The following is a 56,855-nucleotide window of genomic DNA, read 5'->3' on the forward strand; positions in this document are numbered from 1 at the left end:
TTCTGTGTCTTTTTTTTTTTTTTTTTGTTGTGTGGGTTGGTTGGTGGGGGGGGGTTGGTGGGGGGGGTGGGGCCCCCCCCCCACTTCTCTCCTGGCCCTCTTGTCCCGAGGTGTGCTACTGTCTCATTGATACGTTTTTGGTACCCATTTACTTTGTGCGCCTGATCGGAATCCTCCGCAGGCGCGTTTTGTTTTACCGGCATCTCCGGCATTACCCGGTGCATCTCCGGATGGGGGCCCAACTACCTGTTCGGGAGAACAACATGGCTACTGGCACCGTGAAGTGGTTCAACTCGGAAAAGGGCTTCGGCTTCATCGAGCAGGACGGCGGCGGCCCCGACGTCTTCGCCCACTACTCGAACATCGCGAGCTCCGGCTTCCGTGAGCTCATCGAGGGCCAGAAGGTCTCCTTCGATGTCACGCAGGGCCAGAAGGGCCTGCAGGCGGAGAACATCGTCCCCGCCTAGTTCGAACGCGCTTTTCCAGAGCCGGGTCCCGCACCTCCGGGTGCGGGACCCGGCTCAGCGCTGTGACGGCTCATGCAGTCGGTGAGCGCTGTGTGTGCAGTCCGTGGGCCCAGGAAGGAAACCCAGATCCAGCATGACTCGATCCGAACGTCCCGTCCGTAAGCGGCCGGCGAACGCACGCGCCGCTCAGACCGGCGGCTCCGCGAGGGGCGCGGGCCGGGGCACCGGCCGCGCCGGCGCCCGCAAGGTCGCGCCTCCGCAGGAGTTCTCCCTGCCCGAGACGATCACGCCGGCGCTGCCCGCGGTCGACTCGTTCGAAGCGCTGGACATGCCGGCCGCCCTGACGAAGACCCTCGCGGCCCGAGGCGTCACCGAGCCCTTCCCGATCCAGGGCGCCACCCTGCCCAACTCCCTCGCCGGGCGCGACGTGCTCGGCCGGGGGCGCACCGGCTCCGGCAAGACGCTCGCCTTCGGGCTCGCGCTCCTCGCCCGCACCGCGGGCCGCCGCGCCGAGCCGCGCCACCCCCTCGCGCTCGTCCTCGTCCCCACCCGTGAACTCGCCCAGCAGGTCGACGACGCGCTCACCCCGTACGCCACCGCGGTCAACCTGCGCGTGGCCACGGCCGTGGGCGGCATGTCGATCGGCCGGCAGGCCGGCACGCTGCGCCGCGGTGCCGAGGTGCTCGTGGCCACCCCGGGGCGCCTCAAGGACCTCATAGAGCGGGGCGACTGCGCGCTCGGCCAGGTCGCGATCACCGTGCTGGACGAGGCCGACCAGATGGCCGACATGGGCTTCATGCCGCAGGTCACCGCGCTGCTCAAGCAGGTCGAGCCGGGCGGTCAGCGGCTGCTCTTCTCGGCCACGCTCGACAAGAACATCGACCGGCTCGTCAAGATGTTCCTCACCGACCCCGTGGTGCACTCCGTCGACCCGTCCGCGGGCGCGGTGACGACCATGGAGCACCACGTGCTGCACGTCGCCGACGAGACCGACAAGAAGGCGGTCGCGCTGCGGATCGCCGCCCGCGACGGCCGGGTGATCCTCTTCGTCGACACCAAGCGCGGCGCCGACCGCTTCACCAAGCGGCTGCTCGCCAGCGGTGTCCGGGCCTCCGCCCTGCACGGCGGGCGCAGCCAGCCGCAGCGCAACCGCACCCTCGACCAGTTCAAGAACGGTCAGGTCACCGCCCTCGTGGCCACCAACGTGGCGGCCCGCGGCATCCACATCGACGACCTCGACCTCGTGGTCAACGTCGACCCGCCGACCGACCACAAGGACTACCTCCACCGCGGCGGCCGCACCGCCCGCGCCGGGGAGTCCGGCAGCGTCGTCACCCTGGTGCTCCCCGAGCAGAAGCGTGAGATGACCCGGCTGATGGCGGACGCCGGCATCACGCCGCGCACCACCCAGGTGAAGTCCAGCGACGAGGAACTCGCCCGTCTCACCGGCGCCCGCGAGCCGTCCGGCGTCCCGGTCGTCATCGAGGTCCCGCAGCCGGCCGAGCAGCCGAAGGCGCGGCCCAAGACTCGGCGGGCCACCGGGGGCGGGGCCAGGCGCCCGGCGGTCGCCGACGGCGACACGGCCGGACGCGCGGGCACCGGGCCGGACGGCCAGGGCCGTCGCCGGCGCACCGGACGTCCCGCCGCGAGCACGGCCGCCGCGGCGAACGGCACGGCCGGCGACCGCCGCACGAGCGCCGGGGCACCGGCCGCGGGCCGCCGCTCCGAGGCCGGTGGCGGCGCGCGCCGCCGTACGGAAGCGGGGGGAACGGCGGCGGGCCGTCGTACGGACTCCGGCTCGGGCCGTCGCGGTGATGCCGGTGGCGGCGCGGGTGCCGGTCGCTCCGGCGGGCGCGGGCGGGCTCCGCAGCGCGGCGGCCAGAACGGCGGCCAGGGCGGTGGCGGCCGCAGGGCCGCCTGACCGGTCCGGCTCCTCGCACCGGCCCGGACGGATCGGGACCGAACCCGGTCCGTCCGGCTTCCCGCAGCCCCCGGCAGGTGTCCGCCGGGCGCGGGACCCTCGTGCGAACGGTCCGCTCCCCGGGGCCCGTAGCCGGTCCCGGGCGGCTCCCGGTGCCGTACGGCACCGGGTGACCGGGCCGCGTGCGGCGGGGGTTCAGACGTCGCCGAGGAACCCCGGGTCCACCCCGTCCAGCTTCAGGGCGAAGTCCCGGTGCAGGCCGAGCAGTTCCGCCAGCGGCACCGCGCGGCGGCTGGTCGACATGAGGTCGCGCCGCGCCTCCGCCGACCACAGGAACGGCACCACGGACAGCCCCTGCGTGCCCGTGAGGGCGCCCGACTCGGCCCGCCAGCCGGGCCAGCGCAGCGTGTCGTAGAAATGGTCCGTGCCCTCGTGGAGGAACCACTGGAGCCATGCCCCGTGGCCCACTTCGAGCGCCTCCCACTTCAGCGAGTCCGGCGCGAAGTACACGACCTCGCCGGGACGACCGGGACGCCCCGCGGACCCGGGGTCGGCGCCGTTGAGGACGAACACCCCGCCCAGCACGTCGTGGCCGACGACGAGCCCGTCGTCCCGCGGGCGCCAGTCCGGATCGAAGTACTCGGGGAATCCGTTGACCTCGGCCAGTGAGGGCAGGTCCGTCGAGCCTCCCGGCAGTCCCGTCGAGGAGTCCTCGGCCGGGCTGCCGTAGATCCGCAGCCATCCGCTGTCCAGCACCACGCCGCCGCAGTTGAGCACCATCCCGCCCAGCCAGGACCGTGCGGTGACCTGGAGCTGGTGCAGGCTCGCGCGGCCGAGGTCCGGGTCCACGGGAGGGACCTCCATGGACACCCCGCTGGCGGCGAGCGCCTCGGACAGCAGGGGCCAGGCCGGGTCCTCGACGTCGGTCAGCTCACTGAGCTCTCGCATGGCTTCCCCGTGGGTCGTCCGGAACGCGGTCGACGCGCTCAGTAGGCAATCGTGCGCTCCCGGCGCACGGAGTACGCCACGAATCCGGCACCCAGGCAGAGGAAGAGCGTGCCCCCGACGAGATACGGCGTGGTGTCCACGGCGCCGGTGTCCGCGAGCCGGGTCCCGTCGTCCCCGGAGAACGTGCGCGGACCCTCGTCGTCGGAGAGCGTCCGTGACCCGTCGGTGCCGGAGGGCGTGCGAGCCGTGTCGCCGTCCGTGTCGCCGTCCGCGTCGGCGGACAGGCGCGTCGTCGCGGTGACGTCCGGTGTCGCGGACGCCGACGCCGTCGCACCCGGTGTGGGTACGTCCTGGGTCGCGTTGGCGGACGGGACGAACCACAGGGCACCCAGGAGGGTCCCCGCTGCGGTGGCGGTCAGCAACGATCGACGTGCGGCGGACACGAAATATCGATCCCCTTGTGGCGCTTGCGAATTGGCCGTGGGGGCCGATGCTAATGAAAGGCGCGGGTCGTGGGAAAGTCGCGCATGCCACGGGCCGTACGCTCCCTCCCATGAGTACCCCTGAGACTTCACAGTTTGTCCGACTTCGTGTCGAACTCGTCCTGGAGATCGACGACGCCGACGCCGTGACCCGGGCCGCACTGGGCCGGATCGGCGACGACGAGGACATGCCGGCCGACGAGAGGGCGCACGCGGAGGGCGCCGTGACGGAAGACACCGCGGAGGCCCTCGCCTATCTCGTCGATCCGTTCGACCTGGTCAGCGAGGTGCCCGGAGTCGAGCTCGCACAGGCCTCGTGGAGCAGCGAGCCCATTGACTATGATCCCGATTCGCCGGATTGGGACATCGACGAGGATGATGCCGACGAGGGCGACGAGGAAGACGTGCGCGGCTGACGCGGTCCGGGAAGGTACGACCCCGGCCGACGGCAGCCGTCCGGGGCCCTTCGTCACCCGGCGGAGCGCGGGCCGCCTCCGCACCACCCCCTTCGTGTCGCGCCGGCCGTACCGCGTCGGCCCGTGCGTCCGGGCACGGCGGACGCGGTGGGCGTGGCGTGGGCCACACTTCCGCGTGAAGTGGAACGGGGCTGCTCGGTTGCGGCGTTGTTAAGAGTTACGGGACTCCCATAGTCCTTTTCGGGAATCGGCAGCGATGGAGAAGCGTGTGATGACGAACAGTAAGCGGCGCAAGCGTCTTATGGCTGCGTCCGCACTGCTCGGCGGGGTGCTGGTGCTCTCTGCGTGCAGCGGGGGCGGAGACAAGGCCAGCGGCTCGGACGGTGGCGACTCCTCGTCGCAGGCCAAGGTCGACGAGGCGGCGGCCAAGAAGACGTCCGAGGCCCAGATCACGATCACGCCCAAGGACGGCTCGAACAGCGCCTCGATCAACAACGGCACCGCCGTGAAGGTCAGCAAGGGCAAGCTCACGTCCGTCACGATGAAGACCGCGTCGGGCACGGCCGTCGCCGGTCAGATATCGGCGGACAAGAAGAGCTGGAAGCCGCTGAACCGGCTGGAGCGCGCCACCACGTACAAGATCGCCGCCGAGGCCGCCGACTCCGAGGGGCGCACGGCCCACGAGAACGCGTCGTTCACCACGGTCTCCCCGGCCAACAGCTTTATCGGCAACTTCACGCCCGAGGACGGTTCCACCGTCGGTGTCGGCATGCCGGTCTCGATCAACTTCGACAAGGCGATCACCGACAAGGCCGCGGTGCAGAAGGGGATCACGGTCTCCTCCAGCAGCGGCCAGGAGGTCGTCGGCCACTGGTTCAGCGCCAACCGCCTGGACTTCCGCCCCGAGGACTACTGGACCGGCGGCTCCACCGTCACCCTCAAGCTGGACCTCGACGGCGTCCAGGGCGCGAACGGCGTCTACGGCGTGCAGCAGAAGACGGTCACCTTCAAGATCGGCCGCAACCAGGTCTCCGTCGTCGACGCCAAGGCCAAGACGATGAAGGTCACCCAGGACGGCAAGGTCGTCAAGACCATCCCGATCTCCGCGGGCGCTCCCGAGAACAAGACGTACCAGGGCCAGATGGTCATCTCCGAGAAGTTCAAGGAGACCCGGATGGACGGTTCGACGGTCGGCTTCACGGACGACAAGGGCAAGGGCGAGTACGACATCAAGGACGTGCCGCACGCCATGCGCCTGTCGACCTCCGGCACCTTCATCCACGGCAACTACTGGGGCCCGAAGTCCGTCTTCGGCTCCGTCAACACCAGCCACGGCTGTGTCGGCCTGTCCGACACCAAGGGTGCCGACGACCCCAACACGCCCGCCGCGTGGTTCTTCACCAACTCGCTGATCGGTGACGTCGTGGTCGTCAAGAACACCGGCGACAAGACCATCGCCCCGGACAACGGCCTCAACGGCTGGAACCTGGACTGGGCGGCCTGGAAGGCCGGTTCGGCCGTCTGATCCCAGGCGCGAGGTGACGGCCCGCTGAGGCCGGGACCCGCCCGGCGGTCCGACCGGGCCGAAGCACGAACGAACACCGATGCGGCGGCGGCCCCCACGGGCCGCCGCCGCATCGGCGTCTCCCAAAGGGTTCTGGGCCCGGCCACAGCCTTCTCATGGTTCTCTTATTTCGGCCTTATTCCTTCATCACGCGCCGTAACTAGCTTGCGGCGCATGTTCTTCACCTACCTGAGGCGCGAACTGCGCCGCCGCAGAAAGGCGGCCCTCGTCGTCGCCTCCGGGCTCGCCCTGGGCATCGCCCTGGTCATCGTGGTCAGCTCCGTGTCCTCGGGCATGGAGAAGGCCCAGGGCAAGGTCCTGCAGTCGCTGTACGGGCTGGGCACCGACATGACGGTCACCAAGGCCGCCGCCGCCCAGAACACCAGCGACCGCCCCCGCTTCAGATTCGACGCGAACGACAGCGACTCCGACGAGGAGCAGAGCAGCGACCGTGTCATGGTCCAGGGCTTCCAGACCCTGGCCTCCTCGACCGTCTCCAAGGTCGACGCGCAGAAGGGCGTCGCGGACTCCGTCGGCGGCCTGAGCCTCCAGGTCGTCCGCATCGACGGCCAGTTCACCCGCGGCCAGTTCAAGCAGGACCCGGACAGCGGCGGCAGCCGGCAGGGCGGCCCCGGCGGCGGCCAGGGGGCCCCGCAGGGCCGCGTCGAGGGCGGCGGCGCCAACTTCGACGTCAACAACTACTCGGTCTACGGCACCGACGTCACCGAGCCGGCCCTGGGCCCGCTGACCTCGTCGAAGATCACCAGCGGCCGTACGTTCAAGACCTCCGAGACGAACGCGAAGGTCGTCGTCGCGGACAAGTCGTACGCCAAGGAGAAGAAGCTCAAGCTCGGTGGCACCGTCACCATCAAGGGCGTCAAGTACAAGATCATCGGCATCGCGACGCCCGACAGCGGCGACGCGGCGGCCAACCTCTACATCCCCCTCCAGCAGGCGCAGACGCTCAGCGACTCCAAGGACAAGGTCACGACGATCTACGTCAAGGCCTCGGACTCGCAGCAGATCGACGGCGTCAAGAGCACCATCCAGAAGAACATCCCGGGCACGACGGTCACCACCTCCGCCGACCTCGCGGACACGGTCTCCGGCTCCCTGTCCACCGCCTCGAACCTCGCCTCGAACGTCGGCAAGTGGCTGTCGATCGCGGTGCTCGTGGCCGCGTTCCTGGTCGCCGGCCTGCTCACCTCCTCCGCCGTCTCCCGCCGTGTGCGCGAGTTCGGCACCCTCAAGGCCCTCGGCTGGAAGTCCGGCCGCGTGACCCGCCAGGTGGTCGGCGAGGCCATCGTCAACGGCCTGGTCGGCGGCGCCCTCGGCATCGCCCTCGGCCTCGCGGGCGCCTACGTCGTCACCGAGATCAGCCCCACCCTCCAGGCCCAGGTGGGCGGCACGGGCGGCGGCGGCTTCGGCGGCGGCCCCGGCGGCTTCGGCGGCCCGGCGCGGCAGAGCGCCTCCAAGGCGCTCGACGTCGCGCTCACCGCGCCCGTCAGCGTCAACACGATCGTCCTCGCGGTCGGCCTGGCCGTGGCCGGCGGCCTGATCGCCGGCGCCTTCGGCGGCTGGCGCGCCTCCCGGCTGCGTCCCGCCGACGCGCTGCGCCGCGTCGAATAGGCCCCGCCCCTCACGCACTTACGTATCCCAGGAGTAACACCATGTACGAACTCAGAGGCGTCACCAAGCGCTATGCGCGGGGCAGGGAATCGGTCAACGCGCTCGACGGGATCGACCTGACGATCGCCGACGGCGACCGGCTCGTCATCCAGGGTCCCACCGGCGGCGGCAAGTCCACCCTGCTCCAGATGCTCGGCGGGCTCGACCGTCCCACCGCGGGCAGCGTCGAACTCGACGGCGTCGACATGGCGAAGCTGTCCGAGGCGAAGCTCACCCGGGTGCGCAGCGAGAACATCGGCTTCGTCTTCCAGAGCTTCAACCTGATCCCCACGCTCACCGCCCAGGAGAACGTCGAGACCGCGCTCGTACCGCTGCGGGTCAAGGCGAGGGAACGGCGCGAGCGGGCCGCCGCGGCCCTGGAGTCCGTGGGACTCGCCGAGCGGCTCGGGCACCTGCCGACCGAGCTGTCGGGCGGCCAGCAGCAGCGCGTGGCGATCGCCCGCGCCCTGGTCAAGCAGCCCAAGGTCCTGCTCGCCGACGAGCCCACCGGCAACCTCGACGAGTCCATGCGCGACGAGATCATGGACGTGCTCGAAGCCATGTGGAAGGAGCACGGACTGACCTTCATCATGGTCACGCACGACTCCTCGATCGCGAAGAAGGCCCCGCGCCTCGCGACGATCCGCAAGGGGAAGATCACCGTCAAGGAGAACGCTGGGGCGTAGCGGAGGCGCGCCGCCCGTTCCCCGCGGCGCGGGTGTGAGCCCACGGCGAAAGGGCCACCGGAAACAGAGCTTCCGGTGGCCCTTCCGTGTTTGTGTGGACACATGACCGCCTCGACAGTCGAATACATCCGGTACCGCATTCCCGAGGAACAGTCGGCCGAGTTCCTGGCCGCCTACACCCGCGCCGCCGTGCAGCTCGCCGCGGCCCCGCAGTGCGTCGACTACGAACTCGCCCGCTGCGAGGAGGACTTCGAGCACTTCGTCCTGAGGATCACCTGGACCTCGACCGAGGACCACGTCGAGGGCTTCCGCTCCTCCGAGCTCTTCGCGGACTTCCTCGCCGAGATCCGCCCGTACATCGGCAGCATCGAGGAGATGCGCCACTACAAACCGACCTCCGTGCACGGCCAGGGTGCCTCCGTGCCCACGCTCTACGCCTGGGCGGGCGGCGCCGAGGCCTTCGCCCGGCTCACCGAGGCGTTCTACGGCAAGGTCCTCAAGGACGACCTCCTCGCGCCGCTGTTCGCGGACCTCGCGCCCGAGCACGCCGCCCATGTCGCCCTCTGGCTCGGCGAGGTCTTCGGCGGACCGCCCGCCTACTCCGAGACCCAGGGCGGCCACGGCCACATGGTCGCCAAGCACCTGGGCAAGGGCATCACGGAGGTCCAGCGCCGCCGCTGGGTGAACCTCCTCCAGGACGCCGCCGACGACGCGGGACTGCCCACCGACGCCGAGTTCCGCTCCGCCTTCCTCGCCTACGCCGAGTGGGGCACGAGGCTGGCCGTGCACTTCTCCGGCCCGGACGCGACACCGCCGGCGGAGCAGCCCGTACCGAAGTGGACGTGGGGGGCCGCGCCGCCGTACCGGCCGTGAGCACGGCTCGTCCCGCGCGCCGCCGGGGACTCCGTCAGTGGGGTGAGGACGCGCCCGCGCGGGTCGCGTCCGTCCCCCACGACGCCAGCAGCCGCAGCGCCTGCGCCGAGCTCGATCCCGGCTCCGCGTGGTACGTGACCAGCGCCAGCTCGGTGTCACCGGCCAGCCGGAACGACTCGAACTGCAACGCGAGTTCGCCCACCAGAGGATGCCGCAGCAGCTTCACCCCGTGGCTCTTCTCCTTCACGTCGTGCGTCGCCCACAGCCGCCTGAAGTCCTCGCTCTTCACGGACAGCTCCCCGACCAGCGCGGCCAGCCGCGGATCGTCCGGATGGCGGCCCGCGTCCATGCGCAGCAGACAGACGATGTCGATCGCCTTCTGCTCCCACTCCACGTACAGGTCCCGGTACTCGGGCCGCAGGAAGACCATCCGCGCCCAGTTCCGCTCCTGCGGCGGCAGCTCCGACCAGTCCCCGAAGACGGCCGCGGCCATCCGGTTCCACACGAGCACGTCGGAGCGCCGCCCGGTGATGTACGCCGGGACGCCGTCGAGGGTGTCGAGGAGCTGGCGCAGGGAGCCGCGCACCTGCTGCGGCCGGGCCGCCTGCCGCTTCTTGTGCTGCTTGGGCTTCGCGAGGTGCGTGAGGTGGTTGTGCTCGGCGTCCGTCAGCCGCAGCGCCCGCGCGATGGCGTCCAGCACCTCCGTCGACACGTTGCGTCCGTGGCCCTGTTCCAGGCGCGTGTAGTACGCGACGGACACCCCGGCGAGCTGGGCCAGCTCCTCGCGGCGCAGCCCGGGCACCCGGCGGTGCCGTCCGAAGTCGGGCATCCCGACGTCCTCCGGCTTCAGCCGGGCACGGCGGCTGCGCAGGAACTCGCTCAGCTCGGCACGCCGGTCGAGGGCGTGGGCCGCCTCCCCGGCGGGTTCTGCGGAGGGCTGTTCGTCCATGCCTCCAGTATCGACGGGTCGTACGCCTTCGAGCCTGACCCCGCCAGTGGTAGGACCGGCGGACGTACGCAGAGCCGTGGTCTGGGTGACCCGCCGGGGACCGGGCAGGCTGGATGCCGTGCCCGATGCCGGACGGCCGGGCACGGACCACCCCCCTCCCGAGGAGAACCCCGGCATGACCACTGTCGTTGCGTACGCCGCGCCCGCCGCCAAGGCTCCGCTGGAGCGCACCACCATCGAGCGTCGCGAGGTCAGGGAGCACGACGTCCTGATCGACATCAAGTTCGCCGGCATCTGCCACTCCGACATCCACCAGGCCCGCGAGGGCTGGGGCGAGGCCATCTTCCCGATGGTGCCCGGCCACGAGATCGCCGGAGTGGTCTCCGAGGTCGGCCCCGGCGTGACGAAGTTCGCCGTCGGCGACCGGGTGGGCGTCGGCTGCATGGTCGACTCCTGCCGCGAGTGCGACAACTGCCGTGCCGGCCTGGAGCAGTACTGCACCGGCGGCGGAATGACCGGCACGTACAACGCCGTCGGCAAGGACGGCGAGCCCACCTACGGCGGCTACTCCCAGAAGATCGTCGTCGACGAGAACTACGTCGTCCGCATCCCCGACGCCCTGGGGCTCGACGTGGCCGCGCCGCTGCTCTGCGCCGGCATCACCACGTACTCCCCGCTCAAGCACTGGAACGCCGGCCCCGGCAAGAAGGTCGCCGTCCTCGGCATGGGCGGTCTCGGCCACATGGGCGTCAAGATCGCGCACGCCCTCGGCGCCGAGGTCACCGTCCTCTCGCAGTCGCTGCGCAAGAAGGACGACGGCCTGAAGCTCGGCGCCGACCACTACCACGCCACCAGCGACCCGGAGACCTTCAAGGCGCTGCGCGGCACGTTCGACCTGATCCTGTCCACCGTCTCCACCCCGCTCGACCTGGACGCCTACCTGGCCCTCCTGCGCACGGACGGCGCCTTCGTGAACGTCGGGGCGCCCGAGGAGCCGGTCCGGCTCAACCTCTTCTCGGTGATCGGCGGCCGCAAGACCCTCGCGGGCTCCGGCATAGGCGGCATCCGGGAGACCCAGGAGATGCTGGACTTCTGCGCCGCGCACGGCTTCGGCGCCGAGATCGAGCTGATCGGCGCGTCCGAGATCAACGAGGCGTACGAGCGGGTCCTGGCGAGCGACGTCCGCTACCGCTTCGTGATCGACACGGCCACGATCCGCTAGGGCCGGCCACGATCCTCCGGGACCGGCCGGACCCCGGTCCCGGCGGCGGTCCGGGCGGCGGGACCCGGGCGGGCCTCAGGGAGTGACGACCGCGCCGGCGTAGACGTTGTCCGGGGTGACGATCTCGGTGACGGCCCTGGCCACCAGCGTGGACGGTTCCTGGCCCTGGTAGGTGACGTCGGTGTTGAGCATGACGACCAGGGTGGCCTTCTTCGAGGGCAGGTGGACGGTCACGGTCTCGTAGCCCGGCAGGGAGCCGTTGTGCCCGATCCATCCGCTCGCGTCGAAGATGCCGAGGCCGTACGTCGTTCCCGGGAAGCCGGTCGGCAGCGTCCTGAGGCGCTGTGCCTGGGTCCCGGGGCTGAGCAGCGTGCCGGTGGCGACGACCTCGGCCCAGTGCCGCAGGTCCTGGAGGTTCGAGATCATCGCGCCGGCCGCCCAGGCCCAACTGGGGTTCCAGTTCGTGGAGTTCGTGACTTCGCCGCTCAGCGTCTGGTCGGTGTAGCCCTGCGGGTGCGGCTCGGGGAACTCGTTCCCCTTCGGGAACAGCGTGTGGCGCAGACGGGCCGGGCGCAGGACCCGCCGCTCGATGACGTCCCGCAGCTCGTGACCGGTGACCTTCTCCACGACCAGGCCCAGCAGGACGAGGTTGGTGTTGGAGTACTCGAACCGCGCGCCCGGGGCGAAGGTGTTGGGGTGCTTGAAACCGTACGCGAGGAGTTCCCGCGGGGTGAAGGACCGCTGCGGGTCGCTCAGCAGGTCGTGCTGGAAGTCCGCGTCGGAGGTGTACGGGAACAGCCCGCTGCGCATCCCGGCGAGCTGGCGCAGCGTGATCCGGTGGCCGTCCGGCACGCCGGGGACGTAGCGGGAGATCGGGTCGTCCAGCCGGACCCGGTGCCGGTCGACGAGTTCGAGCAGCGCGGTGACGGTGAAGGTCTTGGTCTCGCTGCCGATCCGGACGTAGTCGTCGGCGGACATCGGCCTGCCGGTGCGCTTGTCGGCGACCCCGGTCGCGCGGACGTAGTTCCCCCTGCCGGGCATCCACAGCCCGACGACGACGCCGGGGATGCCGGCCTGTTCCCGGACGTCCGCGATGGCCTCGTCCAGCCGGGCGCTCAGCGCGGGGCCGAGACCGTCGCGCGCGTCGTCACCCCTCCCGTGTCCGTCCGAGTCCCTCCCGTATCCGTCCGTGTCCGTCGCGCGGACGCCTGCCGGGCGGGCGTCCACCGCGGGGGAGGCCGTGGCGGACGCCGCCGCCGTCAGGGCCAGCACGGACACCGCGAGCAGCGCCGCGGCGAACGGACGGCGGCGGGAGGTACGTCGCATGGGGGGCGCCTCTTCCGGATCAGGTCCAGGTCACGGGAACAGACGGCCACACCACCATCCACGCCCCCGGCACGGGCCCCGGTCCGGCCACCGCCCCGGCAAGTCCACTCGATCGGAGCCACGGACGGTCGGGGGCCGGTCAGGAGGAGGGGGCGGTCAGGAGGAGAGGGGACGGTCAGCAGGACGGCAGCGGCTGCTCCGTCCAGACGGTCTTGCCGTCGTGGGCGTAGCGGGTGCCCCACCGCTCCGTGAGCTGCGCGACCAGGAAGAGTCCGCGTCCGCCCTCGTCCGTGCTGAGGGCCCTGCGCAGGTGGGGGGAGGTGTGGCTGCTGTCGGACACCTCGCAGATCAGGCACTGCGTACGGATGAGGCGCAGGGTGACGGGGCCCTCCGCGTACCGGTAGGCGTTGGTGACGAGCTCGCTGGCGACCAGTTCGGTGGTGAAGGCCATCTCCTGAAGCCCCCACTCGGCCAGTTTCGCCGTGGCCAGCTCCCTGGCGCGGGCGGCGGCGGTCGCTTCCAGGGGCAGTTCCCAGGCGGCGACGTTCTCCGGCGGCAGCACCCGGGTGCGGGCCATGAGCAGCGCGATGTCGTCGGTGGGGCGGCGGTCCGTGGGCAGCAGCGCCTCGACCACGCCGTGGCAGGTCCGCTCCAGAGGATCGGCGCAGTGGGCGAGGCATTCGTGCAGGCTCTCCAGCGAGGCATCCATGTCGCCGTCGCGCGCCTCCAGGAGGCCGTCGGTGAAGAGCGTGAGCAGGCTGCCCTCGGGGAGGTCGAGCTCGTACATCTCGAACGGCAGCCCGCCCAGGCCGAGCGGTGGGCCCGCGGGCAGGTCGAGCACGGTCACCTGTCCGTCCGGCGTGGACAGCAGGGGCGCCGGGTGGCCGGCGCGCGCCAGGGAGCACCGCCGGGAGACCGGATCGTAGACCGCGTAGACGCAGGTGGCCCCGAGCACCTGCTCGCTCGCCGACCGGTTGCCCCCGGCGTTCGCCTCCAGTTCGGTGGCCAGCAGGCTGACCAGATCGTCCAGCCGGGCCACCACCTCGTCCGGTTCCAGGTCGAGGCTGGCCAGGGTGCGCACGGCGGCGCGCAGGCGTCCCATCGAGGCCGCGGCGTGGATCCCGTGTCCGACCACGTCTCCCACGACGAGGGCGACCCGGGCCCCCGACAACGGGATCACGTCGAACCAGTCACCGCCGATGCCCGGTTCGCCGCTCGCGGGGAGGTACCGGGAGGCCACCTCGACGGCCGGCAGGTCGGGCAACGCGCCCGGCAGCAGACTGCGCTGCAGGGTCAGAGCGGCGTTCTGCTGCTGGGTGAAGCGGCGCGCGTTGTCGATGCAGACGGCCGCGCGCGAGGAGAACTCACGGGCCACCGCGGCGTCGTCGTCCTCGAAGGGCTCCGAATGGCGCACCCGCCACAGGCTCACCACGCCCAGTATCAGACCGCGTGCCATCAGGGGCACCGCGATCAGGGAATGGACGCCGAGCCCCACGGCGACCTCGATCCGCCGGCGGTCCATGGCGTACCACTCGGGGCGGAGGGACAGCAGCCGTTCGAGGACCGGGCGGCGCTCGGCCAGGCACCGCGCCTGCGGAGACCCCGGGAGGAGCGGGACCACCTCGCCCTCCTGGAACGGGACCCGCGGTTCCGGGGGCGAGAGGGCCACGCGCAGGAGCGTGCCCGCCATGTCCGAGGGCAGCTCGTCACCGAGTATCACCGGCTTCAGGAGGTCCACCGAGCAGTAGTCGGCCAGGCCGGGGGCGGCCACCTCGGCCAGTTCCCGGGCCGTCCGCGTCACGTCCAGCGAGGTGCCGATCCGGGCGCTCGCCTCGTTCAGCAGGGTGAGCCTGCGCCGGGCCTGGTAGCGCTGGGTGATGTCCTCGATCGTCTCCGCCACGCCGAGGACCCGGCCCGAGGAGTCCTCCATCCGGAACGCGGAGACGGACACCATCCGTTCCCGGCCCGGAGCGTGGCGCGTGCGGGCCGACTGCTCCGTGAAGATCAGCGGCTCGCCGGTCTCCAGGACGTGGCGTACCCGCTCCTCGGCCGGACCCGCGTCCTCCTCTACCAGGAACTCACCGGAAAGACGGCCCACCGGCGCCTCGGCCGTGATGCCGCTCGCCTTCTGGATCGCGCGGTTGATCCGGAGCACCTTCCTGTCCGTGCCGTGGATGGCCAGGCCGATCGGGGACCGGTGGTACAGGCCGTCCAGCAGCGCACGGTCCCGCTGCCAGGCGACGACCTCCGCGGCGGGGGCACCGACCAGGAACCACTCCTGACGCTCTCCGTCGCGGGTGATCGCACGGACCCGGAACCCCATCTCCACACGCCGTCCGTCGCGGTGCCGGATGGGCAGCACCCCGAACCAGCCCCCCGCCCTCAGGGCGTCCACGACGACGGACCGCGCGACGGGCAGGTCACGGGAGTCGACCAGGAGGTCCTGCCACGCCCGTCCGATCACTTCCTTGGCCGGGTAGCCCAGGAGCTCCTGCGCACGTGCGCTCCAGCCGACCACTGTGCCGTGATCGTCGAGCACGGCCGAAGCGCCGTGCCCGAGGGCGAACGGATCCTCCGGACTCTCGCTGAAATGCATCGACGGCGTCCCCATAACCACCTCTGTCTCCGTGCCTCCGATGTTCCTCCTCCCGGTCCCCGTCCGCGACTCCCCTGCTCCCCCCGGCCCGGCGCTTCGGCACCGGCGGCACGGCGGCGCCCGGCGCGCGGGCGACCACGCCCGGCGGGAGTCAGCGCTTCAGGCCCTGGACGCCGTCGTAGGCGGACATCACCAGTTCCAGGCCCCTCTGGTCGTTCGCGGGTTCGCGCATCTGGTGGGTCACGTAGGCCACGGTCATGCGGTGTTCGGGATCGACGACGACCAGGGAGCCGCCCCAGCCGCCCCACCCGAAGCTGGTGTCGAACAGGCCGTAGCCCAGGCCCCAGCGGACGGGCACGCCCAGGCGGAGGTCCTCGCCCCTGAACTGTTCCCGCCGCGCGTGCTCGCAGCCCGAGGGGGACAGGAGCCGGGTCCCGCGCACCGATCCCGCGCAGGCCATGACCGACTGCACGAGGGCGACCGAGCGGGCGTTGCCGTATCCGCTCGCCGCGGGGATCTCCGCCCTGCGCCAGGCCGTGCTGTTGCCGTCACGGACCCGTAGGCGGCCGGCGGCGGGGACGGGGGCCGTGCCGCCGGGGGCGCTCGCGGCGTAGTCCTCGTCCTGGCCGGGCGGCGGGATCGTGAGGGCCACCCGGTCGTCGTGGCGGGCGGGCAGCCCGATGTGGAAGTCGGCGTCCAGCGGGCCCGCCACCTCCCGCGCGAAGAACTCGCCCACGCCGCGGCCCGTGATCCGGCGGATCACCTCGCCCACCAGGAAGCCCTGGGTCAGCGAGTGGTACCCGGCCGCGCCGCCCGGCTCCCACTGCGGGGTCTGCGCCTCCAGGCGTGCCGTGGCGGCCGCCCAGTCGTACAGCTCCTCGACGGGGCCGTCCCAGTCGGGCAGGCCCGCCGTGTGCGAGAGCAGGTGCCGCACGAGCACCTTCTCCTTGCCCGCCCCGGCGAACCCGGGCCAGTACCGGCCGACCGGCGCGTCCAGGTCGAGTTCGCCCCGGTCGACCAGGATCAGCGCGCACAGCGCCGTCATCGTCTTGGTCACGGACCAGACGTTGGTGATCGTGTCCCGCCGCCACGGGACCGTGCGGTCCGCGTCGGTGAACCCGCCCCAGACGTCCACCACCGGTTCGCCGTCCACGAAGACGGCCACCGAGGCGCCCGCGTCGCCCTCGTCGAGCATCGCGGACAGCGCGCTGGGCACAGCCATGAAGAGGTCGTCGTACGAGCCCTGGATGTCGGCCATGGGTGGTTTGTAGCCCGTGAGCGTCCGGGGAGCAACCGGATTCCCGGGCGGGAGCGACCGGATTCCCGGGCGCGGGCGTCCGGATCCCCGGCCGGGGCGACCGGATCCCCGGCCCGGGGCGACCGGTCCGTCGTGCGCCGCCGTCGGTCGCACCGCCGTCGGTCGCGCCGCCGTCAGTGCGACAGCGTCGCCGGGCTCCCGCCGTTCGCCTCGTATCCCGCCACCGCCAGCGCGCGGTATATCGCGTAGTCCGAGGCCGGGTCGAGGCTGAGGGTCCAGGGAAGGGCGCCGACGTGGCCGTCCACGTGCACGAGCTGGCTCATCGCCTCCGACCAGCGCTCACCGCGGACCAGGAAGCAGACCAGCAGATGGCGGACGTGGGCGAGCATCGGGTCGTCGGAGCGGGCCGAGTGGACCGCGTACAGCGCGCCGTGGACGGCTCTGGACACGACCTCGCTCTGGTAGAAGCCGCGGACCAGGTTCACCTCGGGAAGGTGCTCGAAGACCGCGAAGAGCGGCATCGCCGCGAGGAGGGAGCCCTGCGGCGCGTGGGCGGCCGCGGACTCCGCGAACGCGTACGCCGTCTCCCGCGAGCCGTGCCACTTCTCGCACCAGTAGTGCAGGGCCGCCAGGTGCGCGCCCATGTGCGAGGGCGCGCGGTCCAGGATCTTCAGCCAGAGCTTCTCGAACTCCGGCTGGGAGTAGCCGAGTCCGCGGGCCACCGACAGCTCGATGATGTACGGGATCGGGTCGCCGGGGGACAGCAGCGCCGCGTCGCCGCACGCGGACCGCGCCTCCTCCATGATGATCCGGAAGTCGTCGGTCCCCGGCGCCGACGTCCGCCACGCCTGCTGCACCAGGAACTCGGCGTGCACCGCCGCGCCGCCCGCGTCCTTGGGGGCCTCGGCCCGCCACACCCGCAGCCACTGGCCGCCCGGCGTCTCGCTGACCCCGCCGGGCCGCTGCTGGAGCTCCAGCGACGCGGCGCCCGCGAAGGCCTGCACCCGCTGCCAGCGGACCTCGCCCTCGGTCTCCGTGCCGGCCAGGAGCTGCGAGGCCGCGCGGTAGTCCTGGGTCCGCTGCACCACGTCCAGCACGTTCAGCAGGTCCGCGTCCGGGCCCGGCATGCGGACGTCCAGCTCCTCCTGGCGCAGGAAGCCGTAGTCCGCCGGGTCCGCGGCGTCCGGGTCACCGGGCGTGACCAGCTGTATACCGGTGCGCCTGCGCCGGAACACCGGCAGCAGGACCACGCTGAACATGGCCAGCGCCATCAGGACCCAGAGAATCTCCATGCCTCAAGCGAACCAGACGGGTCCGGCAATTGGCCAACCCGTCCGTCACGCTGTGGGCGAAGGCCCTCCGCGCCGGGAGGCGCGCGCCGTCATGAACGCGCGGGGAGCACTACGCTCGTGACCCATGAGCGACAGGCACATCAGTCAGCATTTCGAGACGCTCGCGATCCACGCGGGCAACACCGCCGACCCCCTCACCGGAGCGGTCGTCCCGCCGATCTACCAGGTCTCGACCTACAAGCAGGACGGCGTCGGCGGCCTGCGGGGCGGCTACGAGTACAGCCGCAGCGCCAACCCCACCAGGACCGCGCTGGAGGAGAACCTCGCGGCGCTGGAGGGCGGCCGCCGCGGCCTCGCGTTCGCGTCGGGACTGGCGGCCGAGGACTGCCTGCTGCGTACGCTGCTCAGCCCCGGTGACCACGTGGTGATCCCCAACGACGCGTACGGCGGCACCTTCCGGCTCTTCGCCAAGGTCGTCTCCCGGTGGGGCGTCGAATGGTCGGTGGCCGACACCAGCGACCCCCAGTCGGTACGGGCCGCGCTGACCCCGAAGACCAAGGTGATCTGGGTCGAGACGCCCTCCAACCCCCTCCTCGGCATCACCGACATCGCCGCGACCGCGCAGATCGCGCGCGAGGCGGGCGCCCGCCTCGTCGTCGACAACACCTTCGCGACCCCCTACCTCCAGCAGCCGCTGGCGCTCGGCGCGGACGTCGTCGTGCACTCCCTGACCAAGTACATGGGCGGTCACTCGGACGTCGTGGGCGGCGCCCTGATCACCGGCGACCAGGAACTCGGCGAGGAACTGGCGTACCACCAGAACGCGATGGGCGCGGTCGCCGGGCCCTTCGACTCCTGGCTGGTGCTGCGCGGCACCAAGACCCTCTCCGTGCGCATGGACCGGCACAGCGAGAACGCCGGCCGGATCGCCGAGATGCTCACCAGCCACGCGCGCGTGACGCGTGTTCTCTACCCGGGCCTCCCGGAGCACCCCGGTCACGAGGTCGCCGCCAAGCAGATGAAGGCGTTCGGCGGCATGGTCTCCTTCCAGGTCGAGGGCGGCGAGGAGGCGGCCGTCGAGGTCTGCAACCGCGCCAAGGTGTTCACGCTCGGTGAGTCGCTGGGCGGTGTGGAGTCCCTGATCGAGCACCCGGGACGCATGACGCACGCCTCGGCCGCCGGTTCGGCCCTGGAGGTCCCCGCCGACCTCGTCCGCATCTCCGTGGGCATCGAGAACGTCGACGACCTCCTCCAGGACCTGCAGCAGGCCCTGGGCTGACCCGACCGCGCGGGGCCCGGACACGCGGGCCCCGAACGCGCCGGTCCGAACACGCCGGGCCCGGGCCCGCACGGGTCCCGGGCCCGGCGGCGTCCGTTCACCAGCCCGTCAGCGGTGGAGTCGTCTCCGACGGCGGCTCCACCCAGGGGCGGGCCGTCGCCGCCCAGACGGCGAAGGCGACGGCCGCGCCGATCAGCACCAGCCACAGCAGCCGCCGCACCGCCCTCCCGCGGCGCTGCATGCGCCCTCCGCGGCGTACGACCTCGCCGTACAGGTCGGGCGGCACCGCGGGCGCGGGCGCCCGCTCCAGCATCCGCCGCACGGCCGCCTCGCGCTCCGGCCGGTTCACGACGGCGCCACCTCCACCCGGGCCGGAGCCGGTCCGCGGGGCGGGTGCAGCAGCGTCGCCATGGCGCGGGCGCAGACCGTCCGCACCCGCTCGACGGGGAGCCCGAGCAGGGCCGCGGCCTGCTCCTCGGCGATCCCCTCGTACAGCCTGAGGACGAGGACCAGCCGCTCCTGGGGCGTGAGGGCGGCCAGGACGTGCTCCGGGGAGGTGCGCCGGCGCCCGAGACCCCCGTACTGGTACCAGAGGGTGCGCTGGAAGCGCGCGGCCAGTTGCCGGCGGGCACTGTCGTAGGGGTCCTCGCCGTGCAGCCGGTCCCAGGAGGCGTACGTATGGGCGAGGGCCAGCGTCAGCAGCCGCCGCGCGCGCGGGTTGGCGTCCCGGGGTTCCGCGGTGAGCAGCGTGGCCGTGTGCAGCAGCCGCCCCGCCGCGCCCGCCATGAACGCCTGGAACTCCCGGGTCCGGCGGACGCCTTGGGAGGCACGTCCTTCTCGCACCGCGCCTCCCGTCCGAGGGTGACCCTGAGGAAGGGCCCGCGGCCGCGTGCGACCCGACGCACCCCGCACGACGAGGACCCGGTCTCATATGAGGCCAGGGGGTGCCTTCCGGTCAAGGGTCCGGTACGCACGCACGCGTGTGTGCGGGGCGGCGGAGGCCCGGGGCGCCGGACACGGTCCGCCGCCCGTCCCGGGCGCGGTTCAGGAGGCCGGCTCGGACTCCGGCGCCGGCACGCCCTGGCTCGCCTGGCGGGCGGAGAGCGCGCCGTTGAAGCGCGTGAGGAGCGCGCAGAACACCTCACGCTCCTCCGGCGCCCATTCGTGTGTCAGCTCGGCCATCAACTGACGTCGTGACGTGCGCACTTCGTCGAGCCGGGACTGACCGCGGGGGGAGAGCTGGAGCACCACGGCGCGTCCGTCCTCGGGGTGCGAGGTGCGCTTGACGAGGCCGGTGTCGACGAGCGGGGCGACCTGCCGGGTGACCGTCGAGGAGTCGATCCCCATGCTCGCCGCGAGCGCCTTGACGCCCATCGGGCCTTCCTTGTCGAGGCGGTTGAGCAGCAGGTAGGCGGCCCGGTCCATGGAGTTGCGCACCTGCCCCACCCCGCCGAGCCGGGTCTGTTCCGCACGGCGCGCGAAGACCGCGACCTCGTGCTGAAGGGCTTCGAGAAGACCGGTGTCACCGACGGTCGTCATGTCCATCGACATCTCTGGTGTAGTGGGCATGGCCGGGGGCTCAATTCATGCGTGGGGAGCTGGGTTGGGGGACAGGGTACGCGGCTGGGGCGCGGGCCGTACCGGCGCTGCGCAAACCGGGTCTCGGAGCGTGGTCACCCCGGGAGTGCGCCCGCGTGAACTGCGAGACTGACGGTCATGAGCTACGGCAGGGCTGACTCCTTTCCCAGTGTGACTCTCGACGACGTGCGCGGCGCGCAGAAGATGCTCACGGGTGTTGCGCGGGTGACCGCGATGGAGGGCAGCAGGTACCTGTCCCAGCTGGTGGGCGCACCGGTGCAGTTCAAGTGCGAGAACCTCCAGCGGACGGGGTCGTTCAAGCTGCGCGGCGCGTACGTGCGGATCGCGGGCCTGCTTCCGGAGGAGCGTGCCGCGGGTGTCGTCGCGGCGAGCGCGGGCAACCACGCGCAGGGCGTCGCGCTCGCGTCCTCGCTGCTCGGTGTGCGGTCCACCGTGTTCATGCCGAGCGGCGCCCCGCTGCCCAAGGTCGCGGCCACCCGCGACTACGGCGCCGAGGTGAGGCTGCACGGGCAGGTGGTCGACGAGACCCTGGCCGCCGCGCAGGAGTACGCCCGGCGCACGGGCGCGGTGTTCATCCACCCCTTCGACCACCCCGACATCATCGCGGGCCAGGGCACGGTCGGTCTGGAGATCCTGGAGCAGTGCCCGGAGGTGCGCACGATCGTCCTGGGGATCGGCGGCGGCGGGCTGGCGGCGGGCGTGGCCCTCGCCGTGAAGTCGCTGCGCCCGGACGTGCGGATCATCGGGGTGCAGGCGGAGGGAGCGGCGGCGTACCCGCCCTCGCTCGCGGCCGGGCGGCCGGTGTCGGTCGAGAACCCGGCCACGATGGCCGACGGCATCAAGGTCGGCCGCCCCGGCGACGTACCGTTTCGCCTGGTCGAGGAGCTGGTCGACGAGGTCCGTACGGTCTCCGAGAACGACCTGTCCAGCGCGCTGCTGCTGTGCCTGGAGCGCGCCAAGCTGGTCGTCGAACCGGCCGGCGCGAGCTCCGTGGCGGCGCTGCTGCGCGACCCCGGCTCCTTTGAGGGCCCGGTCGTGGCGCTGCTGTCGGGCGGGAACGTGGATCCCCTGCTGATGCAGCGCATCCTGCGGCACGGCATGGCGGCGGGCGGCCGCTACCTGGCGGTCACGCTGCGGCTCACCGACCGGCCCGGCGCCCTGGCGACACTTCTCGGGGTGCTGTCGGTGGCGGACGCCAACGTCCTCGACGTGAGTCACGTGCGGACCGATCCCCGGCTCGGGCTCACGGAGGTGGAGGTCGAACTGCACCTGGAGACGAAGGGGCACGATCATTGCGCCGAGGTGAACGCGGCGCTGCGCGAGGCGGGGTACACGGTCATCGACTGAGGCCGCGCGGCCGCCCGCGGAACCAGGCCGTCCCGCCCGCGGAGCCCGGCCGTCCCGCCTACGGAACCCGGCCGTCCCGCCCCGGGAAAATCCATTGAGCGACGCGATACATCGCGTTACGGTGGGTGTTCGGATCGGCGCCGACGGGGCCGGAGCGATGACTTTTCCGTCGTGCGCGAGTCCCCAGTACGCGCGTCCGAAAGCGCGCACACATCCGAAAATCCCCAACGACGTGGAGAACACTCATGCCGGGCGCCATATACGCCGAAGGCCTGGTGAAGACCTTCGGTGACGTAAGGGCTCTGGACGGCGTCGACCTCGATGTCCCGGAAGGCACCGTGCTCGGCCTCCTCGGGCCGAACGGCGCGGGCAAGACCACCGCGGTCCGCTGTCTGACCACCCTGCTGCGCCCCGACAGCGGCAGGGCCGTCGTCGCGGGCGTCGACGTGCTCAAGGACCCCGACGCGGTACGGCGCAGGGTCGGCCTCTCCGGACAGTTCGCGGCGGTCGACGAATACCTGACCGGCCGCGAGAACCTCCAGATGGTCGGCCGGCTCTACCAGATGCGGGCGAAGGCCGCGAAGGCCCGAGCGGACGAGCTCCTGGAGCAGTTCAACCTCGCCGACGCCGCCGACCGCACCGCGAAGACGTACTCGGGCGGCATGCGACGCCGCCTCGACCTCGCGGCGGCCCTGGTGGTCTCGCCCCCGGTGATGTTCATGGACGAGCCCACGACCGGCCTCGACCCGCGCAACCGCCAGCAGCTGTGGGACGTCATCAAGCGGCTGGTCTCCGGCGGTACGACGCTGCTGCTGACCACCCAGTACCTGGAAGAGGCCGACCACCTCGCGCACGACATCTGCGTGGTCGACCACGGCCGTGTCATCGCCCGCGGCACCGCCGACGAGCTCAAGGCGCGGACCGGCGGGGAGCGCGTCGAGGTCGTCGTGCACGAGCGCGAGCACATCGCGACCGCCTCCGAGGTGCTGGCCGGCTTCGGCAAGGGCGAGACGACGGTCGAGGAGCACACCCGCAAGCTCACCGTGCCCGTCACCGGCGGCGCGAAGCTCCTCGCGGAGGTCATCCGCGAGCTGGACGGCCGCGGCATCGAGATCGACGACATCGGCCTGCGCCGCCCCACCCTGGACGACGTCTTCCTCTCGCTCACCGGCCACGTGGCCGAGGAGAAGCCCGAGGAGAACGGCGGACCGGCGGACGCCCGGGGCGGCAGGGGCAGGGACACCCGGACCGACAAGAGCGGGAAAGAGGCCGTGAAGTGAGCGCCGTAAGCAACACCGTGCAGGTCACGACTCCTTCGAATCCGGTCTACCAATCGGTCCGGGACTCCCTGGTCATCGCTCAGCGGAACCTGATCAGAATGTCCAGGATCCCGGAGATGGTCATTTTCGGGCTCATCCAGCCCATTATGTTCGTGGTGCTGTTCACCTATGTCTTCGGCGGGTCCATGAAGATCGGCGGCAGCACCAGCGCCACCGACTACACCAACTTCCTGATGGCCGGCATCTTCGCCCAGACGGTCACCTTCGCGACCGCGGGCGCCGGCGCGGGCATAGCCGACGACATGCACAAGGGCCTCATAGACCGCTTCCGGTCGCTGCCCATGGCCCGGGGCGCGGTGCTCACCGGCCGCACCCTGGCCGACCTCGTGCAGACCGCGCTGACCCTGCTCGTCCTCGCGCTGGTGGCCCTGATGGTCGGCTGGCGCGTCGGCTCGAACGGCGACACGAACGCGTTCCGTGTCGCCGGGGCCTTCGGACTGCTGCTCCTGCTCGGGTACGCGTTCACCTGGATCGGCGCGCTCATAGGTCTGTCCGTGCGGACCCCCGAGGCGGCCACCTCCGGCGGGCTGATCTGGCTCTTCCCGGTCACGTTCATCTCGAACGCGTTCGTGGACACCAGCAACATGACGCCCTGGCTGCGGCACGTCGCCGACTGGAACCCGTTCAGCGCCACCGTGCAGGCGTGCCGGGTGCTGTTCGCCAACCCGGGCGTGTCGACGTCCGACGCCTGGCCCATGCAGCACCCCGTCTGGGCCTCGGTGATCTACTCGGTCCTGATCGTGGTGCTCTTCCGGACGCTCGCCGTCCGCAAGTACCGCTCGGCGACGGCGTGAGGCGCCGACCCGCGGCGGCGTGACGCGGACGCCGTGATCGACGCGGACACGACGATGCCCCCGGCAGCGCGCCGGGGGCATCGTCGTGTCCGTTTCCGGGCTCAGCCGCGGTGCGGTTCGGCCTTGAGGATCTTCACCGAGGCGAACTTGCCGTTCGGCAGCTCGTACTGGGCGTCCTCGCCGACCTTCTTGCCGTTCACTCCGGCGCCCAGCGGGGACTGCGGAGAGTACGTCTCGATGTCGGAGCTCGCGTATTCGCGGGAGCCGAGCAGGAAGACCAGGGTGTCGTCCTCGTCGCCGTCGAAGGCGATGGTCACGACCATGCCCGGCGCGACCACGCCGTCCGCCGCGGGAGCCTCGCCCACCTTGGCGTTCTCCAGGAGCTGGGTCAGCTGGCGCACACGGAGCTCCTGCTTGCCCTGCTCCTCCTTGGCCGCGTGGTACCCGCCGTTCTCGCGCAGGTCGCCCTCCTCGCGCGCGGCCGCGATCTTGGCGGCGATCTCCGTGCGCGCAGGACCAGACAGGTACTCCAGCTCGGCCCTGAGCTGGTTGTACGCCTCCTGGGTCAGCCAGGTGACGTTCTCGCTGGTCTGGGTCACAGGTGCTCCTCGTAGGTACTGGGAATACAAAGCATCGCCCTACCCAGAAGCATGTTCTCTCACGGGTGGGCGAAACCACGAGCCTAACAATTCAGCGGCTCTAAGGGGAGGACATAAGACATAAGAATTTCATCGGCGCAGGTCAGCCGCTGGTCGTCCCGTGCGATTCCGGCCCGTGCCGATGCTCCCGGAGCCGGCCGGCGGTGCCGCTCAGTCCGAGTGGCAGCCGAGGAGCTCCGCCGTGGTGCCCCGGGCCGTCGTACGCAGGGTAACGACCTTGTCGAGGCGGGAGGAGTCCTGGCCGAAGCGGAAGTCCGCGCGCCCCACCTCGGCGCCGTCGGCGCTCTGCGAACGCAGGGTGCAGTAGCCCTTCGAGCCGGCGTCCTTGTGCACCTCCAGGTGCACCTCGACCGCGTCGTCCGAGACCGCCTTGAAGGCGATCACCTGCGCGCTGATCCCGGAACCGGCGATGTGGTCGTAGCCGAACCAGCCGACCACGCCGACCAGGGCGACCCCGAGGACACCGCCGACGATCCGCAGTCTCCGGTCGGCCCGGTCGTCCGCGGAGCGGCCGTACCGGCCCTCGGGCAGCCGCGTGCTCGCCGTACCCATGATCGTCCTCTCGGCGGGGGTCCCTGACCCGGACCCCGGAATTAATCGCCCCCCGATTCCGTCACTATAGAAGCCGCCCACGGCGCGGATACACGCCGGGCGCCGACAGCCGACCGGCTCAGGCGACAGCCGACCGACCGAGGATTGAGTCTTGACTGACCAGCTGCGACTGATGGCCGTGCACGCCCACCCCGACGACGAGTCGAGCAAGGGTGCGGCCACCATGGCGAAGTACGTGTCCGAGGGGGTGGACGTGCTGGTCGTGACCTGCACGGGCGGGGAGCGCGGCTCCATCCTCAACCCCAAGCTCCAGGGCGACAAGTACATCGAGGAGAACATCCACGAGGTACGCAAGAAGGAGATGGACGAGGCCCGCGAGATCCTCGGGGTCGAGCAGGAGTGGCTCGGCTTCGTCGACTCGGGCCTGCCCGAGGGCGACCCGCTGCCGCCGCTGCCCGAGGGCTGCTTCGCCCTGGAGGACGTCGACAAGGCGGCCGGCGAGCTGGTCAAGCAGATCCGCTCGTTCCGCCCGCAGGTGATCACCACCTACGACGAGAACGGCGGCTACCCGCACCCCGACCACATCATGACCCACAAGATCACGATGGTGGCCTTCGAGGGCGCGACGGACACCGAGAAGTACCCGGAGTCCGAGTTCGGACCCGCGTTCGAGCCGCAGAAGCTCTACTACAACCAGGGCTTCAACCGCCCGCGCACCGAGGCGCTGCACAACGCGCTCCTGGACCGCGGGATGGAGTCGCCGTACGGGGACTGGCTGAAGCGCTGGAGCGAGTTCGAGCGCACCGAGCGCACGCTGACCACGCACGTCCCGTGCGCGGACTTCTTCGAGATCCGGGACAAGGCGCTGATCGCGCACGCCACGCAGATCGACCCCGACGGCGGCTGGTTCAAGGTCCCCATGGACATCCAGCGGGAGGTCTGGCCGACCGAGGAGTACGAGCTCGCGAAGTCCCTCGTGGACACATCCCTCCCCGAGGACGACCTCTTTGCGGGCATCCGCGACAATGCCTGACATGAGCGCAAGCCTGGCACTGACGCACCTCGTCCCCCTCGCCAAGGAGGTCGACGAGAACAAGGTCACCCCCGGCGTCCTCGGCTTCATCGTCTTCGCGGTGATGGCCCTGGCCGTCTGGGGTCTGATGAAGTCCATGAACCGTCACATGGGCAAGGTCTCCTTCGAGCAGGACCCCGAGAACGAGAGGGCGTCCGCCGAGGGCTCCGGCTCCGGCGGGACCGCTCCCGCGAGGGGCTGAGCGGACGCCCGCCGGGCCCTGCCCGGGGCCACCGGCGGACCGCGGCCCGTCCGCCACGAGCGGGGTCGCGAGGCATGACCGGACACCCGGTGCGAGCCCCTGCGGGCTCGCACCGGGCTTCGGCGTACGCCCGTGAGGCGGGCCACCGCGCCGTGGCGGGGCGCCGGCCGCCTCACCTCTCCACGGCCGGAAGGCCGCCGCCCGACGTCACCGGGTCGGACGGCCGCGGCCTCCTCACGTCGTCACGGTCACGCCCATCACGTCGCGGGCGTGCCGTCCCGGCACCATGCCCAGACGCCAGGCCTGCCAGCCCGCGTCCAGGTCCACCCCCCGCTCCAGCAGCAGCCGGTACGCCTCGGCGAAGTCGTCCAGCCCGCCGTCACGGGTCGGATGGCCGGCCCGCGAGAGCTGCGACAGCTCCTCCAGGGCCACCGCGGCGCCCACCTCGTGGCCGCCCGGCGCCGCATAGGGGAGCAGCGTGCAGCGCAGGAAGCGGGCCCAGTCCTCCCCGCGGCGGTCCCCGTACGAGGCGAACAGGCCCACGGCCTCGTCGCACAGGGACAGCGCCTGCTGCGTACGGGCGTTGCCGGCGTCCACGACGGCGAGCTCCAGACAGGTCCACGCCTCGCCGTGCGCCACCCCGATGCGCTGGAAGTCCGCGCGGGCGTCGACGAGGAGCTGGCGGGCGAAGCCCGAGTTCCGCAGGGAGCCCGTCTGCGCGGCACGCTGGTCGCGGGTCACGCGGGCCGAGTGGTGACGGGCGCAGGCCAGCCCGTAGACGTCCCGCATGCGCGAGAACATCGTCCGGGAGCGCTCCAGCTCCCGCACCGCCTGGTCCAGGCTCCCGGTCTCCTCCAGGGACTGGCCCAGGTAGTAGACCGTCCACGCCTCGCCGCGCGCGTCCTCGTTCTCCCGGTGCCGGGAGGCCGCCTGGCGCAGCCCGTCGACGGCGGCGGAGGGGTCGCCCCCGACGAGCCGGGCGCGGGCGAGCTGGGTGAGCGCCCACGCCTCCCCGCGGGCGTCGCGCGTGCGTCCGTACAGATCGAGCGCCTCGCGCAGCTCGCGCTCCGCGCGCGGGACGTCGCCCATCCGCAGGCCGAGCTGGCCGAGGTGGAAGTGGGTCCAGGCCTCGCCGTGCAGCGAGCCGCTCTCGCGGTGCAGGACCAGGGCCTCGGTGAGCAGGCCGAGGGCCTGGCCGAGCCGGGACCTGTCGCGCTCCACCGCCGCGAGCGCGTGCATCGTCCAGGCGCGGTCGGCCGCCAGCCCGGGCGAGGCCTGGAGGTCCATCGCCTCCTGGAGCTTGGCCGCCGCCTCGACCAGGGCGCCCTGGTGGTGCAGCGTGATGCCGAGCGAACACAGCGCCCGGGCGGCACCCGCGTCGTGATGGGCCTCCAAGTACAGGTCCACCACCGCCGCCAGCGTCGTACGCGCCTTGTCCAGCTCACCGAGCTGGCGGGCCGCGATACCGGTGCGCCACTGCACCGAGCGCACCAGGAGCCCCTGGTCGACGGCCTGGGCCAGCTCGCTGATCTCGCCCAGCCGGTACAGGTCGCCGCGCAGCAGGCAGTAGTCGCACAGGGCGCCCAGGAGGTGGAGCACCGCCGCCTGGTCCACGCCCTCCGCGTGTCTGAGGGCCGCCGTGATGAAGCTCGACTCGTCGTCCAGCCAGCGCAGCGCGGCGTCCAGGGAGGTGAAGCCGTGCGGCCCGAACCGGTCGGCGCGCGTCGACGTCCTGCCGTCCACCAGGCGGATCACCGAGTCGGCGAGCTCCGCGTGGTTCACGATCAGGCGCTCCTGCGCAGCCGTGCGCTCCGCGGCCTCCTCCTCGTCCAGGAGACGGGCGGCGGCGAAGGTCCGTACGAGATCGTGCAGGCGGTAGCGGCTGCCGCGCACGTGGTCGATCAGGCCCGCCCGGGACAGGGCGGTCAGATGGCGGACGGCCTCGGGCTCGTCCGTCGCCAGCAGGGACGCCGCCGCCGCCGCGCCCAGGGAGGCCCGGCCGGCCAGGGCCAGCCGGCGCAGCAGCCGGCGCGCCGTGTCCGACTGGTCGGTGTAGCGCAGCCACAGGACCCGCTCGACGGGCTCCACCGGGCCGTAGGCCGCGAGGTCGCCGGCCAGGGCGCGCGGGGTGCGGGGGCCGAGCGAGGAGCCCGCGACCCGCAGGGCCAGCGGCAGACCGCCGCACAACTCCCTTATCCGTTCGGAGGATTCGGCGTCGTACGGCCCGGACGCGTCCTGCGCCGCCGCGCTCAGCAGTTCCTCGGAGCCCGCCGCGTCCAACGCCTCGACGGGGAGCCGGTGCACCCAGGCGGAGAGGCCGTCGGGCAGGTCGAGGGGTTCCCGCGCGGTGACCAGAACCAGGCTCTCGGAGCGCTCGGGGACCAGGGCGCGGACCTGCTCGGCGTCGCTCGCGTCCTCCAGCACGATGGTGACGGGCAGGCCCGTCAGATGCTGGTGGTACAGCTCGCTCAGCCGTTTGACCTGCTGGTCCTGTGAGGAGCGCTCCCGGAAGAGGAGCTGCTCGCGCGGGGCGCCCAGCCGGTTCAGCAGGTGGAGCAGCGCGTCGCGGGTGGTGAGCGGCGGATCGTCCGGGCTGTCGCCGCGCAGGTCGACCACGCACGCGCCGCGGAACTGGTCCTTGAGGGCGTGCGCCGCCCGGACCGCGAGGGTGCTGCGGCCGGAGCCGGGCGCGCCGTGCAGCACGACGACCGTCGGCTTCGTCTCCGTGCTCGCCCGGGCGGCGTGGACCCACCGCGCGATCCGTGACAGCTCGGTCCGGCGCCCGGTGAACGGGCCCTCCTGTTCCGGCAGCTGGCCGAAGGACTGCTCCAGCACGCTGCGCCGGCGGGCGGCCGCGCTCTTGTCGGTGCGCCGCAGCTGGGGGGCGCCCTTCCTGGCGCCGGTGGTGGCGCTGAGCACCCGCTGCTGGTCGAGGAACGGGCGCACTCCCCGCACGTCCAGGGCCGTCAGCCACTGCAGACGCAGCTGCTCCGGGCCTCCGGGCTGCCCCAGGACCCCGGCGCGGCGGCTCGCGGCGGGCACGTGCGCGGCCGTCACCTTGAGGACGGTGGCGGCCGCGCCCGCCACGGCCACCGTCGCTCCGGTGCCGAGGGCGGTGCCGGTGCCGGTGCCGAGGGCCAGGTCGGCGGCGACGGCCGCGAGGGCGCCGACCGCGGCCACCAGCAGGGGGGTTCCGGATCCCTCCCGGGCGAACCGCTGCCCGAAGGTCTGCCGTCCGGCCTCGGACTCGTCCAGCGCGCGCGTGTACGCCGCGTACTCCTCGGCGGCCGTCTGCGCCATCGCGTCGAGCGAGGCCCGCGCCCGCGACAGCAGGGCGCCACCCTCCGTACGCCCCCCTGAGCGGCGCACCTCCTCCTCGACGGCCCGGACCAACAGCCGCTCGGCCTCCGCCCGATGACCGTCCCGCATGTCACGTCCCCCTTTGGCAGCAACTCCCTTGCCCCCGAGTGTCCTTCGGCCGGGACGCGAGCGCGAGGGGGCGGCGGATCATTCACCGCGCCCGAGGGCGCCGGACTTCGGAGCCGACCTCCTCGGACGCATGTGTTCCGGCTGTTCATCGCGTGGAGCGCGGCCTTTGGAGAGAGCGAGGAACACGCAGGCGCAGGCGAGCCCCGCCTCAGCCACCGCGCAGGCCAGGGCCTGGACCAGAGGGGCGCCCGGCTGCGCGGTGGTTATGTCGAACCAGGCGTCGAGCACCGCGACGGCGGCTGTCGCCGAGGCGGTCAGCCGGGCGTGCGGATCGCGGCGCAGCCCCAGTACGGCGGTGGCCGCGCAGCCCGTGGCCATCAGTACGTCGAGTCCCGCCCAAGCCACTTGCCAGTTCCGCACCTCGGTGTTCGCGGGGAGCGTCCGCACGAGGAGCACCATCCACGGCACGAGCGCGACGGCGGTGACACCGAGCAGCACCAGGGCCCAATCGCTGCGCGTCATGGCGCGATTCGTCTGCATGCCTCCACGATAGGACCGCAGAGGAATTTCTGCAAAGAAAATTCTGCAGAACTTGTTCTGTGGACGGAGCGGGCCGGGGATAGCGTGTCCGTATGCCCGATCCCGAGCTGACCAGCCTCGAACGCACCGCCCTGTACAAGTCCCTCGGCAACCCGCTGCGCCGCCGCATCCTCGACTACCTCGGCCGGCACGGCGAGGCGAACTCGACCGTGCTCGCCAGGGAGCTCGGCGAGAGCTCCGGCACGACCAGCTACCACCTGCGCAAGCTGGCCGACCAGCATCTGATCGAGGAGATCGCGGAGAAGTCGGGCGGCCGTGAACGCTGGTGGCGGGCCCTGCCGTTCAGCCACACCACACCCGATCCGGCCACGATGGCCCCCGAGGAACTCGCGGCCGCCGAGGGCGTGGCGCGCCTGAAGATCGAGATGGACACCGGGCTGTACCTCCGGGCGCACAAGGAGTATGCGGGACCCGAGGGATGGGCTCAGGTCCAGCGCTCCGGCAACTGGATGACCAGGGAGGAACTCCTGGATTTCGTACGCGAGTACCGGGCGCTCCTGGACCGGTACGGCCACGCCCGTGAGGACGCCCCCGACGGGGCGCGCCCGGTGCATCTGCGCTTCTACGCCGTACCGGACGCCGTGGGAGAGCGGCAGGGTGAACCGACTGGCCCGTGAGACGTCCCCGTACCTGCTCCAGACGCCGACAACCCCGTCGACTGGTGGCCGTGGTCGGCCGAGGCCTTCGACGAGGCACGCAGGAGCAACCGGCCCGTTCTGCCGAGCGTCGGGTGCAGCAGTTGCCACTGGTGCCGGTGAACCCGCAAACCGAGTAGTCCGCGGCCCCCGCATCTGTCTGAGGCGCGGAGCACCTCTGCCCCCCAGGGGGGAGGATTGTTGTGTGGAGGCTGACGGTCTCGCCAGACAGCTGGAACTCCGAGGCGGACGTCGGGCATCTCCGCAGCTGGAAGAGCGAAACTCGGGTGCCGGCTTCCACCGTCTGAGAGTATTGCCGCGGCTGAGCCGAGGCGCCGCTGGAGCGGTGTTCGCTGAGATCGGCACGGCCTCGCCAGATTCGGTTTGACCGAACGGGAGCCCAGGTGTCGTTGGAACGGTTCTCGCTGGAGAACTATCGCTGCTTCAGGGAGAGACAGGAGGTGGAGCTCGGAAAGATCACCGTGGTGCTGGGCCGGAACAATTCTGGCAAGAGTGCGGTCGTGCGAGCGCTCCCTCTCCTTTCCCTCGGTATCCGCGGCGACTCCCCTTACCCTCTGGATCTGGACCTGATCCAGGGCTTCACTCCTTCGTTCGCCGATCTGATCCACGGCTCGTCACCCCATGGGCACATTCGCCTGGGAGCGTCGATCGGGTGCGAGGACGGCGAGACTGTCAGCGCCACCGCCGAGGTCCAGAACATCGCCAACCAGGGAATGCAGCTGGTCTCCTTGGTGCAGATCTCCTGCGGGGCGGAGGTCGCGAACCTCTCCTGGATCCCCGGCATCGACGCCTACTCCCCGGGGAAGCGCGCGTATCTTGTCGACGGCCAGGAGGTCAAAGTCGGATTTCGCGGGCTGCTGCCCGATCCGGCCGACTGGCCGGACTCCGTCGGCGGTGTCAGCGGCGTCACTGGGCTCATTCGGGAAGGCCTCGACGAGATCCGGTATCTGGGTCCGTTCAGGAAGAGCCCGGAGCGTTTCTTCCGGTCTCCGGCCAGAACCCTGGGCAGCGTCGGCTATCGGGGCGAGAGGGCGCTCGGCATGCTCGCCGCGGACGAGGTGTACGGGCGCGGTCTGATCGGCCGTGAGGTGAACACCCTGCTGGAAAGCATCCTGCCCGGGTGGCGCCTCGAAGTCACCGACGTCGGCTCCGGGATGTACATTCCCAAGCTGCGGTCCCTGCGCGACCCCGATCTCGTCGTCCACATCGACGACGTCGGCACCGGTGTGGTCCAGTTCCTGCCGATAGTGATCCAGCGGGCAGCGGACCGCGTGGAGCCGCCCGCCGGGCCGGTGATCGAGATCGTGGAGGAGCCCGAACTCCATCTCCACCCTTCGGCGCACGCCGCGATCGCCGATCTCTACATCGACGCCGTGCAGGAGTCGCAGGTGCGCTTCCTGGTGGAGACGCACAGCGAGAACTTCCTCCTCAGGCTGCGCCGGCGGGTCGCGGAGCGGAAGCTGGCGCCGGAGGACGTGAAGATCTACTTCGTCGAGCAGGCCGAGGGGGCCGCCACCCTGCGGAAGATCGAGGTGGACGCCCTCGGCAACCTCGACTACTGGCCGCGGGGGGTCTTCGCGGAGGACTTCGAGGAGGTACGCGCCCTCGCGGACGCGCAGGCGAATCGGATCGACGATGCGCGTTGAGATTCCCGTCGACCTGCTGAAGGACCGTCAGGGCGACGAGAACGCAGAGCTCATATTGAAGCTGATCGCGTTCTTCAGGGAGGCACGGCACGAGTGGGCGATCTCCCCGCGTGATGTGGACGCCGTCCATACGTTCCTGGAGCGTCACCTCCCGGTCCTGGCGCAGAGCTACCTGCTGCTCGCGCAGAAGGCGAGCATGGCGCAGGCCTGGGCGCCGCACGGGGGGACCACGGGCGTGGTCAGGGTGGCCGGCGAGACGCTCACGGCGGACATCCGCGACCTGGAGCGGCCGGCCGTGCTGGTCGTGGAGAACGCGATCTACGACTGGCAGATGATCGAGGCGCTCGCGCGCCTGCTCGGCTGCGAGGACGTCATCGACGCCAAGGAGGGCAGCCGCCTCGGCGTGTACAACGGAGGCGGCAAGGACGGGGCGACCCGGCACGCGGTCGACCAGGCCGCGCAGTTCTCCCGTACCAAGCGTGTGGTCCTCGTCATCGACAGCGACAGCTTCCACCCCACGGACCGGACCGGCAATCACGAGAAGGCCGAAGCCGCGGCCCGCGAAGGCGTGAGTGCGCACGTCCTCAGCTTCCGGGAGATGGAGAACTACATTCCCAACCGGGTCCTGGCCCGGCAGCCGAAGAAGACCGTCGGAATGTCCTCCATGGCCAAGCGCCTGGAGTCCCTCAAGACCTTCTCGCCCGAGCAGCGCGCCCACTTCGACATGAAGCACGGATTCAAGGGAAAGCCGCAGAAGGGTGCCGACCAGAAGGGGCGCCACTCCGGGAAGGCGGGGACCACCTACGTCATCCCGCCGCGCCACGGTGATCTGTACGACGAAGTGGCGGAGCGGGACCTCATCACCCTCCAAGAGGGATTCGGAACGGACTTGCCGGGTCTGTTCCTGCAAGAGGTGATGCGCGGCGGCATATCGGAGCGGGACCTGGACGGCCTGGGCCCCGGAGCGAAACAGGAATTGCGATCGATGTTCGAAACGATTCGGGGCGTGATCTGAGCATGGGAGACATCGAGGTGGTCAAGGATATCTCCGTGGTACCGGAGGTCCACTTCCTGGAGCAGGTCCTGGAGCGGATCGCGCAGGGCGAGCTGCGGGTGCCGAAGTTCCAGCGCCCGTTCCTGTGGCGCCCCGAGCAGATGCTCCAGCTCTTCGACAGCATGGAGCGCGGCTACCCGATGGGCAGCCTGCTCATCTGGGAGACCACCATGCCGCTCGAAAGCCTCGACACCATCGGTGGGCGCAGGATTCCGCCGGCACCGGAAGGGGCGAAGGTCGCCTACGTACTGGACGGCCACCAGCGACTCTCGACGCTCTTCGGCGTCCTCCACCGCTCGGCCGACGCCCCGCGGTCCGCGCGCCAGGAGGACTGGATGTGGTGGGTCTACCGGCCGCTCGTCCGGTCGGAACACGACGGCGTGCGCTACCGCCACCAGAAGAGCGGCGAGCCGGTGCCCAGCCACTTCCTGCCCATGCGGTCCGTACTGGGGACCCTGGACTTTCTCGAATACGCACGGACGTTGTCCGACGTCTCCCACTCCCGCGAGGAGGCCGACCGCCTCACCAAGGAGAGCGAGCGCATCGCGAAGCGGGTGAAGAACTACAAGGTCTCCGTGGTGCGTATGGAGGGCGGCACCCTCCAGCAGGCCATCGAGGTCTTCTCCAGGATCAACAGCAGCGGCCAGAAGATGCGTCCCGACCAGATGGTCTCCGCACTGACCTACGGGACCATCGGCTCGGAGACGCTCAGCGACAAGATGGAGGAGATCAAGGGGCGGATCGCCGCTTCGGGCTTCGGCGAGATCCCGATCATGACGATCTTCCAGACTGTCCTCGCGCTGTCCGGCGAGGAGGACGTATATGGGGACACCTCCTGGGAGACGATGGCCCGCAAGGTCCAGGGTCAGCTCACGACCGCGGTGGAGGACACCGACCTGATCCTCCAGCAGGTGGTCGAGTTCCTGCGGGAGGAGGTCCAGGTCTCGCTGGCTCGCCTGGTTCCCTACAACATCCAGATCATGCTGCTCGCCGTCTTCTTCCACTTCTCCGACAAGGTCGAAGCGGAGCAGCGGGTCAAGCTCCGGCACTGGTTCTGGACCACGTCCCTGGCGGGCACCTTCGCCGGGTCCACCACCACCCAGGTCCGGAAATTCATCACGGAGATGAAGGCCTTCGCCCGGGGCAAGGGCGGGCTCAGCTACTCCGCTGAGCGGGCCCGTTCCTTCCCCGAACGCTTCGACCTGCGCAGCGCGCGCGTGCGCGCCTACCTTCTCTGGGACCTGCAGACGTTCCCGGACCGGAAGAACCTCGACGGCGGCACCGTCAACGTGCTGGAACAGCTGGCGACGGCGCACAGCGAGACCTATCGACACGTCATCACCCAGAGCGGGATCTCCGGGGCTTCCAGTCCCGCCAACCGGATCGTCATGACGACGCCGCCGGGTGTGTCGATCCGGCAGGCGCTCATCAGGCTCGCGGAGGACGGGCGCACAGACATCCTGGACTCGCACGGAGTCAGCCTCGCGTCCATCGAGCACCTCAAGGCCGACGAGTTCACCGAGTTCATCCTCGCCCGGCAGCACGAACTGGCGGCGCGGGAGAGGCAGTTCATCGAGAGCCTGGGCATCAAGTCGGCCGACAAGGAGGTCGGCGAGGCCGACATCGACACTGAGTGAGGGGTAGCGAGTCCAGGCTTGTACAGCCACGAAGGCGCAATGCGGCCTTCCCGCCCTGGAGCGGCATCCCGCACGCGGTGCATCTGGTCCGTAGCCGGAGAATGTCCTGATCGGTCCGCGAAGCACTGTGATGCGGGCGCTGACGGTCAAGCGTCGATGGCGGGGCGGCTTCTCGGTACCTTACAAGAGCCCAAGATCGACCCTGATGGAGAAAGGCGTGGTGGCCTTCACCGTCCCGGTGAACATCTCGCCGTCCCTGTAAGCCCTGGTGGCGGGGTCGAGGACGTAGGTGTAGACGATCGGGATACCGGTGGCGGCCTGTTCGACCCGCCAGTAGAAGGGGATCCCGGCCTTGGCGTACTGGTCCACCTTCACGATCCGGTCGGTGGTCTCCGAACCGGGCGACACGACCTCGACGACCAGGAGCACGTGCTCGGGGCGGGTGGGCGTGAGGTCGATGGTCTCCGCCCGGTAGACGATGACGTCCGGCCGGCGGTTGGTGAGCGGAACGTCCTGCAGGCGGACGTCGAAGTCCGTGTCCGCGTTCCAGTCCGGGCCCGCGGCGGCGTCCAGGGCATTGGCCAGGATCCGCGCCAGCCGGTTGTGCCGCTTGGAGGCGCTCGGGCTCACGACGACCATCCCGTCCACGATCTCGATGCCGGCGCACTGCTCCTCGGACCAGGAGTCGTACTGCTCCGCGCTGATCTGCGAATGCATCCACGCGGGCGCCACCATCTCGGCGGTCATGGTGTACCTCCTTCGAGGAGCCTCGGCAGGTCCAGCGCTGCTGTGCCCAGCCTACTGTTCAGAGGTGCCGGGTCGCCCGACCCGGAGGGGTACGGAGTCGCCCACCACGTGATGGCGCACAAGTGCAATTCGGCCAAGTGAGGCGGGCTCGTCAGTGGTTCACCGGTCGCGGCAGGCGCTGTGAGAGGCTGGGCCGTATGAACCGGTTGGCTGGTGTGACCTCGCCTTATCTGCTTCAGCATGCCGACAATCCCGTCGACTGGTGGCCCTGGATGCCGGAGGCTTTCGAGGAAGCGCGGCGGCGTGATGTACCCGTTCTGCTGTCGGTCGGCTACTCGGCGTGCCACTGGTGTCATGTCATGGCGCACGAGTCCTTCGAGGACGACGCGACCGCCGCCTATCTGAACGAGCACTTCGTCAGCGTCAAGGTCGACCGTGAGGAACGGCCCGACGTCGACGCCGTCTACATGGAGGCGGTGCAGGCGGCGACGGGGCAGGGCGGCTGGCCGATGACCGTGTTCCTCACCCCGGACGCCGAGCCCTTCTACTTCGGTACGTACTTCCCGCCCGAGCCCCGCCACGGGTCGCCGTCCTTCCGGCAGGTGCTGGAGGGTGTGTCGAGCGCCTGGAGCGACCGGCGGGACGAGGTCACCGAGGTCGCGGGGAAGATCACGCGGGATCTCGCCGAGCGGGAGATGTCCTTCGGGGACAGCCGGGTGCCGGGCGAGGAGGAACTGGCCGGCGCGCTCCTCGGACTCACCCGGGACTACGACGCGGCGCGCGGCGGATTCGGCGGCGCGCCCAAGTTCCCGCCGTCCATGGTGATCGAGTTCCTGCTGCGCCACCACGCGCGGACCGGCTCCGAGGGCGCTCTGCAGATGGCCGTGGACACCTGTGAGCGGATGGCGCGCGGCGGACTCTACGACCAGCTCGGCGGCGGCTTCGCCCGCTACTCCGTCGACCGGGACTGGGTGGTCCCCCACTTCGAAAAAATGCTCTATGACAACGCGCTCCTGTGCCGTGTCTACGCGCACCTCTGGCGGTCCACCGGGTCCGAGCTCGCGCGGCGGGTCGCGTTGGAGACCGCGGACTTCATGGTGCGTGAACTGCGCACCGGCGAGGGCGGGTTCGCCTCCGCGCTCGACGCCGACAGCGACGACGGCAGCGGCCGGCACGTCGAGGGCGCGTACTACGTGTGGACGCCGGCGCAGTTGCGCGAGGTGCTCGGGGACGCGGACGCCGAGTTCGCGGCGCGGTACTTCGGGGTCACCGAGGAGGGCACCTTCGAGGAAGGGGCCTCGGTGCTCCAACTTCCTCAACAGGAAGGGGTGTTCGACGCCGAGAGGCTGGCCTCGGCGCGGGAGCGGCTGCTCGCGGCGCGGGCCGGGCGGCCGGCCCCCGGGCGCGACGACAAGGTGGTGGCCGCCTGGAACGGGCTCGCGGTGGCCGCGCTCGCGGAGACCGGCGCCTACTTCGACCGCCCCGACCTGGTGGAGGCCGCGATCGGCGCCGCCGACCTCCTCGTGCGGCTGCACATGGACGACCGGGCGCGGCTGGCCCGTACCAGCAAGGACGGCAGGGCGGGCGCCCACGCCGGGGTGCTGGAGGACTACGCGGACGTCGCCGAGGGTTTCCTCGCGCTGGCGTCCGTGACCGGGGAAGGGGTCTGGCTGGAGTTCGCCGGGTTCCTGCTCGACCACGTCCTCGCGCAGTTCACGGACGCGGAGTCCGGCGCGCTGTACGACACGGCGGCCGACGCTGAGCGGCTGATCCGCCGCCCCCAGGACCCCACCGACAACGCCACGCCCTCGGGGTGGAGCGCGGCGGCCGGGGCGCTGCTGTCGTACGGCGCGCAGACCGGCGCGGAGCCCCATCGCACCGCGGCCGAGCGGGCGCTCGGTGTCGTGAAGGCGCTGGGGCCGCGGGTGCCCCGGTTCATCGGGTGGGGGCTCGCGGTGGCCGAGGCGCTGCTCGACGGCCCCCGGGAGGTCGCGGTGGTGGGCGAGGAGGGCGATCCGGCGACGGCGGTCATGCGGCGCGCGGCGCTCCTGGGCACCGCGCCGGGGGCCGTGGTGGCGGTGGGGGTGCCGGGGAGCGAGGAGCTGCCGTTGCTGTCGGGCCGTCCGCTGGTGGACGGGAAGCCGGCCGCGTACGTCTGCCGTAATTTCGTCTGTGACATTCCGCTGACCGATTCCGACCAGCTCCGTACGGTTCTGAACAGCCGAAAGGCGTAAGTCGCAATCGGGCAAAACGCCCCCAGTGTGCGGATAGTCCAATATTCCGCCCGAGTATGGCGAAACATGATCTTCATCCGATTGGGCTGCGTTCTTCACAGATAACCCATAGTGTCTGCGCGGGGTCGTGACAGTCATGACGTGCTGTCGCGACGGGGGTTTTGGGGATCTGGGGGGATCTGTTGCTCACGTCTGTCTTCATCGCTGCCGTTTCACTGGCGCTCTTCTGGATGGCCGCCTTCACCCTGTGGTGGCAGATGCACGCCTGGCGCACGCCGGAGGTGCTGGCCTCCACCCGCTTCGGCAGCCCGGACGGGGGTGAGAGCCTGTCCTTCTCGCTGCTGCTGCCCGCGCGGCACGAGCAGGCGGTGCTCGACCACACCGTCCGGCGGCTGCTGGAGTCCGGCCACACGGACTTCGAGATCATCGTCATCGTGGGGCACGACGACCCGGAGACCACCGAGGTGGCCCGGCGCGCGGCGGCGCGCGATCCGCGGGTACGGGTCGTCGTCGACCACCACGAGAGGAAGAACAAGCCGAAGGCCATGAACACGGCCCTGCCGCACTGCCGCGGCGACGTGGTCGGGGTCTTCGACGCCGAGGACCAGGTGCATCCCGAGCTGCTCGCCCACGTCGACCACGCGTTCCGCACGACGGACGCGGACGTCGTCCAGGGCGGGGTGCAGCTCATCAACTTCCACTCCAGCTGGTACAGCCTGCGCAACTGCCTGGAGTACTTCTTCTGGTTCCGTTCCCGTCTCCACCTGCACGCGCAGAAAGGGTTCATCCCGCTCGGCGGCAACACCGTCTTCGTGACGACGAAGGTCCTGCGGGAGGCCGGCGGCTGGGACCCCGACTGCCTCGCCGAGGACTGCGACCTCGGCGTACGGCTGTCCAGCGTCGGCAAGAAGGTCGTCGTCGCGTACGACTCCGGCATGGTGACCAAGGAGGAGACGCCCGGCTCGCTGATGTCGCTGCTCAGACAGCGCACCCGGTGGAACCAGGGCTTCCTCCAGGTCTACCGCAAGCGCGACTGGAAGCAGCTGCCCACCTTCGGACAGCGGCTGCTCGCCCGCTACACGCTCATGACGCCGTATCTCCAGGCGGTCTCCGGGGTGATCATCCCGCTCAACGTGGCGGTCGCGCTCTTCCTCGACGTGCCCGTCGGGATCGCCTTCGTCACCTTCCTGCCGGCCGTGACCGCCCTGGTCACCTTCGTCTTCGAGCTCGTCGGGCTGCACGACTTCGGCAAGCAGTACGGACTGCGCGTCCGTGCCGTGCACTACCTGAAGCTCGTCGCCGGCGGGCCCTTCTACCAGGTGCTGCTCGCGGGCGCCGCCGTACGTGCCGTCTGGCGTGAGCGACAGGGGCGCAACGACTGGGAGCTGACCAGTCACGCCGGTGCGCATCTCGCCGTAACGAGCCGAGAGGACGTTCACGCGTGACCTCGACCCTTCCCGCGGCGGCCCCGTCCACGGCCCCCGCGCAGCGGCCTCCCGCGCCCGAAAACGGCCCGGCACGGCCTTCCGTCCCGCGTTTTCGCGGCTCGCGCCCCGATCTGATCCTGTGCGCGGTGCTGCTCACGGCGATCCTCCTCGTGCAGGGCTGGAACATCGCCGACTATCCCGCCCTCAGCGACGACGAGGGCACCTACCTCGCCCAGGCCTGGGCCGTCCAGCAGGGCGACGGCCTGGCCCACTACACGTACTGGTACGACCATCCGCCGCTCGGCTGGATACAGATAGCCCTGCTGACCTGGATCCCGGCGCACATCAGCCCGGACCTGATGACGGTCGGCCCGATGCGCCTCACGATGCTCGTGGTCAGCGCGGCGAGCACGGTCCTGCTGTACGTCCTCGCGCGCCGGCTCTCGCTGCCGCGCTGGGCGGCCGGGCTCACGATGGTCCTCTTCGGACTGTCCCCGCTCTCGGTCGTGCTCCAGCGGGAGATCTTCCTCGACAACATCGCGGTGACGTGGACGCTGCTCGCGTTCTGTCTGGCGGCGTCGCCGAGCCGTCATCTGTGGCACCACTTCGGCGCGGGCCTCGCGGCCGCCGCCGCCGTGCTGACCAAGGAGACGATGCTGGTCGTCCTGCCCGCCCTGTTCGTCACGATGTGGCGGCACAGCCACCGCGACACCCGCAAGTTCGCGCTCACCGGCGCCGTCACGGCCTGCGTGCTGATCGGCGCCGCGTATCCGCTCTTCGCCCTGCTCAAGGGCGAACTGCTCCCCGGCGGCGGACACGTCTCGCTCTGGGAGGGCGTCACCTACCAGATGAGCCGCCCCGGTTCCGGATTCATCCTGGAGAGCGGCACCGGCTCGTACGGCGTCCTGCACTCCTGGCTGTACTACGACCGGGTGCTGCCGCTCGGCGGACTCGCCGGCGCGCTGCTGCTCCTGGTCACCTTCCGCTGGTCGGTGACGGCCCGTGCGCTGGCCGGACCCGCGCTCGCGGTGGCGATCCTCGCCCTGGTGGCGCTGCGCCCGAGCGGCTACCTGCCCGCCATGTACGTCATCCAGGCGCTCCCCTTCCTCGCCCTCGTCCTCGCGGGGGGCACCGCGAGCGTCGCCCACGCCGTGCTGCGCAGACGGCGGACGGAGGAGGAGCGCGCGTACGTGACCTGGGGGCGGCGCGGACTGGCCGCGGTGCTGGTGGTCGCCGCGGGCGCCTGGGTCGTGCCCCGCTGGTACGACGGCGACCGCACCGCCGTGACGGCCGACGCCAACGCCCCCTACCGGGCGGCCTCCGCGTGGCTGCGGACCGAGGTGAGGAACCCCGGGGACACGCGGGTGCTCGTCGACGACGGGCTCTGGCTCGACCTCGTGCACCACGGCTACCGGCCGGGCCTCGGCGCCATCTGGTTCTACAAGGCCGACCTCGACCCGGCCGTCACGAAGACGATGCCGAGGGGCTGGAAGGACCTCGACTACGTGGTCGCCTCCCCGACGGTACGGCGTGACGCGGCCGACCTGCCGAACGTGAGGGCCGCGATCGAGCACTCCACGCCCGTCGCCACCTTCGGCACGGGCGAGGACCGCATCGAGATCCGGCGGATCGACGGCGCAGGCGACACCCGCGACACCCGCGACATCAACGACACCACCACCACGGCCCGTTCCGGAGGCGTTCGATGAGCAGCTTCGAGAGCACCGTCCCCGGCGAACTGGGCGATCCGGCGGTACGCGCCGCCGAGGTCCCGGAGCCGGGTGCCGTCACCGTCGTCGTGCCGACCTTCAACGAGTCGGCGAACGTACGGCAGTTGCTGCGTCAGATCACCGAATCGGTGCCCGCGCGGCTGCCCTGCGAGGTCGTCTTCGTGGACGACTCCACCGACGACACCCCCGAGGTGATCGCCGAGGCCGCGCGGGACTGCCCGTTCCCGGTGACCGTGCTGCACCGCGAGGTGCCCGAGGGCGGCCTCGGCGGCGCGGTGGTGGAAGGACTGAAGGCGGCGACCTCCCAGTGGATCGTCGTCATGGACGGGGACTGCCAGCACCCGCCGTCCCTGATACCGGAGTTGATCGCCACGGGGGAACGCACGCACGCGGGCCTCGTCGTCGCCAGCCGGTACGTCAAGGGCGGCAGCCGCGAAGGGCTCGCGGGCGGCTACCGGATCGCGGTGTCGCGCGGCGCGACCTGGCTGACCAAGGCGCTCTTCCCGCGCCGGCTGCGCGGCATCAGCGACCCGATGAGCGGGTTCTTCGCGATACGGCGCAGCGCGGTCACCGCCGAGGTCCTGCGCCCCCTCGGCTACAAGATCCTGCTCGAACTGGCCGTGCGCAGCCGTCCCCGCCGGGTCACCGAGGTGCCCTTCGTCTTCCAGGACCGTTTCGCGGGGGAGTCCAAGTCGACGGCGGCGGAGGGCCTGCGGTTCCTGCGCCACCTCGTCGGGCTGCGCACCGCCTCGCCGGTGGCCCGCATGACGGTCTTCGGACTGATCGGCGCCACCGGCTTCGTGCCGAACCTGCTCGGCCTGTACGCGCTCACCGCCGCCGGACTGCACTACCTGCCGGCGGAGGTCCTCGCCAACCAGCTGGGCGTGGCCTGGAACTTCCTGCTCGTCGAGCACCTGCTCTTCCGGGAACGCCGGGAGCACCGCGGGGCGTGGGACCGGGCGGGCCGGTTCGCGCTGCTCGCCAACGCCGATCTGGTGCTGCGCATCCCGCTGATCGCGCTCTTCGTCCGCCATCTCGGGACGGGCGCGCTGTCCGCCACGGCCCTGGCCCTGGCGACGACCTTCGTGCTGCGCTTCGCCGCTACCGAAGCGCTGGTCTATCTGCCGCGCCGCGCCAGCAGGAGCGGGCGCAAGAGCCGCACAGCGAGGAGGACCGCGTGACGTTCCGGGTGAGACCACGACGGAGAACCGCCCTGCTGGCCGTGACGGGCCTGGCCGCCGGACTGCTGCTGGTGTCGCCGCAGCCCGCGGCCGCCGCCAACCTCGTCACGAACCCGGGCTTCGAGACCGACGGCACCGACGGCATGCCGTCCTGCTGGGAGAAGTCCGGCTGGGGCGACAACGACTTCAGCTTCGCGACCGTGTCCGACGCCCACTCGGGCACCAGGGCCATGAAGGTCACGCTGACCCGCCGGGTGGACGGTGACCGCAAGGCGCTGATCACCGAATCGGCCGCGTGCGCGCCGGTGGTCACCACGGGAAAGCAGTACGACCTCGGGCTGTACTACAGGACGACGACCCCCGACGCGGCGATCACGCTGTTCCGGCACGACACCACGGCGGGCTGGCAGTACTGGACCGACCTCAAGACCCTGGACACGGCGGCGGCCTGGACGCAGGCGACGGTGCGCACCCCGGTCGTCCCTGCGGGCACCGACCGGATCAGCTGGGGTGTCTCCGTGTACGGCACGGGTTCGGCGACGACCGACGACTACACGATGGAGCAGGTCTCGGACCCGGTCCCGCCGGCCACCTGCACGGGCACGGCGGACGAGTGCGCCAACGGGAAGTGGACGGTCCTGCCCACCCAGAACCCGGTCCGCTCCATGCACTCCGTCGTCCTGCACAACGGCAAGGTGCTGCTGATCGCGGGCTCCGGGAACAGCGAGGAGAACTTCGCGGCGGGCACCTTCACGTCGGCGGTCTACGACCCGGCGACCGGCTCGTACAAGGTGGTCCCCACGCCCAAGGACATGTTCTGCGCCGGGCACGTCCAGCTCGCCGACGGGCGGGTGCTGGTGATGAGCGGCAACAAGGCGTTCCCGGTCGCCGGCGGGCACGGGTACGAGGGGTACAAGGACTCGTACGTCTTCGACCCGGTCAGCGAGACGTACAGCAGGACGAACGACCTCAACGACGGGCACTGGTACCCGTCCGCGACCGAGCTGGGCAACGGTGACGTCATCTCGTTCGGCGGTCTGCGCGAGGACTCCTCCGGTTCGGTGACCGCCGAGCGCTGGTCGCACGCGCAGCAGCGGTGGCTGCCGCTGTGGCAGGTCAACCAGACCTGGTCGTTCTGGGGCCTGTACCCCTCGATGATCCTGATGCAGGACGGGCGGCTCTTCTACTCGGGCAGTCACGTCTTCGGCAACGGCACCCCGGGCACCGGCTCCGCGATCTACGACTACGACGCCAACACCACCACCGCGGTGCCCGGGCTGCAGAACAAGGACGAACGCGACCAGTCCGCGAGCGTGCTGCTGCCTCCGGCCCAGGACCAGAAGGTCCTCACCCTCGGCGGCGGCAACATCGACTCCAACCCGGCCGCGAACCGGCTCACCGACGTCATCGACCTCAAGGCGGCGAACCCGGCGTACACGGTGGGCCCGAAGATCCCGCAGGGCACGGTGGACCTCGGCAACGGCAAGGTCGCCCAGACCGGCGACCAGGGCAAGATGTACGTCTCCGCCGTGCTGCTGCCCGACGGCAAGGTCCTGGAGACGGGCGGCGCCCTGCACAACCGGGCCGACCCCGTCTTCGAGACGTCGGTCTTCGACCCGGCGACCTCCACCTTCGACCCGGTGGCCGCCGACCCGGAGGCCCGCGGCTACCACTCCTCCGCGTTCCTGCTGCCCGACGGCCGGGTGATGACCACCGGTGACAACCCGGGCAACGGCACCTGGAACCACGACGTGTCCGTCTACACCCCGCCCTACCTCCTCAAGGGCCCCCGCCCGACGATCACTTCGGTGATCGACAAGGAGTGGGTGTACGGGGACACGCAGCGCATCACCGTCGACCGGCCCGTCGTGAAGGCGGAGCTGATCCGGCCGGCAGCGGTGACGCACTCCTCCGACCCCAACCAGCGGTTCGTGGACCTGCCGCTGAGCGTGGACGGGAACAACGTGGACCTCAACGTGACGAGCAACCCCAACCTGGCGCCGCCCGGCTGGTACATGCTCTTCGCGGTCGACGCCAACGGCGTCCCCTCGGTGGCCGAGTGGGTGCATCTGCAGGGCCCGTCCGCGCTCGCCACGGACACCGCCTCGGCCCACGTCCACCCGTTCGCCGACTCCCCGGCCGGCACCGTCACCGGAGCGGGAGGGAAACGTGCCTCGCAGAAGGTGTCCACCACCGTCTCCGGCTGCGACCGGCACTACGGAACGGTCAACGTCTGTGTGCCGACGGTCTTCCCGGAGGGGGTGAGGAAGACGACCGCCTCCCGCTGCGCCTGGCTGAAGAAGAACGACTACGGGCGCCTCCGGATCAACGGCAAGGACGACCCCCTGGGACTCGACCCCAGCGGGGACGGACTGGCCTGCGGCGCGAAGGACCTGATCAGGCGTTAGGTCCAGTCCGCCGGGTCCGCCGGGTCCGCCGGGCCCGTCGGGTCCGCCGGGTCCGTCGGATCTGCCGGGTCCGGCGGGCCGTGCGTCAGGTCCCGAACTCCGCGAGGGCGCGCTCCACGACGGTCTCCAGCCGGTCGTGGTGCGCGCCCTTCCAGTAGGCGCGCCCGCAGTCGGCGCACTGGGCGAAGACGTCGTACGACCTCTCCGTGCCGCTCTCCAACTGGTCCGCGACCTGTTCCTTGGTGGCCGTCGCGAGCAGGCCGTTGCACGCGGTGCAGCGCGTCCAGGGCCTCAGCTCGGGCGCGAACCGGCCCAGCACGTCCCGGAGCTGGTCGTCGGGGCGGGTGCTGTAGACGAACCCGCCCGCCCACAGCTCGCGGCGGCGCAGCAGCCCGCGGTCACGGCTGAGCAGCACGCGCCGCTCGGCCGCCGAACGGGCGGCGAGCGCCGGGTCGCCGATGTCGGTGGACTCGTACGCGGTGTCGACGCCGAGCAGGCGCATCCTGCGGGCGAGGGTGCCGAGGTGGACGTCGAGGAGGAAGCGCAGCGGCGCGCCCGGAACCCGCTGGGGGCGGGCGACCGGGCGGACGGCGACCGACTCGCCGTCCGCCGGGACGTGGGAGACCGGGACCGCGTGGCCGTCGACCACGAGGGCGCCGACCTCCGTCAGCGGGACGCCGAGCGACTCGACGACGTGGCCGAGGGTGGAGACGCCGTCCACGGCGAGGGGGTGGGCGCCGGTCCGGCGGGCGTGCGGGACGAACAGGGCCAGCTCGGGGGCGACTTCGACGTGGATATGCGGTGCGTTCACCCTGCCAGGATGGCACGGGGGAGGGGCCTTGCCTCAGCGGTTTTCCAGGGGCAGACCGTGGGCGAGGACGGTCAGGGCGCGGTCGACGAGGTTCGCGAAGTCGTCCCGGTGACCGTTCTCCGCCCAGTACAGGGACGTCTCCATCAGTCCGCCGACGAGGGACATCGCATAGACCCGCACCTCCAGGCTGTCCGGGTCGCGGCCGGTGCGCTCGGCGATGGCGGTGCAGATCATGCGGCCGGTGACCGACATGCTCTCCATCATCCGTGAGCGCACCGCGGGGACCTGGACCATCAGGTGGGTGCGCAGCCGCGCCACGTCCGAGTCCTCCTCGACGCCCGTGCGGACCGCCTCCCGCAGCATGTACCGGATGCTGTCCACCCACGGTTCGTCGGCCGGGCGGGACCGCAGCTCCTCCAGGAGGACCGGGTCCCACTCGTCGGTGAGCACGATGTCCTCCTTGGTCGGGAAGTACCGGAAGACGGTCGACGGCGACACCTCGGCGCGTTCGGCGATCTGGTCGATCGTCGTGGCGTCGTACCCCTGTTCCCTGATCAGCGCGTACGTCGCGTCGCGGATCGCCTCGCGCGTCTTGATCTTCTTGCGCTCGCGCAGGCCCGGCTGGGGGCGGTCGGCGGGGGTGGTGGTGCGGGCGGCCGTCATGGAGTTCATTGTCGGGCATCCGCCTTGCTCGGGGCCACGTCGGACCGCGGGCTCCCGGTACGGGGCGCCGCCGTCGTCCCCGGCAGGAGGACCGCCGCGAGCAGCGCCGAGACCAGGGCCGCGATCCCGCACACCAGCAGGGCCAGAGTCATGCCGTGCACGTACGCGCCGTTCGCGGACGCGGCGAGGTGCGCGGATCCCGCCTGTTCGGCGATCAGGTGCGCGGCCACCACGGAGTCCCCGGCGGTGTCGGCGGCCGCGGCGGGCAGGCCGGTGACGTCGAGGCGGTCGCGGAAGGCGCCCGCGAGCAGGCTGCCGAGCAGGGCGATGCCGATGGCGCCGCCCACCTGACGCAGGGTCATCAGCAGGCCGGAGCCGCTGCCGGCGCGGTCGGAGGGCAGGGTGGCGAGGGCGCCGGACATCGCGGGCACGACCGCGAGGCCGAAGCCGGCCCCGGCGACGGACAGCCACAGCGCGGTGAAGCCGTAGCCGGAGTCCGCCGTCGTACGGCTGCCCAGGAACGCGGCGAAGGCCAGCACCACGAGGCCCGTACTGACCACGGCCCGTGCCCCGAAGCGGTCGACGACGGGCTGTGCGGCCCGCGCGGCGACCATCAGCCCGCCCATGAGCGGCAGCAGCCGCACCCCGGTGCCGAGGGCGTCGTTGCCGAGGACGGCCTGGAGGTAGGGCGGCAGGACGAACATCAGGCCGGAGAGCACGAACATCACCAGGGTGGCCGCGAGCGTGTTGAACAGGAAACCGCGGTGCGCGAGGAGCCCCATGTCGAGCATCGGCCGGGTCATGCGCCGCTCCCGCAGCACGAGTCCGGCGATCAGGACGACGGAGGCGGCGGCCGTCGCGAGGACCAGCGGGTCGCCCCAGCCGCGGGTGGGCGCCTCGATGATCGCGTAGATGAGGAGGCCGAGCCCGGAGGCGGTCAGCGCGGTGGAGAGGGCGTCCACCCGCGGGGAGGCGGGGTCGCGGGTCTCGGGCAGCAGCAGGACGCAGGCGAGGATGCCGAGGGCGGCCATCGGCAGGTTGATCAGGAAGACCGAGCCCCACCAGAAGTGGTCGAGCAGCCAGCCGCCGACGATCGGCCCGAGCGGCAGGCCGAGCGTGGAGCCCGCCGAGACGATGCCGACGGCCTTGGTGCGCTCGTCGGGTGCGAACAGCGAGGGCAGGACCGACAGGGCGAGCGGGGTGACCAGCGCGCCGCCGACGCCCATCAGCGCGCGGGCGGCGATCACCCACGTGACGTCGTCGGTCAGTGATCCGGCGAGCGAGCCGGCGAAGAAGACGCCGAGTCCGGCGATGAGCATCCGGCGCCGCCCGAAGCGGTCGCCCAGCAGCCCGGCGGGGAGCATCAGCGCCGCGAAGACGACGACGTACGCGTCCGCCATCCACTGCTGCTCGCCGGTGGTGGCGCCGAGGTCCCGGGCCATCGTCGGCAGCGCCACGTTCAGGATCGTCATGTCGAAACCGAGCACGAGCATGCTCGCGACCAGGGCCCCGAGGGCCCACCAGCGCCGGGGGTCGCGCCGAACGGCGCCGTCTTGTGTGGGAGTCACCATGAAATGAGAGTAACTCTCAAAAGATATGTACTGTCAATTGGAAGCGACTTTCGGCCAGTGGAGGGGTGAGGGGCGGCCGGAAAACGCGCAGTGGCCGCGGCTGGGGAGCCGCGGCCACTGGAGGGGTGAGTGGGTGGGGGGTGGGTCAGCCGTGCTGGTAGGCCACCAGGGAGATGCCGACGTAGTGCACGATGAACGCCGCGAGGGTCAGGGAGTGGAAGACCTCGTGGAACCCGAACCAGCGCGGTGAGGGGTTGGGCCTCTTGATCCCGTAGATGACCCCGCCCGCGCTGTAGAGCAGTCCGCCGACGACCACCAGGACGAGGACGGCGATGCCGCCCGTGCGCATGAAGTCGGGCAGGAAGAAGACGGCCGCCCAGCCCATCGCGATGTAGCACGGCGTGTAGAGCCAGCGCGGGGCGCCGACCCAGAACACCCGGAAGACGATGCCCGCCGCGGCGGCGGCCCAGACGCTCCACAGGAGCCATCGGCCCTTGCTGTCCGGGAGCAGGAGCAGCGTCAGTGGCGTGTAGGTGCCCGCGATGATCAGGAAGATGTTCGCGTGGTCGAGTCTGCGCAGGACGCCGTCCATCCGCGGACTCCAGTCGCCGCGGTGGTAGAGGGCGCTCACCCCGAACAGGAGGCAGGCGGTCAGGGCGAAGATGCCGCAGGCGATGCGGCCGCGGGCCGAGTCCGCCAAGGCGGTCAGGACCAGTCCGGAGACGAGGGCGGCCGGAAACATGCCGAGGTGCAGCCAGCCGCGGAGCTTGGGCTTGATCTCTTCCGACAGGGAGTGCGCGACGGACGTCCGGCCGGCGGCCGGCGAGTCCGTGGGCGCGTCGGGGACGGACGCAGTCATGGGCCGAATCGTACCTACGGAACCGTAGGTTACGTGTCAGTCCCGCGTGAGCGAACCGCGGCAGTGGCCATGGTCTCACGGCATCGGCGGATGCCGTCAGGGGCGCTCGTCATGAACCCCGGGTGAGCGGTGGAAAACCTTCCGGGAAGTGGTGATGCTCACTCCGCTCAGGTGTGAGGCCCTCTGGACATATGCGCGGCCCGGTCGGATCATCAAATGAGTGCGGTCGGCACCGGATGAGCGCCAGAGGTCCAACCACCGAGAAGCATCCGGGTCGCAGCCCCCACGGGGCACAACAACAAAACCCCTCATTTAGGAGCAATCGTGGCGCGCGACATCGCGGCTCCCGTCCCGACCAACCACAAGGAACTGATCTCGTGGGTCAACGAGATCGCCGAACTGACCGAGCCGGACAGTGTGGTCTGGTGCGACGGATCCGAGGCCGAGTACGAGCGACTGAGCGAGGAACTCGTCCGCAAGGGCACCTTCAGGAAGCTCGACCCGATCAAGCGCCCCAACTCCTACTACGCCGCCTCCGACCCGACCGATGTCGCGCGGGTCGAGGACCGGACGTTCATCTGCTCCGAGAAGGAGGAGGACGCGGGCCCGACCAACCACTGGAAGGCCCCCGCCGAGATGCGGGAGATCTTCTCCGGCGAACAGGGCGTCTTCCGCGGCTCGATGCGCGGCCGCACGATGTACGTGGTCCCGTTCTGCATGGGCCCGCTCGGCTCGGACCTCTCCGCGATCGGCGTCGAGATCACCGACTCCGCCTACGTCGCCGTGTCCATGCGCACCATGACCCGCATGGGACAGCCGGTCCTCGACGAACTCGGCACCGACGGCTTCTTCGTGCGTGCAGTGCACACGCTCGGGGCGCCGCTGGCCGAGGGCGAGGCGGACGTGCCGTGGCCGTGCAACTCCACGAAGTACATCTCGCACTTCCCCGAGACCCGTGAGATCTGGTCGTACGGCTCCGGCTACGGCGGCAACGCGCTCCTCGGCAAGAAGTGCTACGCCCTGCGCATAGCGTCGGTGATGGCGCGCGACGAGGGCTGGCTCGCCGAGCACATGCTGATCCTCAAACTGACGCCGCCGCAGGGCGAGTCGAAGTACGTCGCCGCCGCCTTCCCGAGCGCCTGCGGCAAGACCAACCTCGCCATGCTGGAGCCCACGATCTCCGGCTGGACGGTCGAGACCATCGGCGACGACATCGCCTGGATGCGGTTCGGCGAGGACGGCCGCCTCTACGCGATCAACCCCGAGGCCGGCTTCTTCGGCGTCGCGCCCGGCACCGGCGAGCACACCAACGCCAACGCGATGAAGACGCTGTGGGGCAACTCCGTCTTCACCAACGTCGCGCTCACCGACGACAACGACGTCTGGTGGGAGGGCATGACGGAGGAGACCCCGGCCCACCTGACCGACTGGAAGGGCAACGACTGGACGCCGGAGTCCGCCGCGCCCGCGGCGCACCCCAACGCCCGCTTCACCACCCCGGCCTCGCAGTGCCCGATCATCGCGCCCGAGTGGGAGGACCCGAAGGGCGTGCCGATCTCGGCGATCCTCTTCGGCGGCCGCCGCGCCACGGCCGTCCCGCTGGTGACGGAGTCCTTCGACTGGAACCACGGCGTGTTCCTCGGCGCCAACGTCGCCTCCGAGAAGACCGCCGCCGCCGAGGGCAAGGTCGGCGAGCTGCGCCGCGACCCCTTCGCCATGCTGCCGTTCTGCGGCTACAACATGGGTGACTACATGGGGCACTGGGTCGACGTCGCCAAGGACAAGGACCAGGCGAAGCTCCCGAAGATCTACTACGTCAACTGGTTCCGCAAGAACGACGCGGGCAAGTTCGTCTGGCCCGGCTTCGGCGAGAACAGCCGCGTCCTGAAGTGGATCGTCGAGCGCCTGGACGGAAAGGCCGAGGGCGTCGAGACCCCGATCGGCGTCCTGCCGACCCGCGGGTCCCTCGACACCGACGGCCTCGAACTGGCCGAGTCCGACCTCGACTTCCTGCTCACGGTCGACAAGGAGGTCTGGCGCGAGGAGGCCGCGCTGGTCCCCGAGCACCTCAACACCTTCGGCGAGCACACGCCGAAGGAGCTGTGGGACGAGTACCGCGCACTGGTGCAGCGCCTGGGCTGAGGCCCTCAACCACTCCGCGGCCGACCCGAGTTGCCCTGACCTGCGACCTTTGCGGCGGTCGGCCGCGGTGACCGCACCCGCCGGGGTTCCGCACATATGTGCGGAACCCCGGCTTTTTCGTCCCCTGCGCCCCGCCCGTGCCGGAACGGCTGAAAAAGCGCGGATTTCGAGGGACACTCCTGACATCTCGCAGTCAACCCCGAAATGAGGTGGGCGGGGTGCGTACGCCTGTCAGTGACCCCATGAAGATCGGCCCGTACCGCATCGTGGGCCGGCTCGGCTCCGGTGGCATGGGGTGGGTGTACCTCGGCCGCTCGCCCGCCGGGCGCGAGGTCGCGGTCAAGGTGGTGCGGCCCGAACTGGCCGCGGAGGGCGAGTTCCGGGAGCGCTTCGCACGCGAGGTCGCCGCGGCGCGCGTGGTCAGCGGCGCCTACACCGCGGCCGTGGTCGACGCCGACACCGAGGCCGAACTCCCTTGGCTGGCGACCTTGTACGTGCCCGGTCCCTCGCTCGCCGAGGCGGTCAAGGCCGACGGACCCCTGCCCGAGCCGCAGGTGCGGCGGCTCGGCGCCGGCCTGGTCGAGGCGCTGCAGGCCATCCACGCCGCACGCGTGGTGCACCGTGACCTCAAACCGGCCAACGTGCTCCTCGCCTCGGACGGACCGCGCGTCATCGACTTCGGGATCTCGCGCGTGGACGGCGCCTCCGGCCTCACCCAGGTCGGCGTCGTCGTCGGCACCCCGCCCTTCATGTCGCCCGAGCAGATCAGGGGCGCCGAGGTGGGCCCGCGGAGCGACGTCTTCTCCCTCGGCGGGGTCCTGGTGTACGCGCTCACCGGACGGCCGCCGCACGGCAGCGGAGGGGACCTGCGCCACCGCGTCGCCTTCGGCGACCCCGAACTCGACGGCATCGCGGGCCCGATGCGGGACCTGGTCGCGCGCTGCCTGGCCAAGCGCCCCGAGGACCGGCCCCGGCTCGACCGGCTCCTGGCCGGGCTGCTGGAACAGGACCCCCGGCGGGCCGAATGGCCGCCGCCCACCGTCGCCCACACCATCAGGGTGCGCACCCAGGACCTGGTGAAGCGCCGCAAGGAGAGCACCGGCGTGTCCGTACCCTCCTGTCTGCTGTCGCACGCCCAGGCGCTGCTCGACGCCGGACTGACCGACGCGATGGTCACCGAGGCGGTGGGCCGTGGAGGCGCCTGAATCCTTTTCCGGCCGCAGTCGGGAGGTCCTCGAAATCGGAACGCACTGGCGGCAGTTGGTGCAGACCTGGGTGACCAGACGGAATTTCCGCACGGTGACCGACACCGTTTCCGTCTCGATGCGGTTCGACCTCCAGGAAACGGGCCGGATGGTGACCGTCCGGTTCATGACGACCAAGAGGCTGCTGGTCGCCTTCGCGACCGACGGGCATTTCCTCCGCAAGGACCAGCTGGCCCTCGCCGCCGCCGCGTCGAACGCGTGGAACACCGAACAGCTCCACCCCATGCTGTCCGTGTGGGACGTGCGGGGGCCGCGCCCCTGTCTCGCAGGAGTGTGCGACCTTCCGCTGACCTGTCGAATGACGCAAACGGATTTCGATGCTTTGGCCAGTGATTGGGTGGAGCGGGCGAGACAAATGTTCACCCGATGCCATCAGGTGTTCGAGTTGTAGAAGTGATGTCCGCGGCATTTCCCAAACCCTTCCGGGTGCCCGCCGGTTTCCGCCACTATGGGCGAGTGCCTTTCACGGCCACGGGGGTGTTTTCTCAAGGCCACGGGGGGTCTTTTCCATGCGGCGTCGGCTTTCCGTCATCATGCTTTCCGGACTCCTGGCCGCGTTCGCCCCGGCGGCGCCGGCCGCGGCCGGCGAGCCGTGCGGCGGCACCTTCGAGCGGCACCTCGGCTGCTGGGCCCGCTGGATCGACGAGGGCGCGGTCCGCGTCACCGTCGACCGGCCCCTGGAGATCGACCGCGACGGCAGGGCCGAGAACCGCAGGAGGTTCGAGGAGACCCTGTCGTCCCGGAGCGACGGACTCCTGGTCGAGGTGCCCTCGGGCGTCCGCACCGGGCAGGGCGGTTCGGTACTCCTCGTGCTGGCGGACCACGAGCGCAGGCTCGTCGCGAGCGACGCCGTCATCGACCCGCTGAAACCCGGGACCGTGGCCGAGCTGACCGCCGTCGGAGCCTGCGAGAGCGCCGGGGACCTGTGCGCCCGGCTCGCCAAGGGCCGCCTGGACGGGGCCGACCTGGTCCGCCTGGGCCTGGCCGCCGACCTCTCCCGGCACACGTACACCGTCAGCGGCACCCGGGGCGGCACGTCCGGCACCCGGACCCCCTCCGGCGAGACCACCACGGACCGCCAGGAGCAGGACCAGGGAAAGGGCCAGGGAAAGGGGACCGGGAACGCCGACACCGCAGGCCGGGACCCCGCGCCCCCCGAACCGGACGAGGAGACCGGCTGGGACACCGCGACCGAGGTGCTCACCGTCCTGTGCACCGTGCTCGTCCTGCTGCTCGGCACCCTGCTCTTCCTGATCCGCCGCTCCGCCCGGTCCGTCGCCGTCGGCACCCTGTCCAGGCGCCCGCTCGCCGCACCGGGCGTCGGCACCGTACCGGCCACGACGGCACCCCGTCCCCGCAGCCGCCCCCGGCCCCAGATGCCCGACGAGGCCACCACCCGCCTCCGCGCCACACCGTCGCCCCGCAGCCACGGACGGCGCGTCGGCAACGTACCGGGCCCCGCACGCCCCGCCGTCGTACGCACCGAACTGCACCCGCAGGGCTACGTCGAGGTGGACCACGTGCTGTACCGGGCGGTGTGGGCCGAGCCCGGCCGCCCGCCGCCCGCGCCCGGCGGACTCGTCGACGTCACCGACGCGGAACGGGGCTCCGACGTCCTCTACGCGTTCCCGCCGACACCCGGACGGCACGCCAAGGCCGCCAGGCCCTGAGACCAGGAGAGAACCCCATGCACAGCGACTACCCGCCCACCCTGCCGGCGGAATACGCCGACATCGAGTTCGAGAACAACGCGCAGCGGCTGCCGCTCGTCCTCTGCCTCGACATCTCCAGCTCCATGGCGGGTCAGCCCATCCAGACGCTCAACAACGCGCTCGCGGAGTGGACCCGGGAACTGCACGACGACGTCAGCCTCAGCTACAGCGTCGAGGTCGCCGTGGTCACCTTCGGCGGTCAGGGCGTCGCCGCCTGGCGCGGACCCCAGCTCCTGCCCGCGCACGCGCCGGTGAGCCCCTTCGTGCCGGCGCACATGTTCCGTCCGCCGCAGCTCGCCGCCGCCGGGGTCACCCTCATGACCGAGGCCCTCGAACTGTCGATGAACATCGTCGCCGCCCGCAAGGCCGAACTGCGCGCCTCCGGACTCCAGTACTACCGGCCGCAGATCTGCCTCGTCACCGACGGACTGCCCACCGACGTCACGGGCCACCTCACCGACTCCTGGCACCGGCTGATCCCGGTCCTCGCCGACGAGCAGCAGGCCCGTCGCTTCCGCCTGTACGCGATCGGCGTCGGCGGCATCACGGACCGGGGCGAGCAGGTGCTCCGGTCGTTCGCGCCGAAGTTCAACGCCCGGCTCCAGGGATTCCCGTTCCGCGAGCTGCTCCAGATGATGTCCGCGAGCGCCAACGCCGAACAGAAGGGCGCGGGCGACGAGGTCTTCGAGAAGATCTTCAGCCAGTTCAAGACGCAGCGCCCGGCCTGGGAATCGTGACCGATGACCCGATGGGACTCCTGAGTGATGACCGCAGCCGACGAGCGGGACACGCCGTGGCGGATCCACGGAATGAGCGTCGAGGGATACCGGCACCGCCGCCAGGGGCAGCCCTGCCAGGACGCCTGCGCGCACACGGAGACGGCCTCCGTCGCGGTCCTGGCCGTCGCCGACGGCGCGGGCAGCAGGCCGCGCTCCGAGGAGGGCGCCCGGCTCGCGGTGAAGCTGGCCACCGAGCACTTCGCGCACCGGGCCGCCACCGCGGCGGACCGCCGCCCCGGCACGGCGGTGCGCGAGCTCCTGATGGACGCCTTCCACGACGTCTGCAAGGTGTTCCTGGACCGTACGGGCCCCGACCCGGCGGACTTCGCGACCACGCTCACCGTGGTCGTGCTCGCGCGGGGCTGGCTCGGCCACCTGTCCCTGGGGGACGGCTTCGTCGTCCTGCGGGCCGGCACGGAGGACGGTGAACGGCAGTTCCACCTGCTGCCGCAGCCGCCCGCGGTCAGCGAGTACAGCAACGAGACGGTCTTCCTGACCTCTCCGGACGCGGCGCGCCGGGTGCACACCGACTGTGTGTCCGACGAAGGGATCGACGGGGTGCTGCTGTCCACCGACGGACTGGCGCAGGCCGCGCTCAACCGGTCCACGGGCGGCGCGCTGTCCCCGAACGCGTCCTTCGCCGAGGCCGTGTTCCGTTCCCTCGACGTCCCCGGACCGGTGACCGCGAGCGCCCACGAGGGCCTCGGGACCCTCCTCCGCTCGGACCGGCTCACCGCCCTCAACGCCGACGACAAGACCCTGCTGCGGGCCGTGCTCAAGGCGCGGCCATGAGCGGGCGCACGGTGTTCCTGGACGGCAGGCCGGTCACCCTCGCCGAGCTGCCCCTGAAGGGCGGCGGCCAGGCGGCCGTCTTCCCGGTCGTCGGCGACGACGGCATCGTCGTCAAGCTGTACCGCGAGACGCCGGGGCCCAAGGAGGAGCAGCGGCTGAAGCGGATGCTGACCATGTCCCCGCTCGTGACCCGCCCCACCGACGCCTCCCAGCCGCCCGAACTGGCCTGGCCGACCGCGCTCGCGCGCGGACCGCAGGGCGAGTTCCTCGGCTACGCCATGCGCCGCTTCGGCGAGCCCCAGCACGTCCAGCTCATCGGCCTGTTCACCCGTGCCCAGCGCCTCAAACTGTTCGCCGACCGCGCCGACTGGCGCTTCCTGCTCGGCGTCGCCTGGAACCTCGCCTTCATGACGGCGCGCATGCACTACGACGATCTCGTCATCGGCGACTTCTCCAGCAGCAACGTCGTCGTCGACGCCAACGGCTTCGTCACCTTCCTCGACTGCGACTCCATCGCCTTCAACGACCCGGTGACCGGGGAGCTGTTCCCCTGTCTGATGCACACCACCGACTACTCGTCCCCCGAGCGGCAGGCCGGCGGCCCCGCCACCCGCGCCACCGACGAGTTCGCCCTCGCCGTCCTCGTCTACCAGCTCCTGACGGCCGGGAACCACCCCTTCGGCGGCGTCCCGCACGACAGCGCGTCCGAGTCGACCGTCAAGGACAACATCGCCGCCAGCATCTCCTACGTCGTGCGCCCCGAGCGGGTCATCATGCCGCGCGGCACCATCGACCCCTCCGTGCTCCCGCCCGAGCTGCTGGAGCTGGCCCGCACGGCCTTCGGCCCCGGTGTGCACGACCCGGCCACGCGGCCCTCCGCGGAGGCGTGGCTGCGCGCCCTGGACAAGGAACGCGCGCTGGTACGGGTCTGCCAGGCCCGCCCGCTGCACGCGTTCGGCTCGCATCTGACCTCGTGCCCCTGGTGCACCAGGGCGGCGCT

General features: G+C 71.2%; 49 protein-coding genes and 1 pseudogene (1 of these 50 running past the window's edge). 31 read left to right on the forward strand and 19 right to left on the reverse strand.

Annotated features, from left to right (window positions below):
• Positions 1-263 precede the first annotated feature (263 nt).
• Both ACFW6B_RS35750 and ACFW6B_RS35755 read left to right on the forward strand, forming a co-directional pair.
• Entirely contained in the window at positions 264-467 is a 204-nt protein-coding gene (locus ACFW6B_RS35750; protein WP_386602982.1) for a cold-shock protein, read from the forward strand.
• Positions 468-600: 133 nt separating this feature from the next.
• Positions 601-2,388 carry a DEAD/DEAH box helicase gene (locus tag ACFW6B_RS35755; RefSeq protein WP_386602984.1) on the forward strand — a complete coding sequence of 596 codons (1,788 nt, stop codon included), beginning with the start codon at positions 601-603 and terminating at the stop codon, positions 2,386-2,388.
• Positions 2,389-2,583: 195 nt separating this feature from the next.
• On the opposite strand, the gene ACFW6B_RS35760 is transcribed toward ACFW6B_RS35755, so the two are convergent.
• Together ACFW6B_RS35760 and ACFW6B_RS35765 are read right to left on the reverse strand one after the other, a co-directional pair.
• Positions 2,584-3,336 (reverse strand): DUF2625 family protein, encoded by a 753-nt coding sequence (locus tag ACFW6B_RS35760; RefSeq protein ID WP_386602986.1) that lies wholly within the window; start codon positions 3,334-3,336, stop codon positions 2,584-2,586.
• 38 nt (positions 3,337-3,374) lie between these two features.
• Positions 3,375-3,779 (reverse strand): hypothetical protein, encoded by a 405-nt coding sequence (locus tag ACFW6B_RS35765; protein ID WP_386602988.1) that lies wholly within the window; start codon positions 3,777-3,779, stop codon positions 3,375-3,377.
• A gap of 110 nt (positions 3,780-3,889) precedes the next feature.
• On the opposite strand from ACFW6B_RS35765, the gene ACFW6B_RS35770 reads away from it, so the two are divergent.
• The 5 genes from ACFW6B_RS35770 to ACFW6B_RS35790 all read left to right on the forward strand — a co-directional run bounded on the left by ACFW6B_RS35770 (position 3,890) and on the right by ACFW6B_RS35790 (position 9,025).
• Positions 3,890-4,234, forward strand: a complete 345-nt coding sequence (locus tag ACFW6B_RS35770) for a hypothetical protein (RefSeq protein ID WP_386602990.1) — start codon at positions 3,890-3,892, stop codon at positions 4,232-4,234.
• Positions 4,235-4,490: 256 nt separating this feature from the next.
• Positions 4,491-5,759 (forward strand): Ig-like domain-containing protein, encoded by a 1,269-nt coding sequence (locus ACFW6B_RS35775; protein ID WP_386602993.1) that lies wholly within the window; start codon positions 4,491-4,493, stop codon positions 5,757-5,759.
• 213 nt (positions 5,760-5,972) lie between these two features.
• Complete coding sequence (locus tag ACFW6B_RS35780) at positions 5,973-7,427, forward strand: ABC transporter permease (protein WP_386602995.1); 1,455 nt, start codon at positions 5,973-5,975, stop codon at positions 7,425-7,427.
• A gap of 41 nt (positions 7,428-7,468) precedes the next feature.
• Entirely contained in the window at positions 7,469-8,152 is a 684-nt protein-coding gene (locus ACFW6B_RS35785; RefSeq protein WP_386602997.1) for an ABC transporter ATP-binding protein, read from the forward strand.
• Between the two features lie 102 nt (positions 8,153-8,254).
• A complete protein-coding gene (locus ACFW6B_RS35790; protein WP_386602999.1) occupies positions 8,255-9,025 on the forward strand; it encodes a group II truncated hemoglobin in 771 nt (256 codons plus the stop codon).
• 34 nt (positions 9,026-9,059) lie between these two features.
• On the opposite strand, the gene ACFW6B_RS35795 is transcribed toward ACFW6B_RS35790, so the two are convergent.
• Complete coding sequence (locus ACFW6B_RS35795) at positions 9,060-9,974, reverse strand: helix-turn-helix domain-containing protein (RefSeq protein WP_386603002.1); 915 nt, start codon at positions 9,972-9,974, stop codon at positions 9,060-9,062.
• Positions 9,975-10,149: 175 nt separating this feature from the next.
• Between ACFW6B_RS35795 and ACFW6B_RS35800 the strand changes: the two genes are divergently transcribed.
• On the forward strand, positions 10,150-11,196 hold the full coding sequence (locus tag ACFW6B_RS35800; protein WP_386603004.1) for an NAD(P)-dependent alcohol dehydrogenase: 1,047 nt from the start codon (positions 10,150-10,152) through the stop codon (positions 11,194-11,196).
• 75 nt (positions 11,197-11,271) lie between these two features.
• Here the strand turns inward: ACFW6B_RS35800 and ACFW6B_RS35805 are convergent, their stop codons facing one another.
• The 4 genes from ACFW6B_RS35805 to ACFW6B_RS35820 all read right to left on the reverse strand — a co-directional run bounded on the left by ACFW6B_RS35805 (position 11,272) and on the right by ACFW6B_RS35820 (position 17,668).
• Positions 11,272-12,522: a serine hydrolase domain-containing protein gene (locus ACFW6B_RS35805; protein ID WP_386603007.1), complete on the reverse strand. Its 1,251-nt coding sequence runs from the start codon at positions 12,520-12,522 to the stop codon at positions 11,272-11,274.
• A 175-nt stretch (positions 12,523-12,697) separates the two neighbouring features.
• Positions 12,698-15,118, reverse strand: coding sequence for a SpoIIE family protein phosphatase (locus ACFW6B_RS35810; RefSeq protein ID WP_386603009.1), 2,421 nt, complete (start codon positions 15,116-15,118; stop codon positions 12,698-12,700).
• Between the two features lie 151 nt (positions 15,119-15,269).
• On the reverse strand, positions 15,270-16,376 hold the full coding sequence (locus ACFW6B_RS35815) for a serine hydrolase domain-containing protein (RefSeq protein WP_386603011.1): 1,107 nt from the start codon (positions 16,374-16,376) through the stop codon (positions 15,270-15,272).
• A 173-nt stretch (positions 16,377-16,549) separates the two neighbouring features.
• Positions 16,550-17,668 carry a hypothetical protein gene (locus ACFW6B_RS35820; protein ID WP_386603012.1) on the reverse strand — a complete coding sequence of 373 codons (1,119 nt, stop codon included), beginning with the start codon at positions 17,666-17,668 and terminating at the stop codon, positions 16,550-16,552.
• Between the two features lie 124 nt (positions 17,669-17,792).
• On the opposite strand from ACFW6B_RS35820, the gene ACFW6B_RS35825 reads away from it, so the two are divergent.
• On the forward strand, positions 17,793-18,947 hold the full coding sequence (locus ACFW6B_RS35825) for a cystathionine gamma-synthase (protein WP_386603014.1): 1,155 nt from the start codon (positions 17,793-17,795) through the stop codon (positions 18,945-18,947).
• A 97-nt stretch (positions 18,948-19,044) separates the two neighbouring features.
• On the opposite strand, the gene ACFW6B_RS35830 is transcribed toward ACFW6B_RS35825, so the two are convergent.
• From ACFW6B_RS35830 to ACFW6B_RS35840, 3 genes are all read right to left on the reverse strand, one after another.
• Complete coding sequence (locus ACFW6B_RS35830; RefSeq protein ID WP_386603017.1) at positions 19,045-19,296, reverse strand: hypothetical protein; 252 nt, start codon at positions 19,294-19,296, stop codon at positions 19,045-19,047.
• A complete protein-coding gene (locus ACFW6B_RS35835; protein WP_386603018.1) occupies positions 19,293-19,790 on the reverse strand; it encodes a sigma factor-like helix-turn-helix DNA-binding protein in 498 nt (165 codons plus the stop codon). The genes ACFW6B_RS35830 and ACFW6B_RS35835 overlap by 4 nt, the downstream gene beginning before the upstream one ends.
• A gap of 201 nt (positions 19,791-19,991) precedes the next feature.
• Positions 19,992-20,498, reverse strand: a complete 507-nt coding sequence (locus tag ACFW6B_RS35840) for a MarR family winged helix-turn-helix transcriptional regulator (protein WP_386603075.1) — start codon at positions 20,496-20,498, stop codon at positions 19,992-19,994.
• A 165-nt stretch (positions 20,499-20,663) separates the two neighbouring features.
• Here ACFW6B_RS35840 and ilvA point away from each other — a divergent pair, with 165 nt between their 5' ends.
• From ilvA to ACFW6B_RS35855, 3 genes are all read left to right on the forward strand, one after another.
• Entirely contained in the window at positions 20,664-21,893 is a 1,230-nt protein-coding gene (gene ilvA, locus ACFW6B_RS35845) for a threonine ammonia-lyase (protein WP_386603020.1), read from the forward strand.
• A gap of 245 nt (positions 21,894-22,138) precedes the next feature.
• A complete protein-coding gene (locus tag ACFW6B_RS35850; RefSeq protein ID WP_386603022.1) occupies positions 22,139-23,173 on the forward strand; it encodes an ATP-binding cassette domain-containing protein in 1,035 nt (344 codons plus the stop codon).
• On the forward strand, positions 23,170-24,027 hold the full coding sequence (locus ACFW6B_RS35855; RefSeq protein WP_386603024.1) for an ABC transporter permease: 858 nt from the start codon (positions 23,170-23,172) through the stop codon (positions 24,025-24,027). The genes ACFW6B_RS35850 and ACFW6B_RS35855 overlap by 4 nt, the downstream gene beginning before the upstream one ends.
• A gap of 101 nt (positions 24,028-24,128) precedes the next feature.
• Here ACFW6B_RS35855 and greA read toward each other — a convergent pair whose 3' ends face one another.
• Both greA and ACFW6B_RS35865 read right to left on the reverse strand, forming a co-directional pair.
• Positions 24,129-24,626 carry a transcription elongation factor GreA gene (greA, locus tag ACFW6B_RS35860; protein WP_386603026.1) on the reverse strand — a complete coding sequence of 166 codons (498 nt, stop codon included), beginning with the start codon at positions 24,624-24,626 and terminating at the stop codon, positions 24,129-24,131.
• Positions 24,627-24,836: 210 nt separating this feature from the next.
• Positions 24,837-25,238, reverse strand: a complete 402-nt coding sequence (locus ACFW6B_RS35865) for a DUF4307 domain-containing protein (protein ID WP_386603028.1) — start codon at positions 25,236-25,238, stop codon at positions 24,837-24,839.
• A 151-nt stretch (positions 25,239-25,389) separates the two neighbouring features.
• Here ACFW6B_RS35865 and mca point away from each other — a divergent pair, with 151 nt between their 5' ends.
• Both mca and ACFW6B_RS35875 read left to right on the forward strand, forming a co-directional pair.
• The gene (gene mca / locus ACFW6B_RS35870; RefSeq protein ID WP_386603030.1) at positions 25,390-26,271 is read left to right on the forward strand and encodes a mycothiol conjugate amidase Mca; all 882 of its coding nucleotides are present in this window, start codon (positions 25,390-25,392) and stop codon (positions 26,269-26,271) included.
• 1 nt (position 26,272) lies between these two features.
• A complete protein-coding gene (locus tag ACFW6B_RS35875; RefSeq protein WP_386603032.1) occupies positions 26,273-26,512 on the forward strand; it encodes a hypothetical protein in 240 nt (79 codons plus the stop codon).
• A 234-nt stretch (positions 26,513-26,746) separates the two neighbouring features.
• On the opposite strand, the gene ACFW6B_RS35880 is transcribed toward ACFW6B_RS35875, so the two are convergent.
• Together ACFW6B_RS35880 and ACFW6B_RS35885 are read right to left on the reverse strand one after the other, a co-directional pair.
• On the reverse strand, positions 26,747-29,941 hold the full coding sequence (locus ACFW6B_RS35880; RefSeq protein ID WP_386603033.1) for a tetratricopeptide repeat protein: 3,195 nt from the start codon (positions 29,939-29,941) through the stop codon (positions 26,747-26,749).
• A gap of 78 nt (positions 29,942-30,019) precedes the next feature.
• Positions 30,020-30,481 carry a hypothetical protein gene (locus tag ACFW6B_RS35885; protein ID WP_386603035.1) on the reverse strand — a complete coding sequence of 154 codons (462 nt, stop codon included), beginning with the start codon at positions 30,479-30,481 and terminating at the stop codon, positions 30,020-30,022.
• Positions 30,482-30,573: 92 nt separating this feature from the next.
• On the opposite strand from ACFW6B_RS35885, the gene ACFW6B_RS35890 reads away from it, so the two are divergent.
• The 5 genes and pseudogenes from ACFW6B_RS35890 to ACFW6B_RS35910 all read left to right on the forward strand — a co-directional run bounded on the left by ACFW6B_RS35890 (position 30,574) and on the right by ACFW6B_RS35910 (position 35,534).
• The gene (locus ACFW6B_RS35890) at positions 30,574-31,158 is read left to right on the forward strand and encodes an ArsR/SmtB family transcription factor (RefSeq protein ID WP_386603037.1); all 585 of its coding nucleotides are present in this window, start codon (positions 30,574-30,576) and stop codon (positions 31,156-31,158) included.
• A pseudogene (locus tag ACFW6B_RS35895) lies at positions 31,139-31,293 on the forward strand (DUF255 domain-containing protein); the annotation flags it as partial. The gene ACFW6B_RS35890 and the pseudogene ACFW6B_RS35895, both read left to right, overlap by 20 nt.
• A gap of 287 nt (positions 31,294-31,580) precedes the next feature.
• Entirely contained in the window at positions 31,581-32,843 is a 1,263-nt protein-coding gene (locus ACFW6B_RS35900; protein WP_386603039.1) for a DUF3696 domain-containing protein, read from the forward strand.
• A complete protein-coding gene (locus ACFW6B_RS35905) occupies positions 32,833-33,858 on the forward strand; it encodes a hypothetical protein (protein ID WP_386603040.1) in 1,026 nt (341 codons plus the stop codon). Before ACFW6B_RS35900 ends, ACFW6B_RS35905 begins: the two co-directional genes overlap by 11 nt.
• A gap of 2 nt (positions 33,859-33,860) precedes the next feature.
• On the forward strand, positions 33,861-35,534 hold the full coding sequence (locus tag ACFW6B_RS35910; RefSeq protein ID WP_386603042.1) for a DUF262 domain-containing protein: 1,674 nt from the start codon (positions 33,861-33,863) through the stop codon (positions 35,532-35,534).
• 180 nt (positions 35,535-35,714) lie between these two features.
• Here ACFW6B_RS35910 and ACFW6B_RS35915 read toward each other — a convergent pair whose 3' ends face one another.
• Positions 35,715-36,281: a Uma2 family endonuclease gene (locus ACFW6B_RS35915; RefSeq protein ID WP_386603044.1), complete on the reverse strand. Its 567-nt coding sequence runs from the start codon at positions 36,279-36,281 to the stop codon at positions 35,715-35,717.
• A 197-nt stretch (positions 36,282-36,478) separates the two neighbouring features.
• Between ACFW6B_RS35915 and ACFW6B_RS35920 the strand changes: the two genes are divergently transcribed.
• The 5 genes from ACFW6B_RS35920 (at position 36,479) to ACFW6B_RS35940 (ending at position 45,261) form a co-directional block, all read left to right on the forward strand.
• Entirely contained in the window at positions 36,479-38,515 is a 2,037-nt protein-coding gene (locus tag ACFW6B_RS35920; protein WP_386603046.1) for a thioredoxin domain-containing protein, read from the forward strand.
• 182 nt (positions 38,516-38,697) lie between these two features.
• Entirely contained in the window at positions 38,698-39,960 is a 1,263-nt protein-coding gene (locus ACFW6B_RS35925) for a glycosyltransferase (RefSeq protein ID WP_386603048.1), read from the forward strand.
• Complete coding sequence (locus ACFW6B_RS35930; RefSeq protein WP_386603050.1) at positions 39,957-41,651, forward strand: ArnT family glycosyltransferase; 1,695 nt, start codon at positions 39,957-39,959, stop codon at positions 41,649-41,651. The genes ACFW6B_RS35925 and ACFW6B_RS35930 overlap by 4 nt, the downstream gene beginning before the upstream one ends.
• Positions 41,648-42,853 (forward strand): glycosyltransferase, encoded by a 1,206-nt coding sequence (locus ACFW6B_RS35935; RefSeq protein ID WP_386603052.1) that lies wholly within the window; start codon positions 41,648-41,650, stop codon positions 42,851-42,853. Before ACFW6B_RS35930 ends, ACFW6B_RS35935 begins: the two co-directional genes overlap by 4 nt.
• 143 nt (positions 42,854-42,996) lie before the next feature.
• On the forward strand, positions 42,997-45,261 hold the full coding sequence (locus tag ACFW6B_RS35940; protein WP_386603077.1) for a galactose oxidase-like domain-containing protein: 2,265 nt from the start codon (positions 42,997-42,999) through the stop codon (positions 45,259-45,261).
• A gap of 85 nt (positions 45,262-45,346) precedes the next feature.
• Here ACFW6B_RS35940 and ACFW6B_RS35945 read toward each other — a convergent pair whose 3' ends face one another.
• From ACFW6B_RS35945 to ACFW6B_RS35960, 4 genes are all read right to left on the reverse strand, one after another.
• Positions 45,347-46,072: a Mut7-C RNAse domain-containing protein gene (locus tag ACFW6B_RS35945; protein ID WP_386603054.1), complete on the reverse strand. Its 726-nt coding sequence runs from the start codon at positions 46,070-46,072 to the stop codon at positions 45,347-45,349.
• Positions 46,073-46,105: 33 nt separating this feature from the next.
• Positions 46,106-46,735, reverse strand: coding sequence for a TetR/AcrR family transcriptional regulator (locus ACFW6B_RS35950; RefSeq protein WP_386603056.1), 630 nt, complete (start codon positions 46,733-46,735; stop codon positions 46,106-46,108).
• A 5-nt stretch (positions 46,736-46,740) separates the two neighbouring features.
• A complete protein-coding gene (locus ACFW6B_RS35955) occupies positions 46,741-48,306 on the reverse strand; it encodes a DHA2 family efflux MFS transporter permease subunit (RefSeq protein ID WP_386603058.1) in 1,566 nt (521 codons plus the stop codon).
• Positions 48,307-48,451: 145 nt separating this feature from the next.
• A complete protein-coding gene (locus ACFW6B_RS35960; RefSeq protein WP_386603060.1) occupies positions 48,452-49,165 on the reverse strand; it encodes a hemolysin III family protein in 714 nt (237 codons plus the stop codon).
• Between the two features lie 324 nt (positions 49,166-49,489).
• Between ACFW6B_RS35960 and ACFW6B_RS35965 the strand changes: the two genes are divergently transcribed.
• From ACFW6B_RS35965 to ACFW6B_RS35995, 7 genes are all read left to right on the forward strand, one after another.
• Entirely contained in the window at positions 49,490-51,307 is a 1,818-nt protein-coding gene (locus tag ACFW6B_RS35965) for a phosphoenolpyruvate carboxykinase (GTP) (RefSeq protein WP_386603062.1), read from the forward strand.
• A gap of 218 nt (positions 51,308-51,525) precedes the next feature.
• On the forward strand, positions 51,526-52,512 hold the full coding sequence (locus ACFW6B_RS35970; RefSeq protein ID WP_386603063.1) for a serine/threonine-protein kinase: 987 nt from the start codon (positions 51,526-51,528) through the stop codon (positions 52,510-52,512).
• Positions 52,499-52,963, forward strand: a complete 465-nt coding sequence (locus ACFW6B_RS35975; protein WP_386603064.1) for a hypothetical protein — start codon at positions 52,499-52,501, stop codon at positions 52,961-52,963. Before ACFW6B_RS35970 ends, ACFW6B_RS35975 begins: the two co-directional genes overlap by 14 nt.
• Positions 52,964-53,105: 142 nt before the next feature.
• Positions 53,106-54,242 carry a hypothetical protein gene (locus ACFW6B_RS35980; protein WP_386603066.1) on the forward strand — a complete coding sequence of 379 codons (1,137 nt, stop codon included), beginning with the start codon at positions 53,106-53,108 and terminating at the stop codon, positions 54,240-54,242.
• A gap of 17 nt (positions 54,243-54,259) precedes the next feature.
• Positions 54,260-55,021 carry a hypothetical protein gene (locus tag ACFW6B_RS35985; protein ID WP_386603067.1) on the forward strand — a complete coding sequence of 254 codons (762 nt, stop codon included), beginning with the start codon at positions 54,260-54,262 and terminating at the stop codon, positions 55,019-55,021.
• A gap of 27 nt (positions 55,022-55,048) precedes the next feature.
• Complete coding sequence (locus ACFW6B_RS35990; RefSeq protein WP_386603069.1) at positions 55,049-55,855, forward strand: PP2C family serine/threonine-protein phosphatase; 807 nt, start codon at positions 55,049-55,051, stop codon at positions 55,853-55,855.
• Positions 55,852-56,855, forward strand: the 5' portion of a protein-coding gene (locus ACFW6B_RS35995; protein ID WP_386603071.1) for a hypothetical protein. 166 nt of this gene lie beyond the right edge of the window; 1,004 of the gene's 1,170 nt are visible here — the first part of the coding sequence; it begins with the start codon at positions 55,852-55,854; the stop codon falls past the right edge of the window. The genes ACFW6B_RS35990 and ACFW6B_RS35995 overlap by 4 nt, the downstream gene beginning before the upstream one ends.

Source organism: Streptomyces sp. NPDC058751 (assembly GCF_042746485.1).
Taxonomy (GTDB): domain Bacteria; phylum Actinomycetota; class Actinomycetes; order Streptomycetales; family Streptomycetaceae; genus Streptomyces.

Coding starts and splice junctions, on each gene's coding strand:
- ACFW6B_RS35750 (WP_386602982.1), top strand. CDS start 264: ATGGCTACTGGCACCGTGAAGTGGTTCAACTCGGAAAAGGGCTTCGGC.
- ACFW6B_RS35755 (WP_386602984.1), top strand. CDS start 601: ATGACTCGATCCGAACGTCCCGTCCGTAAGCGGCCGGCGAACGCACGC.
- ACFW6B_RS35760 (WP_386602986.1), bottom strand. CDS start 3,336: ATGCGAGAGCTCAGTGAGCTGACCGACGTCGAGGACCCGGCCTGGCCC.
- ACFW6B_RS35770 (WP_386602990.1), top strand. CDS start 3,890: ATGAGTACCCCTGAGACTTCACAGTTTGTCCGACTTCGTGTCGAACTC.
- ACFW6B_RS35775 (WP_386602993.1), top strand. CDS start 4,491: ATGGAGAAGCGTGTGATGACGAACAGTAAGCGGCGCAAGCGTCTTATG.
- ACFW6B_RS35780 (WP_386602995.1), top strand. CDS start 5,973: ATGTTCTTCACCTACCTGAGGCGCGAACTGCGCCGCCGCAGAAAGGCG.
- ACFW6B_RS35785 (WP_386602997.1), top strand. CDS start 7,469: ATGTACGAACTCAGAGGCGTCACCAAGCGCTATGCGCGGGGCAGGGAA.
- ACFW6B_RS35790 (WP_386602999.1), top strand. CDS start 8,255: ATGACCGCCTCGACAGTCGAATACATCCGGTACCGCATTCCCGAGGAA.
- ACFW6B_RS35795 (WP_386603002.1), bottom strand. CDS start 9,974: ATGGACGAACAGCCCTCCGCAGAACCCGCCGGGGAGGCGGCCCACGCC.
- ACFW6B_RS35800 (WP_386603004.1), top strand. CDS start 10,150: ATGACCACTGTCGTTGCGTACGCCGCGCCCGCCGCCAAGGCTCCGCTG.
- ACFW6B_RS35805 (WP_386603007.1), bottom strand. CDS start 12,522: ATGCGACGTACCTCCCGCCGCCGTCCGTTCGCCGCGGCGCTGCTCGCG.
- ACFW6B_RS35810 (WP_386603009.1), bottom strand. CDS start 15,118: ATGCATTTCAGCGAGAGTCCGGAGGATCCGTTCGCCCTCGGGCACGGC.
- ACFW6B_RS35815 (WP_386603011.1), bottom strand. CDS start 16,376: ATGGCCGACATCCAGGGCTCGTACGACGACCTCTTCATGGCTGTGCCC.
- ACFW6B_RS35820 (WP_386603012.1), bottom strand. CDS start 17,668: ATGGAGATTCTCTGGGTCCTGATGGCGCTGGCCATGTTCAGCGTGGTC.
- ACFW6B_RS35825 (WP_386603014.1), top strand. CDS start 17,793: ATGAGCGACAGGCACATCAGTCAGCATTTCGAGACGCTCGCGATCCAC.
- ACFW6B_RS35840 (WP_386603075.1), bottom strand. CDS start 20,498: ATGTCGATGGACATGACGACCGTCGGTGACACCGGTCTTCTCGAAGCC.
- ilvA (WP_386603020.1), top strand. CDS start 20,664: ATGAGCTACGGCAGGGCTGACTCCTTTCCCAGTGTGACTCTCGACGAC.
- ACFW6B_RS35850 (WP_386603022.1), top strand. CDS start 22,139: ATGCCGGGCGCCATATACGCCGAAGGCCTGGTGAAGACCTTCGGTGAC.
- ACFW6B_RS35865 (WP_386603028.1), bottom strand. CDS start 25,238: ATGGGTACGGCGAGCACGCGGCTGCCCGAGGGCCGGTACGGCCGCTCC.
- ACFW6B_RS35875 (WP_386603032.1), top strand. CDS start 26,273: ATGAGCGCAAGCCTGGCACTGACGCACCTCGTCCCCCTCGCCAAGGAG.
- ACFW6B_RS35880 (WP_386603033.1), bottom strand. CDS start 29,941: ATGCGGGACGGTCATCGGGCGGAGGCCGAGCGGCTGTTGGTCCGGGCC.
- ACFW6B_RS35885 (WP_386603035.1), bottom strand. CDS start 30,481: ATGCAGACGAATCGCGCCATGACGCGCAGCGATTGGGCCCTGGTGCTG.
- ACFW6B_RS35890 (WP_386603037.1), top strand. CDS start 30,574: ATGCCCGATCCCGAGCTGACCAGCCTCGAACGCACCGCCCTGTACAAG.
- ACFW6B_RS35905 (WP_386603040.1), top strand. CDS start 32,833: ATGCGCGTTGAGATTCCCGTCGACCTGCTGAAGGACCGTCAGGGCGAC.
- ACFW6B_RS35910 (WP_386603042.1), top strand. CDS start 33,861: ATGGGAGACATCGAGGTGGTCAAGGATATCTCCGTGGTACCGGAGGTC.
- ACFW6B_RS35915 (WP_386603044.1), bottom strand. CDS start 36,281: ATGACCGCCGAGATGGTGGCGCCCGCGTGGATGCATTCGCAGATCAGC.
- ACFW6B_RS35920 (WP_386603046.1), top strand. CDS start 36,479: ATGAACCGGTTGGCTGGTGTGACCTCGCCTTATCTGCTTCAGCATGCC.
- ACFW6B_RS35935 (WP_386603052.1), top strand. CDS start 41,648: ATGAGCAGCTTCGAGAGCACCGTCCCCGGCGAACTGGGCGATCCGGCG.
- ACFW6B_RS35940 (WP_386603077.1), top strand. CDS start 42,997: ATGCCGTCCTGCTGGGAGAAGTCCGGCTGGGGCGACAACGACTTCAGC.
- ACFW6B_RS35950 (WP_386603056.1), bottom strand. CDS start 46,735: ATGACGGCCGCCCGCACCACCACCCCCGCCGACCGCCCCCAGCCGGGC.
- ACFW6B_RS35955 (WP_386603058.1), bottom strand. CDS start 48,306: ATGGTGACTCCCACACAAGACGGCGCCGTTCGGCGCGACCCCCGGCGC.
- ACFW6B_RS35960 (WP_386603060.1), bottom strand. CDS start 49,165: ATGACTGCGTCCGTCCCCGACGCGCCCACGGACTCGCCGGCCGCCGGC.
- ACFW6B_RS35980 (WP_386603066.1), top strand. CDS start 53,106: ATGCTTTCCGGACTCCTGGCCGCGTTCGCCCCGGCGGCGCCGGCCGCG.
- ACFW6B_RS35985 (WP_386603067.1), top strand. CDS start 54,260: ATGCACAGCGACTACCCGCCCACCCTGCCGGCGGAATACGCCGACATC.
- ACFW6B_RS35990 (WP_386603069.1), top strand. CDS start 55,049: ATGACCGCAGCCGACGAGCGGGACACGCCGTGGCGGATCCACGGAATG.